The 42,138-nt window shown below is 32.4% G+C and carries 43 protein-coding genes (1 of these 43 cut by a window edge); 22 read left to right on the top strand and 21 right to left on the bottom strand.

What is annotated here, in order from left to right:
- The 3 genes in view from agrC to LQ686_RS03390 are tightly spaced (at most 29 nt apart) and all read right to left on the bottom strand, a layout consistent with a single transcriptional unit that may run on beyond the window.
- A protein-coding gene (agrC, locus tag LQ686_RS03380; RefSeq protein WP_107596810.1) for a quorum-sensing sensor histidine kinase AgrC crosses the window boundary here: on the bottom strand, window positions 1–620 show its 5' end (the start). 697 nt of this gene lie to the left of the window's left edge; only the first 620 of its 1,317 coding nucleotides appear in the window; the start codon lies at window positions 618–620; the stop codon falls past the left edge of the window.
- A 29-nt stretch (window positions 621–649) separates the two neighbouring features.
- On the bottom strand, window positions 650–790 hold the full coding sequence (gene agrD, locus LQ686_RS03385) for a cyclic lactone autoinducer peptide AgrD (RefSeq protein WP_107565491.1): 141 nt from the start codon (window positions 788–790) through the stop codon (window positions 650–652).
- Window positions 787–1,362, bottom strand: coding sequence for an accessory gene regulator AgrB (locus tag LQ686_RS03390; RefSeq protein ID WP_107565490.1), 576 nt, complete (start codon window positions 1,360–1,362; stop codon window positions 787–789). The genes agrD and LQ686_RS03390 overlap by 4 nt, the downstream gene beginning before the upstream one ends.
- A 475-nt stretch (window positions 1,363–1,837) precedes the next feature.
- Between LQ686_RS03390 and pglS the strand changes: the two genes are divergently transcribed.
- The 4 genes from pglS (at window position 1,838) to LQ686_RS03410 (ending at window position 5,287) form a co-directional block, all read left to right on the top strand.
- Complete coding sequence (gene pglS / locus LQ686_RS03395; RefSeq protein WP_107565489.1) at window positions 1,838–2,872, top strand: 6-phosphogluconolactonase; 1,035 nt, start codon at window positions 1,838–1,840, stop codon at window positions 2,870–2,872.
- Between the two features lie 16 nt (window positions 2,873–2,888).
- A complete protein-coding gene (locus LQ686_RS03400) occupies window positions 2,889–3,665 on the top strand; it encodes a carbon-nitrogen family hydrolase (protein ID WP_103360858.1) in 777 nt (258 codons plus the stop codon).
- A 132-nt stretch (window positions 3,666–3,797) separates the two neighbouring features.
- Entirely contained in the window at window positions 3,798–4,532 is a 735-nt protein-coding gene (locus tag LQ686_RS03405; protein WP_233695092.1) for an ABC transporter ATP-binding protein, read from the top strand.
- Window positions 4,529–5,287 carry an ABC transporter permease gene (locus tag LQ686_RS03410; protein WP_239733166.1) on the top strand — a complete coding sequence of 253 codons (759 nt, stop codon included), beginning with the start codon at window positions 4,529–4,531 and terminating at the stop codon, window positions 5,285–5,287. The genes LQ686_RS03405 and LQ686_RS03410 overlap by 4 nt, the downstream gene beginning before the upstream one ends.
- A 97-nt stretch (window positions 5,288–5,384) precedes the next feature.
- Here the strand turns inward: LQ686_RS03410 and LQ686_RS03415 are convergent, their stop codons facing one another.
- Window positions 5,385–6,764 (bottom strand): aldehyde dehydrogenase, encoded by a 1,380-nt coding sequence (locus tag LQ686_RS03415; protein WP_374229763.1) that lies wholly within the window; start codon window positions 6,762–6,764, stop codon window positions 5,385–5,387.
- 114 nt (window positions 6,765–6,878) lie between these two features.
- Between LQ686_RS03415 and LQ686_RS03420 the strand changes: the two genes are divergently transcribed.
- Window positions 6,879–7,853, top strand: coding sequence for a Gfo/Idh/MocA family protein (locus LQ686_RS03420; RefSeq protein ID WP_103360861.1), 975 nt, complete (start codon window positions 6,879–6,881; stop codon window positions 7,851–7,853).
- Entirely contained in the window at window positions 7,846–8,148 is a 303-nt protein-coding gene (locus LQ686_RS03425) for a hypothetical protein (protein ID WP_025905105.1), read from the top strand. The genes LQ686_RS03420 and LQ686_RS03425 overlap by 8 nt, the downstream gene beginning before the upstream one ends.
- A gap of 42 nt (window positions 8,149–8,190) precedes the next feature.
- Here the strand turns inward: LQ686_RS03425 and LQ686_RS03430 are convergent, their stop codons facing one another.
- Genes LQ686_RS03430 through LQ686_RS03440 form a run of 3 tightly spaced genes read right to left on the bottom strand, consistent with a single transcriptional unit; the run spans window position 8,191 to window position 10,022 of the window.
- Window positions 8,191–8,466: a GNAT family N-acetyltransferase gene (locus LQ686_RS03430; protein WP_025905106.1), complete on the bottom strand. Its 276-nt coding sequence runs from the start codon at window positions 8,464–8,466 to the stop codon at window positions 8,191–8,193.
- Window positions 8,467–8,487: 21 nt separating this feature from the next.
- Window positions 8,488–9,414: a manganese-dependent inorganic pyrophosphatase gene (locus LQ686_RS03435; protein WP_107565486.1), complete on the bottom strand. Its 927-nt coding sequence runs from the start codon at window positions 9,412–9,414 to the stop codon at window positions 8,488–8,490.
- Window positions 9,415–9,473: 59 nt separating this feature from the next.
- Window positions 9,474–10,022 carry a cysteine hydrolase family protein gene (locus tag LQ686_RS03440; protein WP_103360863.1) on the bottom strand — a complete coding sequence of 183 codons (549 nt, stop codon included), beginning with the start codon at window positions 10,020–10,022 and terminating at the stop codon, window positions 9,474–9,476.
- A gap of 88 nt (window positions 10,023–10,110) precedes the next feature.
- Here LQ686_RS03440 and LQ686_RS03445 point away from each other — a divergent pair, with 88 nt between their 5' ends.
- The gene (locus LQ686_RS03445; protein ID WP_103360864.1) at window positions 10,111–11,217 is read left to right on the top strand and encodes a glycosyl hydrolase family 28-related protein; all 1,107 of its coding nucleotides are present in this window, start codon (window positions 10,111–10,113) and stop codon (window positions 11,215–11,217) included.
- A gap of 14 nt (window positions 11,218–11,231) precedes the next feature.
- On the top strand, window positions 11,232–11,684 hold the full coding sequence (locus LQ686_RS03450; protein WP_325167686.1) for a DUF1801 domain-containing protein: 453 nt from the start codon (window positions 11,232–11,234) through the stop codon (window positions 11,682–11,684).
- A 153-nt stretch (window positions 11,685–11,837) separates the two neighbouring features.
- On the opposite strand, the gene LQ686_RS03455 is transcribed toward LQ686_RS03450, so the two are convergent.
- The 12 genes from LQ686_RS03455 to LQ686_RS03510 form a co-directional block, all read right to left on the bottom strand.
- The gene (locus tag LQ686_RS03455; protein WP_107618078.1) at window positions 11,838–12,650 is read right to left on the bottom strand and encodes a prephenate dehydratase; all 813 of its coding nucleotides are present in this window, start codon (window positions 12,648–12,650) and stop codon (window positions 11,838–11,840) included.
- A gap of 14 nt (window positions 12,651–12,664) precedes the next feature.
- A complete protein-coding gene (locus LQ686_RS03460; protein ID WP_025905112.1) occupies window positions 12,665–13,723 on the bottom strand; it encodes a nitric oxide synthase oxygenase in 1,059 nt (352 codons plus the stop codon).
- Window positions 13,724–13,788: 65 nt separating this feature from the next.
- On the bottom strand, window positions 13,789–14,421 hold the full coding sequence (gene hisIE / locus LQ686_RS03465; RefSeq protein WP_025905113.1) for a bifunctional phosphoribosyl-AMP cyclohydrolase/phosphoribosyl-ATP diphosphatase HisIE: 633 nt from the start codon (window positions 14,419–14,421) through the stop codon (window positions 13,789–13,791).
- Complete coding sequence (gene hisF / locus LQ686_RS03470; RefSeq protein ID WP_025905114.1) at window positions 14,418–15,176, bottom strand: imidazole glycerol phosphate synthase subunit HisF; 759 nt, start codon at window positions 15,174–15,176, stop codon at window positions 14,418–14,420. The genes hisIE and hisF overlap by 4 nt, the downstream gene beginning before the upstream one ends.
- Window positions 15,173–15,877 (bottom strand): 1-(5-phosphoribosyl)-5-((5-phosphoribosylamino)methylideneamino)imidazole-4-carboxamide isomerase, encoded by a 705-nt coding sequence (gene hisA / locus LQ686_RS03475; RefSeq protein WP_239733167.1) that lies wholly within the window; start codon window positions 15,875–15,877, stop codon window positions 15,173–15,175. The genes hisF and hisA overlap by 4 nt, the downstream gene beginning before the upstream one ends.
- Window positions 15,870–16,451: an imidazole glycerol phosphate synthase subunit HisH gene (gene hisH, locus LQ686_RS03480; protein WP_025905116.1), complete on the bottom strand. Its 582-nt coding sequence runs from the start codon at window positions 16,449–16,451 to the stop codon at window positions 15,870–15,872. The genes hisA and hisH overlap by 8 nt, the downstream gene beginning before the upstream one ends.
- Window positions 16,451–17,029 (bottom strand): imidazoleglycerol-phosphate dehydratase HisB, encoded by a 579-nt coding sequence (gene hisB / locus LQ686_RS03485; protein ID WP_025905117.1) that lies wholly within the window; start codon window positions 17,027–17,029, stop codon window positions 16,451–16,453. The genes hisH and hisB overlap by 1 nt, the downstream gene beginning before the upstream one ends.
- Complete coding sequence (locus LQ686_RS03490; RefSeq protein WP_025905118.1) at window positions 17,001–18,011, bottom strand: pyridoxal phosphate-dependent aminotransferase; 1,011 nt, start codon at window positions 18,009–18,011, stop codon at window positions 17,001–17,003. Before LQ686_RS03490 ends, hisB begins: the two co-directional genes overlap by 29 nt.
- A gap of 3 nt (window positions 18,012–18,014) precedes the next feature.
- On the bottom strand, window positions 18,015–19,271 hold the full coding sequence (gene hisD, locus LQ686_RS03495; RefSeq protein ID WP_025905119.1) for a histidinol dehydrogenase: 1,257 nt from the start codon (window positions 19,269–19,271) through the stop codon (window positions 18,015–18,017).
- A complete protein-coding gene (gene hisG / locus LQ686_RS03500; protein ID WP_025905120.1) occupies window positions 19,261–19,878 on the bottom strand; it encodes an ATP phosphoribosyltransferase in 618 nt (205 codons plus the stop codon). Before hisG ends, hisD begins: the two co-directional genes overlap by 11 nt.
- A 9-nt stretch (window positions 19,879–19,887) precedes the next feature.
- A complete protein-coding gene (locus LQ686_RS03505; RefSeq protein WP_025905121.1) occupies window positions 19,888–20,718 on the bottom strand; it encodes an ATP phosphoribosyltransferase regulatory subunit in 831 nt (276 codons plus the stop codon).
- Window positions 20,719–20,939: 221 nt separating this feature from the next.
- Entirely contained in the window at window positions 20,940–22,109 is a 1,170-nt protein-coding gene (locus tag LQ686_RS03510; protein WP_025905122.1) for an MFS transporter, read from the bottom strand.
- Window positions 22,110–22,253: 144 nt separating this feature from the next.
- Between LQ686_RS03510 and LQ686_RS03515 the strand changes: the two genes are divergently transcribed.
- From LQ686_RS03515 to LQ686_RS03565, 11 genes are all read left to right on the top strand, one after another.
- Complete coding sequence (locus LQ686_RS03515; RefSeq protein ID WP_025905123.1) at window positions 22,254–23,729, top strand: nicotinate phosphoribosyltransferase; 1,476 nt, start codon at window positions 22,254–22,256, stop codon at window positions 23,727–23,729.
- The gene (nadE, locus tag LQ686_RS03520; RefSeq protein WP_025905124.1) at window positions 23,726–24,547 is read left to right on the top strand and encodes an ammonia-dependent NAD(+) synthetase; all 822 of its coding nucleotides are present in this window, start codon (window positions 23,726–23,728) and stop codon (window positions 24,545–24,547) included. The genes LQ686_RS03515 and nadE overlap by 4 nt, the downstream gene beginning before the upstream one ends.
- A 64-nt stretch (window positions 24,548–24,611) precedes the next feature.
- Window positions 24,612–25,181 carry a DUF2179 domain-containing protein gene (locus LQ686_RS03525; protein ID WP_025905125.1) on the top strand — a complete coding sequence of 190 codons (570 nt, stop codon included), beginning with the start codon at window positions 24,612–24,614 and terminating at the stop codon, window positions 25,179–25,181.
- Complete coding sequence (locus tag LQ686_RS03530) at window positions 25,171–25,347, top strand: NETI motif-containing protein (RefSeq protein ID WP_049320405.1); 177 nt, start codon at window positions 25,171–25,173, stop codon at window positions 25,345–25,347. Before LQ686_RS03525 ends, LQ686_RS03530 begins: the two co-directional genes overlap by 11 nt.
- A gap of 200 nt (window positions 25,348–25,547) precedes the next feature.
- Entirely contained in the window at window positions 25,548–26,843 is a 1,296-nt protein-coding gene (purB, locus tag LQ686_RS03535) for an adenylosuccinate lyase (protein ID WP_025905126.1), read from the top strand.
- Window positions 26,844–26,921: 78 nt separating this feature from the next.
- Entirely contained in the window at window positions 26,922–27,224 is a 303-nt protein-coding gene (locus tag LQ686_RS03540) for a YerC/YecD family TrpR-related protein (protein WP_025905127.1), read from the top strand.
- A 103-nt stretch (window positions 27,225–27,327) separates the two neighbouring features.
- Window positions 27,328–28,026, top strand: coding sequence for a M15 family metallopeptidase (locus LQ686_RS03545; protein ID WP_025905128.1), 699 nt, complete (start codon window positions 27,328–27,330; stop codon window positions 28,024–28,026).
- 476 nt (window positions 28,027–28,502) lie between these two features.
- Window positions 28,503–29,186, top strand: a complete 684-nt coding sequence (pcrB, locus tag LQ686_RS03550) for a heptaprenylglyceryl phosphate synthase (protein ID WP_025905129.1) — start codon at window positions 28,503–28,505, stop codon at window positions 29,184–29,186.
- Between the two features lie 12 nt (window positions 29,187–29,198).
- On the top strand, window positions 29,199–31,379 hold the full coding sequence (pcrA, locus tag LQ686_RS03555; protein WP_239733168.1) for a DNA helicase PcrA: 2,181 nt from the start codon (window positions 29,199–29,201) through the stop codon (window positions 31,377–31,379).
- 3 nt (window positions 31,380–31,382) lie between these two features.
- Window positions 31,383–33,386, top strand: a complete 2,004-nt coding sequence (ligA, locus tag LQ686_RS03560; protein ID WP_025905131.1) for an NAD-dependent DNA ligase LigA — start codon at window positions 31,383–31,385, stop codon at window positions 33,384–33,386.
- An 11-nt stretch (window positions 33,387–33,397) separates the two neighbouring features.
- Window positions 33,398–34,585 carry a CamS family sex pheromone protein gene (locus LQ686_RS03565; RefSeq protein WP_025905132.1) on the top strand — a complete coding sequence of 396 codons (1,188 nt, stop codon included), beginning with the start codon at window positions 33,398–33,400 and terminating at the stop codon, window positions 34,583–34,585.
- Between the two features lie 591 nt (window positions 34,586–35,176).
- Here the strand turns inward: LQ686_RS03565 and putP (LQ686_RS03570) are convergent.
- Window positions 35,177–36,709, bottom strand: a complete 1,533-nt coding sequence (putP, locus tag LQ686_RS03570; protein WP_025905133.1) for a sodium/proline symporter PutP — start codon at window positions 36,707–36,709, stop codon at window positions 35,177–35,179.
- A 243-nt stretch (window positions 36,710–36,952) separates the two neighbouring features.
- Window positions 36,953–38,482 carry a sodium/proline symporter PutP gene (gene putP, locus LQ686_RS03575; protein ID WP_107576922.1) on the bottom strand — a complete coding sequence of 510 codons (1,530 nt, stop codon included), beginning with the start codon at window positions 38,480–38,482 and terminating at the stop codon, window positions 36,953–36,955.
- Between the two features lie 165 nt (window positions 38,483–38,647).
- On the opposite strand from putP (LQ686_RS03575), the gene gatC reads away from it, so the two are divergent.
- From gatC to gatB, 3 genes are read left to right on the top strand one after another with little or no spacing between them, the layout of a single operon-like run.
- A complete protein-coding gene (gene gatC, locus LQ686_RS03580; protein ID WP_025905135.1) occupies window positions 38,648–38,947 on the top strand; it encodes an Asp-tRNA(Asn)/Glu-tRNA(Gln) amidotransferase subunit GatC in 300 nt (99 codons plus the stop codon).
- A gap of 3 nt (window positions 38,948–38,950) precedes the next feature.
- Window positions 38,951–40,417 (top strand): Asp-tRNA(Asn)/Glu-tRNA(Gln) amidotransferase subunit GatA, encoded by a 1,467-nt coding sequence (gene gatA, locus LQ686_RS03585; protein WP_107565481.1) that lies wholly within the window; start codon window positions 38,951–38,953, stop codon window positions 40,415–40,417.
- A gap of 6 nt (window positions 40,418–40,423) precedes the next feature.
- The gene (gene gatB, locus LQ686_RS03590) at window positions 40,424–41,851 is read left to right on the top strand and encodes an Asp-tRNA(Asn)/Glu-tRNA(Gln) amidotransferase subunit GatB (protein WP_037590579.1); all 1,428 of its coding nucleotides are present in this window, start codon (window positions 40,424–40,426) and stop codon (window positions 41,849–41,851) included.
- Window positions 41,852–42,138 lie beyond the last annotated feature (287 nt).

The following is a 42,138-nucleotide window of genomic DNA, read 5'->3' on the forward strand; positions in this document are numbered from 1 at the left end:
CTAATAACCGTGAAAGAAATTAAAATAATAAAAATAGCAGCAACACATACATAAATCACATAAAATAAAGTTTGGAATTCAAACTCTTTTTCAGTATTGTAAGACTTTGGCATGTATACATAGAACACCGTAAAAGAAAGACCTAAGAATGCTGCTAACAATAGTAGGTAAATACGGTTGTTATATAAATAGCTTAATTTAAGTCTATTCATTAATTGTCTTATTATAATCGCTATTGATACTGAGATTATAAAATGAAAGACAAAATAAAATACATGTGTTGATATTGCAGAAGGCTCTATATTAAAGATGAGTCTAATTAATAAGGATGATAAATAATCTGAAACTACTGAAATGATTATGACCAGTAATGTATTTATAATCCCAAATATTCTAAATTTAAAGTAGAAAAAGACTCCCAAAAAAGTTATAACAAATATTATAGATGCTACACCAACTATAAAATATAAAGCAAGAGAAGGGATCATGTACCCTAATAATAGGATGACATAATCCCTTTTTGAATATCGATAGTTTTGAGTTAGTGCTAATAAAACTACAAATAATGATGTTTGAAACAAACCATATATAATAGTCTCTGTAATTGATAATTGTGCCATATACTTACACTTCCCAAATTATATATTACTTATTGTTTTTCGTTTAATAATTCTTGTGGTACTTCTGTTTCATCTAAGAATACGTTACAACCTCTAATTACCGCTTTTTCACCGATTGCTGAAAGGATATTTGATACTGATTTTGAAAATAGGCTAGATAATAAATTCATGATAATGTTTCCTCCTCTTTGTAAAATATAGGTAATAGTGATACTGCTTCAAAGATTAATCCTAAACATATTAATTGTTGATAGGGTTCTTTAAGGAATAAAGATAATACTATCAAAATTGTTGCTGCTAGGATTGATCTTAGTTTAAGTCCTTTTTTCCATTTGCCTAATATTGGGTGTTTCTTTGTTTGCATTGGTGCGTACTTTATAATGATAAGATAACCGACTAACGCTATGGCTAAGAATGGCCAATAGGGTATGTTGGTATTTATGATTATAAGTGGTGCAACGACAAACATGATTAGGCTTTGTATCGTACATAGAAATGTGGACTTAGCGTGCGCGCCAAACGCGAAATATCGAATGGCAAAATAACTAAGATGTACAATAAGTGTGTATAAAAATATATGGCATAGAAGGGCAGCGCCGTATATAACTATGGTCTTCATCATATTCCCTACAAATACTTCTAGTCCATACTTTACCTTTAAATAACTAACATGATCTAGATTATTTGAATTTTGAAGACTTGCAGCAATTTTATCTATTTGTGTTTGGACAGGTTGATACATAGCGCCCCTCCTTCATTATGATTATAGAACATATTGATTTACATTTTACTTCTTTTGCCTAACTGTATTATTTCAATGCCTAACTGTTTGAATTTATAATATATTTGTATTTTAACATAATTTTAATGCAGTTAAGAACTTAAATTAACGACTTAGGGAAAATATAAAATTCTATTATTGAAATACTATAATATATTTAGTGAATATTTAATTTTTTATGATAAATTAAGAAGTTTAAATATAAAGGAGGATCCTTTATGGCAGGCGATATCGTCAATGCTATTTGTAGTATTTTTAATTGGTTAGTGGAACTTTTTAATGGGTTGTTTACTTAAATATCTGCTGTGTTTGATACGTGGTTATTCATATAATAAATATTGTAACGTGTACCATTTGGTATGCGTTTTTATTATAGTTATTGAGCGTTTTCATGTAGAATGATATTAAAGAACAAATTAGGGAGGAATTTAATTTTATGAAAACGAAAGGTTATATTGGTAGTTATACGAAAAAAGAAGGAAAAGGGATTTATCGTTTTGATGTTGATGAGAATGAACAAACAATCGAGAAGGTTGAAGTTGGTTATGAAGTTGAAGCATCTACATATTTAACACAACATGGTCAATTTTTATATGCTATTAAAAGAGATGGCGATGATTGCGGTGTTGCAAGTTTTAATATTAATGAAGATGGTAGTTTAACATATATAAATGATTGCTTAGCTTCACAAGAAGGAACGGGTTGTCATATTTCAGTTTCTGAAGACGGTCAATATTTATTTGAAGCTGTTTATGGTAGTGGTTATGTAAGACTTTATAAATTAAATGCTGAAAATGGCGAAATTATTGAGCTAATAGATGTGTATAAAGGTGAAGGTCATGGACCAAATGAAGCAAGACAAGAAGGTAGCCATATTCACTTTGCAGAACAGACACCAGATTTAGATTATATCGTTACAGTTGATTTAGGTGCAGATGTGATCAGAACATTTAAATTCTCTGATGAAGGATTGGAATTATATGAAACATTAGAAGTCCAAGCTGGAAGCGGTCCAAGACATATTGCGTTCCATCCAAGTGGTGTATACGCATACTTAGTGAATGAACTGAGCAATACGATTCAAGTGTTGTCATATAAAAATGGTGTATTTGCAACGATCAGTCCAGCGCTATTAACGATTCCAGAAGACTTTGATTTAAATTCACAAGTTGCTGCTGTTAGATTAAGTCATGATGGACAGTTTATTTATGTTTCTAATAGAGGACATAATAGTATAGCTGTTTATAAAATATTAGGTGATGGTGCAAATGTTGAATTAGTTGAAATTGTAACAAGTGGTGGAACTTGGCCTAGAGATTTAAATATCACACCAAGTGATTCATTTATAGTTGTTGCACATGAACATTCATATAATTTAGTATTATTTAGTCGAAATAAAGAAACTGGTAAGCTGACAGAAATAGAGAACGAACAAAAAGCTGCAGAAGGCGTTTGTGTTCAATTTATATAATGGTAGGTGATGAACGTTGAAAATAGCACTATATCAGATGCATGTAATACCTGGAGAACCAGAAAAAAATATTGAAAAAATTAATCAATGGTTAGATGAGTTAGATGATGAAATTGACATAGCAGTGTTACCAGAAATGTGGAACACTTCTTATCGATTAAATGAGTTAACCGAACTTGCTGATGAAGATGGTCAAAGAATTTTACCTTTCTTAGAGCAAAAAGCAAAAGAAATCCACAAACATATTGTTGCTGGTTCAATTGCATATAAAAAAGGAAATGAAATTTATAATCGAACAATTGTCGTCAATAACGAAGGAAAGTGTATTAATACTTACGACAAAGCACATCTTGTGCCAATGTTTAATGAACATCATTTCTTAACTTCAGGTAGTAAGAAATCTACTGTATATGAGTTAGATGAAATAGAGATGGGAACGATTATTTGTTATGATTTAAGATTCCCAGAATTAACGCGTTCACTAGCTTTAGAAGATGCAAAAGTAATTTTTGTTTCGGCACAATGGCCGAAATCAAGAATTGATCATTGGAAAGTATTATTACGTGCTAGAGCAATTGAGAACCAAGTATATATTATTGCTTGTAATAGTGTAGGTACTTGTGATGATAATGAATTTGGTGGACACAGTTTAGCATATGCACCAGATGGAACACTAATCGACAGTTTATACTATGATGAAGATACATTAATCGTTGATATAGACTTTGATTCGCAAGAAAAAATTCGAGAAGCCATTCCTATTTTCAATAGTTTAAGAACAGATTTATATTAGGAAGATGTGGAAAGAGACTGAGACATTACATTTTGTCCCAGTCTCTTCTTATTATCTTACAAATGTCATATTGAACATTTTTAGAAAAAGTATAAAATCAATTATAAGACAGAAAATTGTAAAGGCATGGAGATGATTTATTTGGAAAGTAGTATAGCAGTCCAATTTAAAAATGTAGAATATGAAATAGAACGGTCTCTTATTTTAAAAGGTGTTACAGGTGACATTTATAAAGGTAAACTCACTTCTATAATCGGGCCATCAGGTGCAGGAAAATCAACACTGCTCTCTTTAATTAATTTGTTAAAGTCAAGTACAAGTGGCGAAATATTAATAGATCAACAATCTATTCAAACATATAATCCAATGGAACTTAGAAGAAAAGTACAATTGGTTTCTCAAGAAGCAACGGTGATTAAAGGAACTGTAAAAGATAATTTAGAACTGCCATTAATACTACAAAATAAAAAAATGACAGATGAAGAAGCTAAATATTATTTGAAGATAGTCGATTTGCCAGAAACTTTTTTGAATAAAAATAGTAAAGAATTATCAGGTGGAGAAAAACAAAAGTTATCACTAGCACGTTCACTCGTTAATAAACCTAAAGTGATATTGCTAGATGAAGTGACATCGGCATTAGATAGAAACTCAAAGCGTGCAATTGAACAGCTATTGCAAAAAATTATTAAAGAACACGAAGTTACCATGATATGGATTACACATGATATTAATCAAGCTTTTAGAATGAGCGATTACATATGGGTCATGATCAATGGAGAAGTTGAACAAGCTGATACAACTGAAAATGTTAAAAATTCAGAACAACCAAACGTCAGAAGCTTTATAGGAGAAAAATTAATATGAGTATAACATCAATTGTGTTAATGTTTATTTTTATAATTATTCCGATAGTTATTTCGAAAAGTTTTAATTTAGGATTAGAGAAAGATACATTAATTGCAGCTATTCGATCATTTGTTCAACTGTTAATTGTAGGGTATATATTACAATTTATATTTGATCAAGAAAGCCATATTTTTATCATTTTAATGATCATGCTCATAATAGGTGCGGCAACACAAAATGCGCGAAAAAAAGGTTTGGAAATACCAGGTATTACATGGAAATTATTATTGGCTTTTGTAGCAATAGAAGTCATTACACAAGGTATCTTATTAGGATTTAAAATAACACCACCAACAGCACAATACATCATACCGATAAGTGGCATGATTGTTGGTAATGCGATGGTATTAAGTATATTGTTCTTAAATAGATTTATGTCAGAAGTTAAACAAAATGAAAATGTGATAGAGCTTGTTCTTTGTTTGGGAGGCACGCCTAAACAAGCTATCCATAAGCAATTTATTACTTCTATACAGTCTAGTGTTATACCAACAATAGAACAACAAAAGACAATAGGGCTTGTCCAATTACCCGGTATGATGAGTGGTCAAATCATTGGTGGGGCAGATCCAATTGAAGCGGTACTCTTTCAAATATTAATCGTATTTATGTTATTAACAAGCGCTACAATGACGAGTGTGATTTTAGGTTTCTTATCATATCCAACTTTATTTAATAAAAAGCAGCAGCTCATTGAAAGTCAATATAAATAAAAATAAGCATGTGGTTAAGACGTTAATGAATGTCTATACCATATGCTTATTTTATATGCTTAAATTTAATTATGTCGCCGTTAGTAACACTTCTGCATTACTTTTTAAACATAGCTCTCACATATTTAGCTTTTCCTTTATAAGGTGGGAAAAGAACGCCAGTTTCTAGTTTGGTAGTTTTAAACATGATGCTCTTTTCATTGCTAAAGAGTTCAAATGAAGCTTTGCCATGATATTTACCAATTCCTGAATGACCGACACCACCAAATGGTAAGTTATGGTTACCTAAATGTAAAAGTGTATCATTGATACAACCGCCACCGAATGATATTCTTCTTACGACTTCATCAGTATGATTTTCGTCTTCACTAAATAAATATAATGATAGTGGCTTTGGTTTATTCTTGATAAATTGAATGGCGTCGCCGAATGCTTCATACGTCATAATAGGTAATATTGGACCAAAGATTTCATCTTCCATTAGAATATCATCGAATTTAACATTATCGACAATAGTCGGTTCTATATAGCGATTCTCTCTGTCCGAGCTACCACCGTAAACGATGTCACCATTAGTTTGATTAAGTAAATTCACTAATCGATCTGTATGACGTTCGTTTACGATTCTGCCATAATCTTCACTATTTTGTGCTGATGACGTATAAAACTCTCGAATAGTTGTTTGAATTGCTTTAATAAATTGTTGTTTAATCGATGCGTCGATGATGACATAATCTGGTGCTACACATGTTTGACCGGCATTAATGAATTTACCAAATGTGATTCTTTCTGCTGCTACTTTAATATTTGCAGTCTTATCTACAATTGCTGGACTCTTTCCACCTAATTCAAGTGCTACTGGAATCAGTTGTTTACTAGCTTGTTCGTAAACGATTTGTCCTACTTTAGTAGAACCAGTAAAGAATATAAAGTCGAATGGGTAAGTTAACAGTTCTTCAGTTACGGTTTGATCGCCAGTTATACAAGATACATATGCAGGATTAAATGCTTCATGTATAATTTTTTCTATCACAACACTAACATTTGGTGTGAGTTCTGAAGGTTTGATAACTGCACAATTCCCTGCAGCAATAGCACCAATTAAAGGTTCTATTACAAGTTGAAACGGATAATTGAACGGACCGATGATTAAGACTGTGCCATATGGTTCATTAATTGTGTAACTTTTACCTGGAAATAAAAACACAGGTGTATTCACGGTTCTTTTACTTGCTAAACTCTTGACTTCTTTTAGCATGAAAGAGATACTTTTGTAAATGTAACCAATTTCAGTAGCATAAGATTCAACAGAATTTTTGCCTAAATCTTGTTGCAATGCTGAAATTAAGGCACTTTCATTTGATTTAATAGATTTTCTCAGTGCTCTTAACTGTTTTTTTCTAAATTTAATATCTTTTGTTACATCACTATCAAAAAGTGATTGTAAGTTTTCGAATTGAGTCGCGATAGTCAATATGGATGTCTCCTTTATACTTCTATTGTTTATATTTTAACAATAGTTATAATTAAAAGCGAAGTGTTTATTTATGAAATTTTTATTTTTAAAAAAATAACGAAAAGGTGAAATAATATGAGATTTGGATTTATAGGTACCAATTGGATAAGTGATAAATTTATAGAGAATGGTTTAGAAGTTGAAGCGTTTGAACCTTATGCTGTCTATTCACGTACTGAAGAAAGAGCAGACTATTATAAGGAGAAACATCAACTTACTGAAACGTTCACAGATTTAGAGGTATTTTGTCAATCACCTAATTTTGAAGCGGTATACATAGCATCACCAAATGCGTTTCATTTTGAACAAGCAGAAATAGCGATTAAAAATAAAAAACATGTCTTAATCGAAAAGCCAGCGACAATTGTGCAAGAGCAATTTGAAGCATTATCTAAACTTGCTTATGAATATAATGTTACTGTTATGGAAGCGATGAAATCAACATTATTACCACCATTTGTAGAATTTACAAATGATCAAATTGATATTGGTGAAATTAGATATGCTGATTTTCATTATCACCAATATTCTTCAAGATACGATAACTATAAAAAAGGCATCATAGAAAATGCGTTTAAACCTGAGTTAGGTAACGGCGCTTTAATGGACTTAGGTGTTTATGCTGTAGCACCGATGATACATTTGTTTGGTATGCCACAAAGTATTAAAGCAAATGGTTTTAAATTAGATACTGGTGCAGATGGACAAGGTAATGCGATATTGGATTATCATACTTTCCAAGCAACGATTAGTTATTCGAAAATATGTGACCGCCCCAGCCCTTCAGAAATAGTAGGGGAAAATGGTTATGTATTAATTGATAAAATAAGTGCACCTTCAAATATAAAAGTATTTAATAGAGAAGGTGTATTACAGAAAGAATATAATAATGATTCACCGTTAACAATGAAAGATGAAATAATTGAATTTATTAATTGTGTACAGAATCATAAGGTAGAGTCATCTATTAATACACATCAAAGATCATTAGAAACGATTAAAGTATTAGATGAAATTAGACAGCAAATTGGAGTTCAATTTAATGTCTAAAAAGTACTTCATCATTACGGCTGTGATTATTATCGTTTTATTGTTAGTCGTGGCATTTGTGCCGTTTAAACAAAATCCATCTTCGACATCAAGAGTGGTCGTTGATCACTTTAATCATAAGTATGCATTTCCGAGTTGTTATGACTACGAAAAAGCATCAAATTATATTGATGAAGTAACATATAAAGATGCTCAAGATTTAAAATATCCGCCTATGAATACGTGCACAGAAGAAAAGGCAAAGCCTCAATATAAATCATTGCTTAAACGGTTATTAGAAAGTACAGAAATATAAAAAATCCTGACGAAATAATATCATTTCGTCAGGATTTTTTGATTATTTCTTTAATACATCGTGTGTGCTTTCATCTTTAGTCATAACATCTTTAACGTACGGACAAACTGGATCAATTACTTTCTCTTCAGATCTTGCTTTTTCAATAACAACATCAACCAATTTTCTAGCAATACCCTGTCCACGTAGTGAAGGATCTACAAATGTATGATCGACCACAAGTGTCTTGCCATCTAAGTCTTGATACGTGATTTCCGCTTCAAAATCATTCTCAGAATTGCCTACATAAAATTTGTTTGTACCTTGTTTGATTTCCATTTAAAGCACACTCCTTATAAATTATTTACCTAATAATTCATCAATAGGTGGAACGACTTGTTTCTTACGAGAAACAACGCCAGGTAATACAGCGACATTTCCATTTAATTCAGTGTTGAACGCTTTTGTTACGACTTGTTGTTCTTTACCTAAAGCAATAGCAGTTGAGTCACTGTTTAAGATATCTGTAATAACAAATACAAATAAGTCATATTGTTCTTTAGCAATAATTGCGTTGATTTCATTTTCAACGTCTTCTTGAATTTCAAGAACTTCGTTTACATCAACAGTATTAACTTGTGCAATACGTACGACTTTATCACCCATGTTGAATGATTTAGCATCCATATTTAAAAGGAATTCAGGTGATTTACCTTTTACTGAAGCACCAGCTTTTAACATTTCTAAACCATATTCATTTAAATCAACATTGGCAATTTTAGCTAATGCTTCACAAGCTTGTTTATCTTGTTCTGTGCATGTTGGTGATTTAAATAGTAATGTATCAGAAATAATAGCTGAAATCATAAGACCAGCAATTTCAGGTTTAATTTCAATACCATTTTCTTCGTACATTTTTTTTAGGATTGTAGTCGTACAACCAACTGGTTCAGCTCTGTAATATAATGGAGCTGCTGTTTCAAAATTGCTGATACGGTGGTGATCAACAACCATAGTAATTGTAGCATCTGTAATATCATCAGCACTTTGTTGGAATTCGTTGTGATCGACTAAAATAACGTCTTTACCTTTTAAAGGTGTTTCTAATAATGCAGGTGCTTGAACTTTGAAATAATCCAATGCGAATTGTGTTTCGTCTGAAACGTCTCCAAGTCTTGCTGCTTGAACGTCATTTCCAAGTTCTTTTTGTAAATCTTCCATTACTAATGCTGAAGCAATTGTATCTGTGTCAGGATTCTTATGTCCAAATATAAATGTGTTTACCAATGTAATTTCTCCTTTTGCTTTGAATATTCTGTCACTTTATTTTAACATGAACACCTTGTCTATTCTACAACTGCGCCTATACTATTTTCAAAATGTGTAAGCGCCCAATCGTGCCCAGCTTGATTAAAAGAAGCGACACAATTCTTAGGAATAATAATTTGATAATTTAAATTGTAAGCATCGACAGCAGTATGTAACACACAGATATCTGTACAAACGCCGACAATTTCAACAGTATCAATATGTCGTTCTCTTAATAAACTATCAAGATTTGTACCGAAAAATGCACTATATCTTGTCTTATCTATCCAAAATACATGATTAGAATGCTTGATTGAATCGTATTGAGGCTTTAATGAGTTATATAAATTTCTACCTTCTGTACCTACGATATTATGAGGTGGAAATAATTTTGTTTCAGGATGATATGGATCATTCTCATGGTGATAGTCCATTAAATAAAAAATTAAATCTTCATTCGAGTTGTATGTTTCGATTTTATGGTGAATATTTTGTTCAATTTCTTGACCAGGTTCTCCGCATGTTAACTTACCATCTGACGCAACGAAATCATTTGAATAATCAACGATAATGAGTGCTTTCTTCAATTATACTCCCCCTAATTGTTTATAAAATGTTTTCAGTGTAATATAAATATACATGCAAGTATACGCTATATTAAGGTGGTTATGAAGTATGAAGCATATTGTTAATGTAAATCGTTATGGTGCTAAAGGTGGTTGTGGAATAACAGATACAGTTGGTATTCAATTAGCTTTATTACAAGCTAAGAAAGGACCAGTAACAGTTTATATACCTAAAGGTGTTTATCATATTATTTATGAATTAGTGATATATGAGAATACAACGCTTATTTTACATGATGAAGCTGTATTAATCAGAAAATCGCCTACAGCTATGCTGAAAAACGGTCATAGATTAAAAAAATACTATGGCTACGATGGTCACGGTAATATCAATATTATCGGTGGGACATTTGATGCGTATGGACATACAAATAATACAAATAACACAATCATGTCTATTGGTCATGCACGCAATATTCAAATACATAATGTGACATTTAAGAATGTTGTTGGTGGACATGCGATTGATGCATGTGGCTTAGATGGCTTTTATGTAAATGAATGTAAGTTTCTTGGATTCCGTGACGATAGTGGAACGAGATTATTTAGTGAAGCAGTTCAAATAGATATTCAAACAGACGGTGCATTTCCTAAATTTGGGGCAACAGATGGTACGATAACTAAAAATGCACTAATCGAAAACTGTTATTTTGGAAATTCAGGTGATCCAAACATGTTACCTTGGAATAGAGCAGTTGGGTCTCATGCAAGTATGTATGATGTATTTTATGAGAATATAAATATTCAACATAATACTTTTGAAGGGTTAGGGGATTTCGCAGTTACTCTATTAAAAGCAAAAGATTCATCTGTTACACACAATCAATTTATAAATTGTGAGGGTGGCGTAAGATATTTAGCTGTACCCACAGGTAAATATTCATTAGATATCCATAAATTAAATAGAGGCGGACAAGCAGGGTCAACTATATTGATAGGTGAAAATACATTTAAAGATATTAAAAGTAAACCAAGTATTTTAATTAAAAGTTATGAAGACGTTATGAATAAAGATATTTATATTTATAATAATCATTTTGAAGGAGAGTCTTCAAATAATATTAAATTCATTAAGACGACAGATATTTATTTATACAATAACCGTAATTTAAGTAATATCAAACAAGATCAAGTTGAGAACCTTATTCATATTTAATTATAATGGAGGACATGATGAATAGCATAGACCGTTATATTGAACAAATTGATGAAAAGAAAAAAGAAACATATATTCATTTGCTAAATACAATCAAAACACATTTACCACCAGGCTATGAACTAGTCATGCAATACGGTATGCCGACATTTGTAGTACCTTTAGATAAATATCCAAAAGGTTATTTAAATAGAGTAGACGAACCACTTCCATTCATTAGTGTTGGTGCTCAAAAAAATCATATTGCCTTATATCATATGAGGTTATATGGGATGCATGAATTGAAAGATTGGTTTGAGAATAGATACAAAGAACAAGTACCAACTAAATTAAATATGGGGAAAAGTTGTATTAGATTCACAAACAATAAAAACATACCCTTTACTCTAATAGGTGAGTTGAGTGAAAAAGTCACTGTAGATGAATGGATACAAAAATATGAATCAGGACATAGAAATCAAAAATAATAGTTTTTGTGATTTTTACTTAAATTATACGAGAATGATTAGTGTTTTGCATAAAATCGTAGATTATAAAAAAGCACCTCATTATTACTGAATAAATCAGTATAATGAGGTGTTATTTAATTTGAGTTAGGAATTATGTCTCAAACTCTTTATTTATGTAATTCGCTTATCAAAATTACCTAGCACTTTTACATTAAAATCTAAAGTTTTTAGGATTGTGATGACTTTTTTCATTTCTACATCTTCAGCGCTACAATCTGCTTGAACAAAGAAATGATACATGCCGAGTTGCGTTTTGAGTGGTCTTGATTCAATCCATGATAAGTTAATATTAAACAAAGCAAATGTATTTAATATACTTGCTAATAAGCCTGGTTTATCTTGGTCAGGTGTAATTAACAAAATACTATCTGTTGCTTTTTCAACATGTTTTTCTTGTGCTGATAAAATTAAAAATCTTGTTGTATTATGTGGATAGTCTTCGATGTGTTCATGTAATGCTTCAACATCGTCATTAGGTTTTTCTAAACCAATTGGTGCTATAGCGCCAGTATGTGCATCTATTTCATCTAAACTTTGAACAGTACTGTCAGAATATCTGTATGCAAAGTTATGATTTTTAATGAATTTAGATGTTTGATTGATCGCTGGGGCAATAGAAACAACTTCTTTAATATCTTCTAATTTTGCGCCTTTTTGAACATAAAGAGAAAATGATATATCTAGATGTAATTCGTCTATAACGTGGATTTTCTGCTCTGTTAATGAATCGGCAATGATGTTGATTGTACCTTCGATAGAATTTTCAATTGGGGCAATTGCAATGTTCTGTGGGTCAGCTTCAATTGCTTTAACCACTTCGTATAAATTTGACTTAGGAATATATTCATTGATTTCATCTGGCTTATATTTAAGTGCTGCCATATGTGAAAATGTACCTAATGGTCCTAAATAATATAACTTCATAAATGACTTCCTTTCTAATGCATTGGACAACCTTGTTGATTTTGTCTATATAAAAAGTTTGGACTTCTCATCTCATTATCATAGCCTTTATGATAATTATGTACAAGTGAAGGTGAAAGGGGCGGTGCGAGCCAACTCCATTTTCCGGTCACTTTTCTATTGGCTTTACATTCATTTTCTTCAAATTTCTTAAATTGTTTAGAGGCATTATAATGATCAACAATCGCAACACCCGCTTCTTTATACGAATGATAAATAGCATAATTAAACTCTACTAAAGCTCTATCTCTCCAGTAACTTGATGTTGTCGTTGTATCAAAATCAAATGCTTCTGCAATGTCTTTTAATTTATTATAGCGATATTCGTCTGTAAAATTTCTAACGCCAATTTCAGTTTCCATGTACCACCCGTTGAATGGGGCAGTATGATAATATATACCACCAATTTCTAAATCCATATTTGAAATGATGGGTACTGCATACCATTTTAGTTGTAGTGATGCTAACTTAGGATACTGTTTATGAGTGATGTTAATTTCTTTAATGAGTCCTTGTGGATATTGATGGATTTTAGGGCGTTGTTGATTAATTCGAAACATTAATGGAAGCACATCAAAATCAGTATGAGGACTTTGCCAATTTAAATGGTGTGCTAATTTCGTCATTTTGATAGATTTAGGGTCGCCCTTATTTTCGTATCCTGCATATCTAATCAATTGTTCATTCATAATTTCTATTTGGTTATTATATATGCTTATCATTGGTTTGATTTTTCCGTCATTTGTAGCGTCTTTAATGTGATCTTCAATTGAAGCGATAAATGTTTGTTCATCTTGAATATGTCTTAAATCTCTAACCGTCAATTTATCCCAAAAAAGTCTACCAATACATCTATTTGAATTTCTCCAAGCTACTTTCGCACCATATTCTAATTCTTCGGTAGTGTGGGTATAAGTACCAGTTTTAGAAATTTCATGTTCTATTTCTTGTATTCTTTTATTCATTTGTAATTCTGATATTTCTAATTCTTTATACATATCTTTAATAAAAGCAGTCGCTTTATCTCGTAACATAAATACACCTCTATGTACTAGTATAAGCGACTGCTAATTTTTGACAATATATGAATTATGACAATTTACCAATTATTAATGTCTTGTCGTTCACCTTTAAAATTACCTGACTTTTTATGACGTTCTTTTAATACTGATATCACATCTTCAAATTTAACGCTTCTATCATGTAGTAATACGAATAAATGATAAAGTACATCAGCGACTTCATTTGTGAGTTCTAATTTGTCATCTTTCATCGCTGCGATAACGACTTCAAATGATTCTTCTCCATATTTTTTAGAAATTTTATCTATACCTTTATTAAGTAAATAATTTGTATATGATTTTGGATTATTAGAATCAACACTTTCTTGAATAGTCATTTCTAAAGATTCAAGCGTGTATGGTTCTTCAGTATTAAAACAACTAACAGATCCAGTATGACAAGTAGGGCCATCAGGATTGACTTGTAACAAAATTGTATCTTGGTCACAATCTAATTGTATATCGATAACATGCTGGATATGATTGGACGATTCGCCTTTTTTCCATAGACGATCTTTACTTCTTGAATAAAACCAACAGACTTTATCTTGAATGGTTAAGTTATAAGCTTCTTCATTCATATAACCTAACATTAATACTTGTCCAGTTTGGTAATGTTGTAAAATTGCTGGTACAAGACCTTTAGAAAAATCAGGTGCTAATTCACTCATCGTACATTCACTCCTTCATTAGATAAATGTGTTTTGACTGCTTGTATCGTTGTTTCTTTATCGTGAAAAATACTTGCAGCGAGACCTGCAGATACATCTGTTTGTTTAAATAAATCAACAAAATGCTGACTATTACCGCCACCACCTGATGCAATAACAGGTAAAGACACCAGTTGGTTTATTTCTGTTAATAAACGATGATCAAATCCTTGTTTAACACCATCGTAATCCATACTGGTAATTAATAATTCACCGGCGCCGAGATTTTCAACTTCTTGAACCCAATCTAACACGCGTTTATCTGTTCGCTGTTTACCACCATGTGTATAACAGTACCAATCTTGATGTTCTTCTTCCCATTTAGCATCAACTGCGATACAGATACATTGTTTTCCGAACTTATCACTCGCTTCACGAATAAATGCTGGGTTACGCAATGCACTTGAGTTTAAAGAAATCTTATCAGCACCATGATTAAGTAATACCGAAATATCTTCAAGTGTACTAATACCACCACCAATTGTAAGTGGAATGAATAATTTTGAAGCTGTTTCTGATATGATATCTAACATCATTTGATGTCCATTTTCTGTCTTAGAAATATCTAAGAACACAAGCTCATCTGCCGCTTCTTGATTATAATATTCAGCTAATTCAACTGGATGTCCAATATCTCTCAAACCTTTAAATTTTATGCCTTTAACGACTCGTCCATCTTTAACATCTAAGCATGGGATGATTCTTTTTTTGATCATTCAATACCCTCCCAAAATGCATCCGTATTTGCTGCTTTTCCAACAATAGCAGCGTTAACATTTAATGCATCCAGTTGATTGATGTCATCTTTATTTCTTATACCACCAGATGCAATGACAGGTATAGATGTTGATTGTACTAATTTGCCTGTTAATTCAAAGTTTGGTCCAGATAATTTACCGTCTTTCGAAATATCTGTATAGATAATTCCGCCGAGAGGGAATGTGTTAATTTTTTCAATGAAATCAAATAGGTTTATGCCGGCATCATCGAGCCAACCGTTTAGTTTGATTTTTTCAACATATGCATCGACAGATAAATATATTTTGTTAGGGAACCTATTAGTCACTTCTTTTAACCAGTCTAAGTCTTGTATGCCTTTAGTGCCGACGATAATGTACTCAACGCCTTTATTTAAATATGATTCAATTGTTTCAACATTTCGAATACCGCCACCAACTTCAATTGGTAAATGAGTTAAATTGACGAGTTGTTCTATGTAATTTGCTTCTGTTGGTTGTTGATTTTTTGCGCCGATTAAATCGATGACATGAATTCTAGAAACTTGTTTAAATTTTGAATAGAAAGCAATTGCTTCTTCTGCAGTTCTAGGCATAGATTCTTTAGAATCATATTTACCTTCAGTTAATCTCACGCTAGTGGAGTCTATTAAATCTATTGCTGGCCAAATTTCAATCATTTAAAAAACCTTCTTTCAATGCTTGGTCTAGTATTTTGAGTCCGTAATCACCACTTTTTTCTGGGTGGAATTGTATACCGATAATATTTTTTTGTTGCACGATTGCAGTGATTGGTTGTCCATAGTCTGCTGTAGCAACTATAGGTAAATCAGTAGAGACATGATAAGAATGTATAAAGTAAACATCACCATCAAGTAGAGGATGTTCACTTTGTAAATTGTTCCATCCTAAATGTGGAACAGGGTAGGGACTCTCTATAGGTATAACGTTCCCTTGCAATAAATTTAATCCTTTTGTTGAACCTTCCGCACTGTATTCAAATAGAACTTGCATACCTAAACAAATGCCAATGATTTTATGTGTATCTTTAATATCTTTAATCACTTTGTCTAGACCACTTGATGTCAATTGTTTCATAGCATCTTTGAAGTGCCCGACACCTGGAAGAATAACATGTGTACTATTTTTTATAGTTTCTTCATCTGAAGTTAATATGGCATCATATCCTAAATGTAAGAGGGCACGTTCAATATTTTTAATATTGCCAAGTCCGTAATCAATGATTGCAATCATTATTCAATCACACCCTTAGAAGAAGGGATACCTGCATAATCATCTTGTGTTAATGCGATTTTTAGACTTCTAGCAAATGCTTTGAAAATCGCTTCGATTTCATGGTGTGTATTGCCACCTCTAATTAAATCAATATGTGTCGTTAATCTTGCATTAATCACAAGTGCTCTAAAGAATTCCTCTACAAGTTCGGTATCAAACGTGCCAACTTTTTCACGAGAAAATGTCGCATTAAATGATAAATATGGTCTGCCACTTATATCCGTTACAACACGTGCTAAAGTTTCGTCCATTGGTATATAGAATGAACCATATCTCGTAAATGATTTTTTATCTTTAACGACTTCAAGAAGTAATTGACCTATTACAATGCCAATATCTTCAACAGTATGATGATCATCTACATGTGTATCTCCATCAACTTCTATATTTAATGCAATACCACTATGAAAACTAAATAACGTCAACATATGGTCTAAGAAACCAACACCTGTATTAATGTTTGAATCTTCTCCATCTAATCGTAGTTGAATTTTGATATCTGTTTCTTTAGTTGATCTTTCTTTTTGATAAGTCATATTCTTGTCTCCATTCTTTAACGATTTTTTCAAGTTCATTTAATTCAGATTCTGTAGCAATAGAGTATCTAACAGTTTGTTGCATGTTTGGTTCATCATAAAATCTTGGTAAATAGCCATGGTCATAAATATATTGACCTAATGATTCTGCTAAATCTCCATAAGTTAAGACGAAATTTGTTTTTGAAGGTATAACATGGATAACATCGCTCACATGTTGTTCGAAAATATTTCTTAATTGAATACTCAATTGTCTTTGTTGCTTTAATAATGAATGTACAAGTTCTTTGTTACTGAAAATTTCAGTCGCAATATTTAAAGTTAATGTGTTTAATGGATAAGGATGCGCGATACGATTTAAAGTTTGAATGGTTTTCTCAGTAGAAATGACGATGCCGACTCTTAATCCAGCTATTGCAAATGCTTTGCTTAACGTACGCATTTGAATGATATGGTCTTGTAATTCAATATCATATGCATCTCCAAAATCTAAATAAGCTTCATCAATAATAAAATAACCACCAATTGCCTTCATTTCATTCGCGATTTCTTCTAAAAATGCTTTAGGATATTGAATGCCTGATGGATTATGAGGCACACTCATAATGAAAAATGCTGGCTTTAATTTTTGGATTGATTGCTTAATTTTATCTAACGAGAATGTATAGTCATCTTCTGCATCTACATAGTGAATAGGGCGATTAATCTGATGAGCATATGCAGTATACATGAAGAAATCTGGATTAAGCGTTAGTACTGGTCCATCTGGTAATGCAATCATGCATTTTTGAATCCACTCATCTGAACCATTAGCTGCAGAAACTTGGTTAGGTGATAATTGATAGTAGTCTGCATAAGACTTGATAAAGGCATCATATTCCTCATCAGGATAAAAATTAAAATTTGAATTGGCGATAATATTTTTTAAAGTTGCATCATCTAATGCAGGAATAGGACTTTCATTCTTGTTTATTCTAATCATGTTTCACGACTCCTCGTTGTTTGTTAATCTCACTTCTAAAGATTGTTTATGTTGATATAAACCTTCTTGTTCAGCCAAAGCTATGGCACTAGGTGCAATACTTTGATAAGTGTGTTCATCTAAATGAATGACAGAATGACTCGTTAAGAAATCATTAACTGTTAAGCCATTCGAGAATCTTGCTGTTTTATCAGTCGGTAATACATGACTCGGTCCAGCAGCATAGTCACCAATTGCTTCTGGTGAGTATTGACCTAAGAACATTGCTCCGACGTATTTAATTTTACCAATATATTTACTTGGATCAGTCGTTTGAATGGATAAATGTTCTGGCGCAATATAATTAATGACTTCTATCGTTTCGTGAATATCACGCGTTAAAATTGGATAATGATAATTTTTAATACTTTGTTCGATAATTTGTTTTCTTGGTGCTTGATCTATAGCTTGTTGTAGTTTCTGTTGAACTTTTGTTAAGAAAGAAGAATCTGTTGATACTAGAAATGTTCTAGCTTGTTCATCATGTTCTGCTTGCGCTAATATATCCTGAATGATGTAATCTACATTTGAATTTTCATCAGCAATAAGTGCAATTTCACTTGGTCCAGCTATTTGATCAATACCAACTACACCATATAATAACTGTTTACTTAGTGAAACAAATTGGTTACCTGGTCCAACAATTTTATCTACTTTTGGAATTGTTTCAGTACCGAAAGCTAATGCAGCGATACTTTGAGCGCCACCAACTTGGAATACTCGATCAACACCCGTAATATGGCATGCAGCAAGTATAGCTGGGTCGATACCATCTTTTTGAGGTGGGGTAACAACAATAATTTCTTGAACATTTGCTACTTTAGCAAGTGTAGCTGTCATCAGAACTGTTGATGGGTAACTTGCTTTTCCACCTGGTACATAGATGCCGACTTTTTCAATAGGATGATAAAGTTGGTAAGTTTGACCTGTTGTTACATTTTCATGTTTAATTTTTTGTTGGAAATTTTTAATTTGTTCAAAGCTTGTTTCAAGTGCTGATCTTAAAGTATCTGATATAAGGTTGATGCTGTTTTTTATATCATATTGTGGGACTTCAAGTTGCTCTAAATCAACATTGTCGAATTTCTTGTTATAGCGAAATAAAGCTTGGTCTTGCTGTTCTTTAACATCTTGGATAATTTTTTTAACATCTTCAGTATTACTTTCGTCTGTTAATCTATCTTGTTCAAATTTATTTATGAATTCCGTTTTAGATAGCATTCATCGACACCCCAATTTCTTCTATAAATGATTCAATCATATTTGATTTACTAAAAAATGCATGTTTATTTGTAATAAGTTTAGCATTGATGTCACCAATAGATTCTTTTTCAACGAGTCCATTAGATTTTAATGTCGTACCCGTTTGGACGATATCAACGATAGCATCAACCATATTCACTACTGCTGCTAATTCTACAGATCCTGATAATGGAATAATTGAGACATCTTGTCCTTTATTTTTAAAGTACGCTTTCGTCGTTTTAACATAAGTCGTCGCAATTTTTTTATATTCTGTTACTTCAGGTTTACTTGCAACAGCAAAGTGACAATAACCAAAAGGTAAATCAACTAAGTTGTTTACATTGAGTTTATCTTTTTCATCTAGAATATCACTGCCTGTAATACCAATATCAGCAATGCCTTCTTCAACATATGTTGATACATCATTTCCTTTAACAAGAATAAATCTAACGTTCGCAACTTCAATTTGAAGTTTACGTTCTCTATTATTTAAGGCGTCTGCCCATTTTGGGTTACCATTTTCATCAATAAATTTTATGAAATCTTTTAATAAACGTCCTTTACTTAATGCAACTGTTAACATAATGACCTCCTATGATAGTTGAATACCAAATCCAAAACCTTCTAACGTACCGTTATAGTGCCCGCCTGAAGCGATTGGATTTCTATTGTTATTTTCGTAAAGCTGAATGAAGCTCCCAACATAATATGATTTTGGGGGCATTGTTGTTATATCTAAATGTATATGGTTAATACCTGATGCTTCTAATGTCGCTTTCCAATATTGTAAAGATTTATAAGTTGGATGGTCAGTATCAGCAAAAGTTGTTAAAAAGTCTAATTGTTGATGAGTAGGTGTTTTAAGTAATTGTACGAGTGAATGATTTTGTGAAAGTAGTTTAGAAATTTTTGAAATATTTCTTTCACTAATAGCCGTAAATAATTCTTCGTTTTGTTCTTCTTTAGAAAGTAAAAGATCAAATAATTGATAATGCCCAATAACAGCAAAATCAACATTTAAATCAAGTTCATTTTGGATAAAGTCATGTATATATTCATAACATTGCAACATGTCATTCCTTTTAGGATTGAAAATTTCAACACCTAAATTTGTATATATATGTTCATTAATTGCGATAGGGCCAGCATATGTTACGGAACGTGCATCAAGGTTATATTCACGACTATAATGTTGGATTTGATCCGTCCAATCATTTCTTAAACTATAAAATGCATCGCCATTTTTCCAAATACTTCTAGTATCTAAACTATTCAAATCATCTTGTGTTAATTGTTTCCAATGAAGTTTCTCTATGAAGCTCATATCAATCACTTCGAAATCTCGAGTACTAAAATATTTTAGAAATTTAAGTTCTTTTTCTTTCTTTTGAATAACGTCATCTCTGTATTTTACATAATCCATATTATAAACCTCGCTTTTACTCTCTACCAAGTTAAAGTATTTATTTAATTATAAATGATACTATAACATGCATAACGAAACATATCAATTGAAAGTTCTGAATATTTAAAATATCATAAAAATATATAAAAAATAAACCCATAGACATTTGAATTGATCAAAGTCTATGGGTTCTCATTATATTTTAACGATGCGATTTTAATTTTTATTAATAGCTTAAATTATGCTTCAACTTTTGTAGGTGTTCTATGAATAAGTAATAGAATAAAGACGATAAATACAAACGCAGCAATCATCGTAAAGAATATTGTGCCGTTTGATAATTGTATAATCGTTCCTCCAAGCATTGGGCCAATGATACTACCGACACTAAATGACATGGCTATCATTAAATTACCAGCAGGTAGATTATGCTTTGGTGTTAAATCTGTCATAAAGCTTACACCTAATCCATAAAAAGATCCTGTGAATAATCCTGCGATTAAGAATAATCCCATCATAATAAATGTACTCGTTGGTAAAAAGTCACCTAACATAAACACGATGCTGCCGATTAATGTTAATCCTGTTAATACTTTCTTTCTACCATGAATGTCGCTAAACATGCCTAATGGTACTTGGAAAAGAATAGCACCAAGACTAAATGCAGGTAAGATTAATGTAATACTTGTGACATCAAGTCCATTTCTTAAACCATAAACAGGGAAGTTACTATGTAATCCTGCTTCAAATAATCCATATAATAATGGAAACATAAACGCTATCCATGATGTTCTTATAACATCACCAAAGTTTTTTAACGTATTTAATATACTGACTGGTCTAACATTTGATGAAGGGAATTCATTGTGTATTAAAAGGACTAATGAAATTGTTATTAATGAAAGTATTGCTGAAAGGATAAATGGTAAAGCTTCCGAAACGTCTACAAGTTTAGCTAAAAGGGGCCCTAACATAAAACCTGCTGAGAAACTGAAACCATAAACAGAAATCGTTCTTCCTAATTTTTCTTTAGGTGTAATATGTGTTAACCAAGTTTGCGTGCTAAAGTGTAACATATTATCACCAATACCAATTAATAGTCTTAAAATAAACCAAATAGATAATGTCTTTAAAGTTGGAAATAACAATAAAGATAAGGCAACTATGGCTCCACCAACTAATATCATATATTTAAACCCAGACTTTCTAACAAGCCCTTCGATAAAGAATGATGATAAAAATACACCTATATATAATGAAGTTGCATGTAAACCATTCAATGAACTTGAAATACCATTTCGTTCAAAGATGACCGATATAAGTGGTAAGAGCATTCCTTGTGAAAAACCAGAGACAGCTACAATAATTGAAAGTATAATAAATAATTTTTTGAATGAAGAATTTTTCATTTGTATGCCTCCTTCTAAATTTTACATCTTTAGTATTTTATCACAGAGGTAAATGACTTGATATATTTAAGTTACTTTTTAATTTTTAATTTAAAAAGTATGATAAAATAATATAAAATTAGATAACCTGAGGAGTATTGAATAATGTATAAATATGAAGACGATAGTTTGATGTTACACACGGATTTATATCAAATCAATATGGGTGAAACTTATTGGAATGATGGTATTCATGAGCGTACTGCTATTTTTGATTTGTATTTTAGAAGCATGCCATTTAATAGCGGCTATGCTATTTTTAGTGGATTAGAAAGAATTGTGCAATTTATTGAGCATTTCAAATTCACAGAATCAGATATTGAGTATTTAAGAGAAGTTGGATATCAAGATGATTATTTAGATTATTTAAAATCATTGAGATTTACTGGGAACATTAGAGCAATGAAAGAAGGGGAACTTTGTTTCAATAATGAACCACTCATTAGAGTAGAAGCGCCACTTATTCAAGCTCAACTTATTGAAACAGCACTTTTAAATATCGTGAATTTCCAAACGTTAATTGCGACTAAAGCAAGTAGAATTAAACAAGTTGTTCGTGATGAAATAGTAATGGAATTTGGTACTAGAAGAGCGCAAGAAATGGATGCTGCGATTTGGGGTGCTAGAGCAGCGATGATTGGTGGATTTGATTCTACAAGTAATGTTAGAGCTGGTAAATTATTTGGTATTCCGATTTCAGGAACACATGCACATTCAATGGTTCAAACATACGATGATGAATATACAGCGTTTAAAAAATATGCTGAAAGACATAAAAATTGTGTGTTTCTAGTAGATACTTTCCATACTTTAAAATCGGGTGTGCCGAATGCGATTAAAGTAGCGAAAGAATTAGGAGATAAAATTAATTTTATCGGTATTCGACTAGACTCAGGAGATATTGCTTATTTATCTAAAGAAGCAAGAAGAATGTTAGATGAAGCTGGCTTTACAGAAGCAAAAATCTTTGCTTCAAATGATTTAGATGAACAAACGATTACAAGTTTAAAAGCACAAGGTGCTAAAGTAACGGCATGGGGTGTCGGTACGAAACTGATTACAGCATATGATCAACCAGCGTTAGGTGCTGTATATAAACTTGTAGCAATTGAAGAAGAAAATGGCGAATTATCAGATCGCATCAAAATTTCTAACAACGCTGAAAAAGTTACAACACCTGGTAAGAAAAATGTTTATAGAATTATCAATACTAAAACGAATAAATCTGAAGGCGATTATATTACTTTAGAAGATGAAGAGCCGAATAAAGAAGAACGATTAAAAATGTTCCATCCTGTTCATACTTATAAAATGAAATATATCAAGCATTTTAAAGCTGTCGATTTACATCAAGACATTTTTAAAGACGGTAAACGTGTGTACACACTTCCTGAAATAAATGAAATTAGGGAATTTGCTTTTAACAATCTAGATATACTATGGGAAGAAAATAAACGTTATTTAAATCCTGAAGAATATCCAGTAGATTTAAGTAAAGCATGTTGGGATAATAAAAATAAAAAAATATTCGAAGTGGCAGAAAGAGTTGCAGAAGCGATAAAGGATGTGGAAGAGTCATGAGAGATTTACAATCAATCATTGTCAAAGAAATGAATGTTAAAAAATCAATCGATCCCAAAAAGGAATTTGAAGAAATCAAGCAGTTCTTGAAATCTTACGTTAAAGCACATAGTTTTGTTAAATCTTTAGTGTTAGGTATTTCCGGCGGGCAAGATTCGACATTATTAGGTAAAATCGCGCAATTAACAGTAGATGAATTAAATGCTGAAGAGAATCATCAATATGAATTTATTGCTGTAAGATTACCTTATGGCGAACAATTTGATGAACAAGATACACAAGATGCATTAGATTTTATCAATCCAAGTAAACGTGTAACAGTCAATATTAAGCCTGCAGTGGACGCGAGTATTCAATCGTTGAAAGAAGCGGGTGTAGAATTAACTGATTTCCAAAAAGGGAATGAAAAAGCGAGAGAACGAATGAAAGTTCAATATTCAATTGCTTCTGCTAATAGTGGAATTGTACTTGGTACGGATCATTCTGCTGAAAATATTACAGGTTTCTATACGAAATTTGGAGATGGCGCTTGTGATGTTGCACCGTTATTCGGACTTAATAAACGCCAAGGCAAAGCAATTTTAAAATATTTAGGTGGTCCAGATCATTTAATCAATAAAGTACCAACTGCTGATTTAGAAGAAGATAAACCGGCTTTACCAGATGAAGAAGCATTAGGCGTGACTTATGATGCAATTGATGACTTCTTAGAAGGTAAAAAAATCAGTGAAATAGATCAAGAAATTATTCAAAATCACTATGTAAGAAATGCGCATAAACGAGAAATGCCTTATAACCGTTACACATGGCCAAAATAATTCGTGACTTTCATAAGTTTGCTTGATAAAATGATTCCAGTATTTTGATTTATGGAGGGTTTAAATGTCAGCTATATTAGATAATCCATGGTTAATGGTACTATCTATATTTGTCATTAATATAGTATATGTATCCTGTTTAACAATGAGAACAATTTTAACATTAAAAGGATATCGATATGTGGCCGCTGCTGTTAGTGTACTTGAAGTAGTTGTTTATGTTATCGGATTAGGTTTAGTTATCAATAGTCTTGACCAAATTCAGAATATATTAGCTTATGCGCTTGGATTTGCTGCAGGCATCATTGTCGGCATGAAAATTGAAGAGAAAATTGCATTAGGATATATCGTTGTAAATGTTACGACAGCTGAATATGAAACGGATTTACCAAGAACGTTAAGAGATTTAGGTTATGGTGTAACACATTACGTTGCTAAAGGACGAGATGGAGATCGCTTAGTGATGCAAATTTTAACACCACGTAGATTTGAATTGAAATTAATGGATACAATTAAACAATTGGATTCTAAAGCCTTTGTAATCGCTTATGAACCTAAGAACATACACGGTGGATTCTGGGTTAAAGGTGTACGAAGCAAAAAATTAAAGGCGTATGATACGGATGAAGTTTAGAGTAGAAGACAATGAAACAATTGAAATGTGTCTCAAAAGAATGAAAGCTCAAGGTTATACACCTGTAAAAAGATTTGAAAAACCTGTATTTATTGAGAAAGAAAATGGTGACATCGAAGTTCTTAAACAAGAAATACAATTCGTAGGTAAGAAAATCAAAGAATGAAAATAAATCTGGGACATGAGAATGTGGCCCAGATTTTTTTCTGCTTTTAGTTTATTCTCATACTGTTACAATATATAATGAAAGATATTAGGAATAAAATTATAAATCACGAACAATTTTGTATTTTTTATAAACAATGTACGTGTTCGAAGAAGTCTGTTATACTATAAATGACTAAAATATGTTAGGAGAATTTATCAATGATTGAACGTTATTCAAGAGAAGAAATGGCTAATATTTGGACAGAACAAAATCGTTTTGAAGCTTGGTTAGAAGTTGAAATACTAGCTTGTGAAGCATGGAGTAAATTAGGACACATTCCTGCAGAAGATGTAAAGCTTATAAGACAAAATGCTAAGGTCGACGTTGATAGAGCTAAAGAAATTGAACAAGAAACACGTCACGATGTTGTGGCATTCACAAGACAAGTTTCTGAAACTTTAGGTGAAGAACGTAAATGGGTACATTACGGTTTAACTTCAACTGATGTTGTTGACACAGCGTTAAGTTATGTCATTAAACAAGCAAATGAAATCATTGAAAAAGACTTAGAAAGATTTTTAGAAGTATTAAAAAATAAAGCAATTGAACATAAAACAACTTTAATGATGGGTAGAACACATGGTGTACATGCTGAACCAACAACATTTGGTATTAAAATGGCACTATGGTATACAGAAATGAAACGTAACTTAGAAAGATTTAAACGAGTTCGTGAAGAAATTGAAGTTGGAAAAATGAGTGGTGCAGTTGGTACATTTGCAAATATTCCACCAGAAATTGAAGAGCATGTATGTACAGAATTAGGGTTAGGTTGTGCGCCAGTTTCTACGCAAACACTTCAACGTGATCGTCATGCGTATTACATTGCGACATTAGGTTTAATCGCAACATCTATTGAAAAATTTGCAGTAGAAGTTCGTGGTTTACAAAAAACTGAAACACGTGAAGTTGAAGAAGCTTTTGCTAAAGGTCAAAAAGGCTCTTCAGCAATGCCTCATAAACGTAATCCAATTGGTTCAGAAAATGTTACAGGTTTAGCACGTGTGATTAGAGGATATATTACGACAGCTTATGAAAATGTACCATTATGGCATGAAAGAGATATTTCACATTCATCTGCTGAAAGAATTATGTTACCAGACGTAACAATCGCATTGGATTATGCATTAAACAGATTTACGAATATCATCGATCGTTTAACAGTATATCCAGAAAATATGAAACGTAATATCGATAAAACATTTGGTTTAATTTATTCACAACGTGTTATGTTAACGTTAATTAATAAAGGTATGGTAAGAGAAGAAGCATATGATATCGTTCAACCAAAAGCAATGGAATCATGGGAAACTCAAACACCGTTTAGAACATTAGTAGAACAAGATGAAAAAATTACAAACTTGTTAAGTACTGAAGAATTAGATGAATGCTTCAATGAGAAACATCATTTAAATCAAGTCGATACAATATTCAGAAGAGCGGGTATAGAATAAGACACGTTTTACTGTACTTTAATAGGTTAGTGCGTTAAAATGCAATTAATGAACTTATATTAAACAGGGGTTGATTTTTTGCAAATTGAAAAATTAAGAGGAAAAGCATTAGATGAACTATTTGATGCAGTTCTTACATTAGAAACTCGAGAAGAATGTTATCAATTTTTTGATGATTTATGTACAGTAAATGAATTACAGTCATTGTCACAAAGATTACAAGTGGCTAAAATGATTAAACAAGGATACACTTATGCTCATATAGAAAAAGAATCAGGTGCTTCAACTGCAACAATCTCAAGAGTTAAACGCTCATTGCAATGGGGTAATGATGCATATACGATGATTCTTGAAAGAATGAATATTGACTTCGAAAAATAATCATAAATATGTATGAGGGGCTGAGACATTAATGGATGTCTCAGCCTTAATTGGTTAAAATAGTATATAAATAGTAAATTTTATGAAATAAGGAGCTTTACGCATGAAGAAATTATTTTTAATAATTGGCATATCTACTTTAGTATTAAGCGCATGTAGTGATGATCAGAATACAGATAAGCAATCTACTAAAGAAGAACATACTCAAAAAGATAAAAAAGAGACTGCACAAAAATCTAAAAAGCAAGAAGAGAAGAAACATAAAGTTACAAAGAAAGATGGCATCACTTATGTTGATGGGCATGTTTTTGTAAATAAAAAAGTAGGCTTACCACATGATTATGCCCCAGGTGAAAATAGTACTGCAAGAAATCAATTAAATAAACTAATACAAGATGGAACGAATGAAGGTTTAGACTTAGTATTTAGAAGCGGATATCGTTCTTATGAAAATCAAAAACAACTATATAATGATTATGTAGCAAGAGATGGTGAAGAAGCAGCTAACCAATATAGTGCTAAACCAGGACAATCAGAACATCAGACAGGATTAGCATTTGATGTAGGTTCAAACTCAGCAACTGATGATTTTAGAAAGTCATTCGGTAATACAAACGAAGGAAAATGGATTAAAACATACGCACATCAATATGGATTTATCATTAGATATCCATTAGGCAAAGAAAAAATAACAGGATACCAATATGAACCATGGCATTTAAGATATGTCGGTAAAGAATTAGCAGAAAAAATTTATAAACAAGACACAACATTAGAAGAATACTTTGATTACGGTAAGTAGAAGTTGTGAGAGAAATTGAACATGTGAGTTAAAGAAGGAGTAAACTCACGAGATTGCAAAACATGTGAGTTAAAGAGACAGTAAACTCACGAGATCGCAAAAGATGTGAGTTAAAGAGGCAGTAAACTCACAAGATTATAAAACATGTGAGTTAAAGAAGCAATAAACTCACGAGATTGAAAAAGATGTGAGTTAAAGAGGCAGTAAACTCACGAGATTGAAAAAGATGTGAGTTAAAGAGGAAGTAAACTCACAAGATTGTCGAAGATGTGAGTTAAAGAGGCAGTAAACTAACATGTTCACCAAACTCACACCTCACATCTTCACAAACATACAACTTCATCTTAACCGTATCTCGAACAATGTAAGAAGCGAAATTTTTCGCTTCTTTTTTTATGATAATTGTCCTATTTCATTTCGGAATTTAATCTTAAAAATGCTATAATTAATCTTATGATAATTAAAGGAGTTTAAGTATGTACGATATAAATTTGTGGAGTCACGTATTTAAATTAGATCCAGCGAAATCTATATCAGATGAGGACTTAATGAAAATATGTGAATCTGGTACGGATGCTATTATAATTGGCGGTACTGATAATGTTACGGAAGATAATGTACTTAATTTAATGAGTAGAATTAGACGTTATCCGCTACCTTGCGCACTTGAAATTTCTAATATTGAAAGTGTTGTGCCTGGTTTTGATTTTTATTTTGTACCGAGTGTTTTAAATAGTAATAATGTTGACTTCCATAATGGTCTGCTTCAAAAAGCTGTTAAGGAATATGGCTATATGATGGATTTTGATGAAATTTTCTTAGAAGGCTATGTTGTCATGAATGAAGACAGTAAAGTAGCGCAATTGACAGGTGCGAATACAGATTTAGATGAAGAAGATTTAATCAGTTATGCAAGAATGGTGGATAAACTTTATCATTTACCTATTTTTTATTTAGAATACAGTGGTAAGTATGGAAAAGTGGAAGAGGTTAAAGCTGTTAAAGAACATTTAGAAAACGCCCAACTTATTTATGGTGGCGGTATAGATAATTTAGAAAAAGCGAAAGAAATGGTAGAATATGCTGACATAATTGTAGTCGGTAATGCCATTTATGAAGATTTGAAAAAAGCTTTACAAACAGTAAAAGTAAAACAATAAAGGAAGGTTTTTATGAACGCATTGTTAGATAGAATGAATGACGAACAGAAACAAGCAGTCAAAACAACTCAAGGGCCATTACTGATTATGGCAGGTGCAGGTAGTGGTAAAACGAGAGTATTAACGCATAGAATTGCGTATTTATTAGATGAGAAAGATGTTTCTCCTTATAATGTTTTGGCGATTACATTTACTAATAAAGCAGCTAAAGAGATGAAAGAAAGAATTAGCCATTTAGTTGGTCCTGAAGCTGAAAGTATTTGGATATCTACATTCCACTCAATGTGTGTAAGAATCTTAAGAAGAGACATTGACCGTATTGGAATTGAAAGAAACTTTACAATTATAGATCCGACTGACCAAAAATCAGTTATTAAAGAAATATTGAAAAAACAAAATATAGACAGTAAAAAATATGACCCAAGAACATTTATTGGTGCGATTTCTAATTTAAAAAATGAATTAAAAACAGCAGAATATGCTGAAAAAGAAGCAAGTGATTTTCATGCCAATATGGTCGCTAGTGTATACAAAGGCTACCAAGAAAAATTACTTAGAAATCACGCATTGGACTTTGATGATTTAATCATGATGACGATTCAATTATTTAATAGAGTGCCTGAAGTATTGGAGTACTATCAGAATAAATTCCAATATATTCATGTCGACGAATATCAAGATACTAACAAAGCACAATATACACTCGTTAATTTATTAGCAAGTAAATTTGAAAATATATGTGTCGTAGGTGACTCTGACCAATCTATTTATGGTTGGAGAGGGGCAGACATTAAAAATATTTTATCATTTGAAGAAGACTATCCAAATGCACAAACAATCTTCTTGGAGCGTAACTATAGATCAACTAAGACGATTTTAACTGCAGCAAACGAAGTGATTCGCAATAATGCTGAACGTAAACCTAAAGCATTATGGACGGATAATAACTCAGGCGAAAAGATAAAATATTATGAAGCAACAACTGAAAGAGATGAAGCAGAATATGTTATTCGTCAAATATTAAAGAAAAAACAAGAAGGCTATAAAAACCAAGATATAGCCGTGTTATATCGAACAAATGCGCAATCACGTGTACTTGAAGAAACGTTCTTGAAATCTAATATTCCTTATACAATGGTTGGTGGAACAAAGTTCTATGACAGGAAAGAAATTAAAGATATTTTAAGTTATTTAAGATTAATTTCAAATAGCAATGATGATATCAGTTTTGAAAGAATCATTAACATACCTAAAAGAGGTATTGGACCGACATCAGTTCAAAAAATTGCTCAATATGCAGCGATGAATCAATTGAGTTACTTTGATGCTTTAGGAGAAGTTGATTTTATCGGTTTATCTAAAAAAGTTACTGAAGAAGGCGCAGCATTTTATGAAATGATGAACAACTTTATGCAACAGCAAGAGTTCTTATCTGTAACTGAAATTGTAGAACAAATATTAGAAAAATCTGGTTATAGACGTATGTTAGAGAACGAACAAACGATTGAATCACAAAGTAGACTTGAGAATATTGATGAGTTCCTGTCAGTACCAAGAGACTATGAGAAAAACACACCTGTTGAAGAGCAATCATTGATGAACTTCTTAACAGATTTATCACTTGTTGCAGATGTTGATGATGCAGATTTAGAAGCCGGTGTAACATTAATGACAATGCACTCAGCGAAAGGTCTAGAGTTCAAAGTTGTATTTATCATTGGTATGGAGGAAAGTATTTTTCCACACTTTAGAAGTCTTCAATCAGGTGAAGAACACGAAATGGAAGAAGAACGCCGAATTGCATATGTGGCTATTACGAGAGCTGAAGAAGAGTTACACTTATCTCATGCGACAACTCGTACATTGTTTGGTAGATCTCAAGCGAACTTAAAATCAAGATTTTTAAAAGAAATTCCAGAAGATTTACTGGATGGCGTGAAACCAAAAACATCATTCAAGCAAAAACAAACATCAACACCTAAACGTAGTTTTGCAGGTTGTATGAATACGAAGCAAAAACCAGAAACATCATGGAATGTTGGGGATAAAGTAACTCATAAATCATGGGGTGAAGGAATGGTAAGTGCCGTAAATGATAAAAATGGTTCTGTTGAATTAGATATCATCTTCAAAAAAGAAGGACCAAAACGTCTATTAGCACAATTTGCACCTATTGAGAAGAAAGGGGAGTAAACTATGGAAGATTTAAAATCAAGAGTTAAAGAACTTCATCAATTGTTACATCGTTATAACCATGAATATCATGTGTTAGATAATCCAACTGTTCCTGACAGTGAATATGATCAATTATTGCATGAGTTAATCTCTATAGAAGAAAAGCACCCTGAACTAAAAACGGACGATTCACCAACAGTTAGAGTTGGTGGACCGCCGTTATCTCAATTTGAAAAAATTAATCATGATACACCTATGTTGTCATTAGGTAATGCTTTTAACGAAGAAGATTTAAGAAGATTTGATCAACGAGTTAGAGAAAAAGTAAACAATGTTCGATACACATGTGAATTAAAAATTGATGGTTTAGCGGTATCGTTAAAGTATTTAAACGGACGATTTGTTCAAGGATTAACGCGTGGAGACGGTACAACAGGTGAGAATATCACTGAAAATTTAAAAACGATCCATGCCATTCCTTTAACAATTAAAGAACCTCTTTCTATTGAAGTTCGTGGTGAAGCATACATGCCAAGAAAATCTTTTGTTTCTTTAAATGAACAAAAAGAACAAAACGGTGAACAACTATTTGCTAATCCTAGAAATGCTGCTGCTGGTTCATTAAGACAGCTTGATTCTAAATTAACTGCTAAAAGAAAGCTCGATATTTTCTTATATAGCGTTAATGACTTAACGGAAATTGAAGCGGATAGTCAATCAGAGGCATTAAATAATTTAGATGAACTAGGCTTTAAGACAAACAAAGAAAGAGAAACTTTTGATGATATAGAAGGCGTATTATCTTTTATAAGTAAGTGGACTGAACAACGCAATAATTTATCATATGATATAGATGGCATTGTGATTAAAGTTGATGATTTAAGTCAGCAAGAAGAATTAGGATTTACTCAGAAATCACCAAGATGGGCAATTGCGTACAAGTTCCCAGCTGAAGAAGTCTTAACTACATTAACAGATATAGAATTAAGTATAGGTAGAACGGGTGTTGTGACACCAACTGCGATATTAGAGCCTGTTAAAGTGGCAGGAACTACTGTTTCTCGTGCATCATTACATAACGAAGACTTAATCCATGAAAAAGATATCCGTATAGGAGATAAAGTTGTCATCAAAAAAGCAGGTGATATTATACCTGAAGTCGTTAAAAGTATTGCTGAAGAAAGAAGCGAAGATAGTGAAGTTTATCATATGCCTACACACTGTCCAAGTTGTGAGCATGAATTGGTTAGAATAGAAGGTGAAGTTGCATTAAGATGTATTAACCCTAAATGTTCTGCTCAATTAGTAGAAGGTATGATTCATTTCGTATCACGACAAGCAATGAATATCGACGGTTTAGGAGATAAAATCATCGAACAACTTTATCAAAACGATAAAATTAAAGATGTTGCGGATTTATATTATTTAACTAAAGATGATTTACTACCATTGGAAAGAATGGGTGAGAAGAAAGTTCATAAATTATTAACAGCAATCGAAGCTTCAAAAGAAAAATCACTTGAACATTTATTATTTGGTTTAGGTATAAGACATTTAGGTACGAAAGCAAGTCGTGTAATAGCTGAAAAATATGAAACAATTGATCGTTTATTCGAAGTAACGATAGAAGATTTAACTGAAATTCCAGATGTGGGTCATAAGATGGCTCAATCACTTGTTACTTATATGGAAAATGATGATATAAAAGTATTAATCGATAAACTTAAACAGAAAAATGTTAACATGACTTATACAGGTATTAAGCAATCTGAAATAGAAGGTCATCCAGATTTTACTGGAAAAACATTCGTCTTAACTGGTAAAATGACAGAGATGACAAGACCTGAAGCAACAAAAGTAATCCAATCATTAGGTGCAAAAGTAACAGGAAGTGTCACTAAAAATACAGATGTTGTTATTGCTGGTGAAGATGCTGGATCCAAACTTGAAAAAGCAGAAAAATTAAATATAGAAGTTTGGTCAGAAGAAGATTGGTTAAACAAATATCGTAATATCAATGAATAGAGGTTAAAGATATGAAAAAAGGATTTCTTATTTTAGCGTCTGTAATATTGCTTACAGCATGTTCATCAGATACTACCCAAAAAGATAATCAAGATAAATCAGATAAAGAAAAAGAGCAAACAAAGCAAATTTCTACAGGTATGCAAATTTCCAGTGATTATTATCGAACATTACTACCGTTTAAAGTAAGTGCTGCTAGAGGTTTAACACAAGATAATATGATTTCTAGTTATAACAGTGAAGCATTTGAAAGTGGATTGTTAGATATAAGTAAACAAACATTTTCACCTGATGATTACTTATACAGAGATGGCCAATTCTTAGATAAAGATACTGTGAGAGCATATTTAGCACCTAAATATACTAAAGCAGAAATCAAAGATATGAGTGATGACGAAAAAGAACAAAATAATGCAAGAGAAAATTTAGGTTTGAATCCAACTCATAAAGGAGAAACAGATCCTGAAAAAATAGCTGAGAATTCACCTACATATTTATCACATATCATCGAACAAGATTACTTCACAGAAAGTGATGCTAAAAAACAAAAGATTTCTGGTATGACAATTGGTTTAGCCATGAATAGTGAATATGTTTACCAAAAAGAAGAATACGGTGAAACATATACGAAGAAACTGGATAACAAAGAAGTAGAGAAAAAAGGTAAAGAGATGGCTGAAGAAATCCTTTCACGTCTTCGTGTAAGAGATGACCTTAAAAATATTCCAATTAACTTCGGTATATTCATACAATCTGGAGAAGGTGACATCAAACCAGGTAAATTCGTTTCTTATGCTTCTAGTGAAGGCGGTAAGCGTAACGTTAAAAGTTGGGAAAAAATGAACCAAAAATATGTCACAATCCCATCAAACGATGCAGCAGATTTAGATGAAAATTTAAATTCTAATTTTGAACAGTTCAATCAAGACTTACAAAAATACTTCCCTAACTTTACACAATCAGTAGGAACAGGTAAATTTGATGACGATAAACTGACAGAACTAGAAATAAAAGTACCACTTGATTATTATGGAAAAGCAGAAGTAATTGGTGTGACTCAGTACGTAGCAGACCTATCTCAAAAATACTTTAAAGGTATAGATGATTTAGAAATCTCTATCGTAGACGGAGAAGAACCACAAGCACTAATTACAAAGACTAAAGATGATGACGAACCACAAATTCATATTTATAAATAATTAAAAAGAGAGTCTGGAACAGAAATGTTCCAGACTCTTTTCGTATTTTCAGAAATATGGGTTTGAACATTGCAAGTGGGGTGCGACAAGCAATGTTGGAGGACCTCGTATTTATCAAGACTGACTAAACAAGATAAATATGAGCTTTGTATTTATCAAGACTGCCCAAACAAGCAACATAGAGCTCTCGTATATTGCAAGACTGTCCAATCTAGCAACATAGAACACTCGTATATTGCAAGACTATTCAAACAAGCAACATAGAACACTCGTATATTGCAAGACTGCCCAAACAAGCAACATAGAGCTCTCCTATATTGCAAGACTGACCAAACAAGCAACATAGAACACTCGTATGTTGCAAGACACTCCAAACAAGCAACATAGCCCCCATATATACAGCTATTTTTCCATAAGAAAAGAGTCTGGACATAATGTAATGTCTCAGACTCTTTTAGTATCTTGGCAGTAGATGTCTGAATTGAAAATGCGCTTGTACCAAGCTTTTTTCAACTCTAGTCATCCTTGCCGGGGCGGGACTACGAAATCTTTTTATATAAATTAGATTTCTGTCCCGCTCCCTCTTCCATATTAATCTTCTTTTAATATACGTTTCATACGATCTAAGTTATCGATAACTTCTTTGTCTGGTTTTTTAGTAAATGAACTTACAATAACTGTAACGACGATGTTTGTGAAGAATCCTGGGATAATTTCGTATAATTCGAAAATACCGCCATGACTTTTCATCATAATCCAGAATAGTACGACGATTGAAGACGTAACCATACCTGCGATTGCACCGTTTTTCGTTAAGCCTTTCCAGTATAATGACATTAATACAAGTGGTCCAAATGCTGCACCGAATCCTGCCCAAGCATTACCTACAAGGTTAAGGATAGTGTCGTTTGGAGTCCAAGCAAGTAATATTGCCACGACTGCTACAGCTAATACTGCAAATCTACCTACCATAACAAATTCTTTATCTCTATTTGGCTCATAACCACGTTTTTTAGTTATGATTTTATAGAAGTCTTGTGTTAAAGCACTTGATGTAACGAGTAATTGAGATGAAATTGTACTCATAATAGCTGCTAAAATTGCTGCTAAGAAGAATCCGCCAACTAATGGGTGGAATAACACTTGACTCATTAAGATAAAGATTGTTTCTGGGTTATCAATTGTTTGGCTCGTATCATGAATGTATGCAATACCAGTTAAACCAACTAAACATGCACCTAATAATGAAATAGCCATCCAACCAATACCGAATCTTCTTGCTGTTGGTAATTGTTTATGTGATTTAATAGACATAAATCTTACGATAATATGTGGTTGTCCAAAATAACCAAGTCCCCATGCAATTAATCCTATAATACTTACAACTGAAGTTCCTTTAAACCAATCTAAGTTAGTTGGTTTAACTTCTGCTACAGTGTGGAAAGTATCTAACCCGTTTAATGTTAATAATGCTGCGATAGGTACCATAACCATCGCTATTAACATGATCACACCTTGGAAGAAGTCTGTTAGAGAAACAGCTAAATATCCTCCGAAGAATGTATATAATACAACGATACCACCAGTTAAGATAATACCAAGACGATAATCCATACCGAATGCACTTTCGAATAAAGTACCACCTGATACCATACCAACTGAAGTATATAGCGTAAAGAATACTACAATGATAATACCTGAAATAATTTTTAAAGCATGTGTATTATCTGCAACACGTTTCTCGAAGAAGTCTGGAATCGTAATAACATTTCCAGTATGTTCAGTATATACACGTAATTTCGGTGCGACTAATATGTAATTTAACCATGCACCTACTGTTAAACCGATAGCAAGCCAAGTTGCTGATAATCCAATACTGTAAACTTCACCAGGAAGTCCCATAATCATCCAACCACTCATATCGGATGCACCAGCGGATAATGCTGTTACATAAGGACCTATACTACGGCCACCTAACATGTACTCATCTAAATTGCTTGTTGATTGTTTATAAGCATAATAACCAATTGCTAATAGAACAACAAAATAGACTATAATCATGAAATAAGTTTGCCAGCCTGAAGCAACTCCAGCACTCGCATCAATTTGTCCTAAAATAAACATAATCCCGCTCCTTTATTTTTATGTATTTTAAAGTTGCACGTTGACCATTATACACAAATGAAATAATAATCAAAGGGTAAAAAGTAAATTATCCGTATATTCAGTTTATCATTTATATAGAATGATGTCACAATTTGTTCATATTTAATATTGCTCTATGCCTTGCGGTGTAAATGTTTACAAAGGATATGCATATGACTTATTTTGCTCATAAAATTACGATGTAAACTTTTTTAAAAATTTTTAGCTTTTTAAAATTTGTTCCATTTCATCAAACTTTTTAAGGTCATATTCAACAGGTGGTTTTGTCATTAAGCTGACAATAACTGTTACGATTATACTTGAAATAAATCCAGGTATGATTTCATAAAATTCAAAAATGCCACCATGATCTTTCATGAGTATCCAGAAAATAACGACTAATGAACCAGTCAAAATTCCTGCAATCGCGCCGTATTTAGTTAGACGTTTCCAATATAGTGATAATAAAACTAAAGGTCCAAATGCTGCGCCAAATCCAGCCCAAGCATTACCAACTAAATTTAAAATTGTATCATTTGGATTCCACGCGATGTACATCGCAACGATTGATACAAGTAAAACAGATAAGCGTCCTACAAGAACAAATTCCTTTTCATGACTTTTATCTTGTAACGTTTTTCTGCGCAATAACATGTAAAAGTCTTGTGTTAATGCACTAGATGTCACAAGAAGCTGTGATGAAATTGTACTCATAATCGCAGCTAAAATTGCTGCTAAGAAGAACCCTGCAATGAGTGGATGGAATAAAATTTGACTCATCACGATAAAGATTGTTTCTGGGTTTTTAACTTCTATATTAGTGTGTTCAACAAAAGCAATACCAATTAATCCTGTCACACAAGCACCTAATAAAGAAATTGCCATCCATGAAATACCAATTCTACGTGCTCTAGGCATTAGTTTATGCGTTTTGATAGACATAAAACGTACTATAATATGTGGTTGACCGAAGTAACCTAATCCCCAAGCAAGTAAACTGATGATACCAACTGTTGTTGTACCTTTGAACCAATCTAAATTCGTAGGTTTTAAATCACCAACTTCACTAAACGTGTCTAGACCATTTAACTTTAATAACGCAACGATAGGTACTAATACCAATGCTAAGATCATAATGACACCTTGGAAGAAGTCCGTTAATGATACAGCTAAATAACCGCCGAAAAGTGTATACAAAATAACAATACTAGCGGCTATAAATAAACCAACATGGTAATCTAGTCCAAATGCACTATTAAATAGTACGCCACCAGCTACCATTCCAGAATGTGTGTATAGCGTAAAGAATACAACGATAACTAACCCCGAAATGACTTTAACGATTCTTGTATGATCGGATAATCTTTTTTCAAAAAAGTCAGGTAAAGTAATAGCGTTATCAGTCAGTTCAGTATAAATTCTCAAACGTGAAGCGACGAGTATGTAATTAAGCCAAGCACCAATTGTAAGTCCAATCGCAATCCAAGTTGCTGATAGACCGATACTATATACAGATCCCGGCAAGCCCATAATCATCCAACCACTCATGTCTGAAGCACCTGCTGATAGGGCAGTAACAAGTGCACCTAAATCTCTGCCGCCTAACATATATTCATCAAGCGTACTTGTCGAACGTTTGTAAGCATAAAATCCAATTGCTAATAAAATGGCAAAATAAATAGCAATCATGACGTATGTTTCCCAAGAAGTTTCGACTTTAACATTCTTAAAAGTATTTCCAAGTATAAACATGAAAAACCACCTCTCACTCATTGACATAAAATTCAGAAAAAATTCTGATAATTTATTATACACAATGTATGCGCTTTCATGTAGTTAATTTTTAATAACTTTAGATTTTTATATGAAAATTTGTTAAAATTATATGATGTTAGATTAACTAAGGAGGCGTCGCACATGACGAAGGTAACATCTGAACAAGTTGAACATGTTGCTAATTTAGCTAGACTTGAAGTTTCACAAGACGAAGTCAATGAATTCACACAATCTTTAGAAAAGATCTTAAACTTTGCAGGACAATTAGATGAAGTTGATACTGAAAATGTTGAACCAACATTCCACGTATTAGACTTACAAAATGTTCTAAGAGAAGATAAGAGTGAATCAGGAATTCCTCAAGAACAAGCATTACTTAATGCGAAAGAAAAAGAAGCGGGGCAATTTAAAGTTCCAGCAATTATGAACGAGGAGGACTAAAGCATGACAATTCGTTATGAAACAATTGAACGTTTATCAGAAATGATTAAAAATAATGAAATTAAGCCATCTGAAATTGTTAGAGATATTTTTGATGCGATAGAAGCAAACGACGCAAATATTAAAGCATTCTTAGCTTTAGATAAAGAACAAGCAATTAAAAAAGCTGAAGAACAAGATAAATTACAAGCTGAAGGTAAAATGGAAGGTAAGCTATTTGGTATTCCGATGGGTATCAAAGACAATATTATTACTGAAGGTGTAGAAACTACATGTGCAAGTAAAATGTTAGAAGGCTTTATTCCTATATATGAATCAACAGTTATGAATAAATTAAATGCTGAAAATGGTATTTTAGTTGGTAAACTTAACATGGATGAATTTGCAATGGGTGGTTCAAATGAGAACTCTTATTTCAAGACAACTGTTAATCCATTTGACCATAAAGCCGTACCAGGTGGTTCATCAGGTGGTTCAGCAGCAGCTGTTGCAGCAAGCTTAGTACCATTTGCATTAGGTTCAGATACTGGTGGTTCAATCCGTCAACCAGCATCATACTGTGGTGTTGTTGGTATGAAACCTACATATGGTCGTGTATCTCGTTTTGGTCTAGTAGCATTTGCTTCTTCATTAGATCAAATTGGACCTATTACACGTAGTGTTAAAGATAATGCGTTAATTTTAGAAACGATTTCTGGACATGACGCACAAGATTCAACAAGTGCTCCGATTGAAGATGTAGACTTTACGTCTGAAATTGGTAAAGATATTAAAGGCTTAAAAGTAGCTGTACCAGAAGAGTTCATTGGCTCTGGTGTATCTGAAGAAGTTAAGAATTCAGTAAATGAAGCGGTTAAAACTTTAGAATCTTTAGGTGCTACAGTTGATCGCGTATCATTACCAAATACTAAATACGGTGTAGCAAGTTACTATATTATTGCATCTTCTGAAGCATCAGCTAACTTAGCTAGATTTGATGGTATCCGTTATGGTTATCATTCAAAATCAGCAAATACACTAGAAGAACTATACAAAAAATCTCGTGGTGAAGGCTTTGGAGATGAAGTTAAACGTCGTATTATGCTTGGAACATTCGCATTAAGTTCTGGTTATTACGATGCTTACTACAAAAAAGCTCAAAAAGTTCGTACATTAATCAAACAAGACTTCGAAAAAGTATTTGAAGACTATGATGTTATCGTAGGACCAACTGCACCAACGACAGCATTCAATATTGGTGAACAAATTGATGATCCATTAACAATGTACGCTAATGATATTTTAACGATTCCAGTTAACTTAGCAGGTGTACCATCAATCTCTATTCCTTGTGGTAAATCAAATGGTCGTCCAATTGGTTTACAAATTGTTGGTAAACCATTCGATGAAAAAACGATATACAAAGTTGCTTATCAATATGAAACACAATATAACTTACATGATGACTATAAAACTTTACAAGGAGTGTGAAACTGAATGCATTTTGAAACAATTATCGGCTTAGAAGTTCACGTCGAATTAAAAACAGAATCAAAAATGTTTTCACCATCACCCGCTCATTTCGGTGCGGAACCTAATACAAATACAAACGTTATTGACTTAGCATATCCAGGCGTATTACCAGTTGTAAACAAGACAGCTGTTGATTGGGCTATGCGTGCTGCAATGGCATTAAATATGGATATTGCGAAAGAATCTAAATTTGATAGAAAAAACTATTTCTACCCAGATAATCCAAAAGCTTATCAAATTTCTCAATTCGATCAACCAATTGGTGAAAATGGTTGGATTGATATTGAAGTAGATGGAGAAACTAAACGTATTGGTATCACACGTTTACACATGGAAGAAGATGCAGGGAAATTAACACATAAAGATGGATATTCTTTAGTTGATTTAAACCGTCAAGGAACACCTTTAATCGAAATCGTTTCTGAACCTGATATTCGTTCTCCTAAAGAAGCATATGCTTACTTAGAAAAATTACGTGCAATTATTCAATATACAGGCGTATCAGATTGTAAAATGGAAGAAGGTTCATTACGTTGTGATGCCAACATTTCATTACGTCCATATGGTCAAGAAGAATTCGGTACAAAAGCTGAGCTTAAAAACTTAAACTCATTTAACTATGTCCGTAAAGGTCTTGAACATGAAGAAAAACGCCAAGCAGAAGTATTATTAGCTGGTGGCGAAATTTTACAAGAAACACGTCGTTTCAACGAATCAACAGGCGAAACAATTTTAATGCGTGTTAAAGAAGGTTCAGATGACTATCGTTACTTCCCAGAGCCAGATTTAGTACCATTATATGTTGATGATGAGTGGAAAGAACGTGTACGTCAAACAATCCCAGATTTACCAGACGTACGTAAAGAACGTTATGTTAATGAATTAGGATTACCAGCTTATGATGCACATGTATTAACATTAACTAAAGAAATGTCAGATTTCTTTGAAGCAGCAATTGAACATGGTGCAGACGTTAAATTAACATCTAACTGGTTAATGGGTGGCGTTAATGAATACTTAAATAAAAATCAAATCGAATTACAAGATACTGCATTAACACCTGAAAACTTAGCAGGTATGATTAAACTTATTGAAGATGGCACAATGAGTAGTAAAATTGCTAAGAAAGTATTCCCTGAATTAGCTGAAAACGGTGGAGACGCACATCAAATTATGAAAGACAAAGGTCTTGTACAAATATCTGATGAAGCAACACTATTAGGATTCGTTACAGAAGCATTAGACAATAATCCACAATCAGTAGAAGACTTCAAAAATGGTAAAGGCAAAGCGATGGGCTTCTTAGTAGGTCAAATTATGAAAATTTCAAAAGGCCAAGCAAACCCACAAATCGTGAACCAATTACTAAAATCAGAATTAGAAAAAAGATAATAAATATTATGAAAATCTCGTCACAGAGTGAAGTACTCGTGACGAGATTTTTTTGTTGAATGAGATGGTGGCGTGGCTGTTAGGGACAGAATTCTGAGAAATGTCCGTAAGAGGTGTTGTTAGGGACAGAATTCTGAGAAATGTCCGTAAGAGGTGTTGTTAGGGACAGAATTCTGAGAAATGTCCGTAAGAGGTGTGGACCGTCTACACTTAATTGGACAACTTCTTTAAAGAGAAGTATTGTTAAAATTAAGAAAGTAGGTGGTCTTTTTATGAGAAGAGAGCGT

Source organism: Mammaliicoccus sp. J-M41 (genome assembly GCF_022385935.1).
GTDB classification, from domain to species: domain Bacteria; phylum Bacillota; class Bacilli; order Staphylococcales; family Staphylococcaceae; genus Mammaliicoccus; species Mammaliicoccus sciuri_A.

Coding starts and splice junctions, on each gene's coding strand:
- agrD (WP_107565491.1), bottom strand. CDS start 790: ATGAATTTATTATCTAGCCTATTTTCAAAATCAGTATCAAATATCCTT.
- LQ686_RS03390 (WP_107565490.1), bottom strand. CDS start 1,362: ATGTATCAACCTGTCCAAACACAAATAGATAAAATTGCTGCAAGTCTT.
- pglS (WP_107565489.1), top strand. CDS start 1,838: ATGAAAACGAAAGGTTATATTGGTAGTTATACGAAAAAAGAAGGAAAA.
- LQ686_RS03405 (WP_233695092.1), top strand. CDS start 3,798: ATGATTTATTTGGAAAGTAGTATAGCAGTCCAATTTAAAAATGTAGAA.
- LQ686_RS03410 (WP_239733166.1), top strand. CDS start 4,529: ATGAGTATAACATCAATTGTGTTAATGTTTATTTTTATAATTATTCCG.
- LQ686_RS03420 (WP_103360861.1), top strand. CDS start 6,879: ATGAGATTTGGATTTATAGGTACCAATTGGATAAGTGATAAATTTATA.
- LQ686_RS03425 (WP_025905105.1), top strand. CDS start 7,846: ATGTCTAAAAAGTACTTCATCATTACGGCTGTGATTATTATCGTTTTA.
- LQ686_RS03430 (WP_025905106.1), bottom strand. CDS start 8,466: ATGGAAATCAAACAAGGTACAAACAAATTTTATGTAGGCAATTCTGAG.
- LQ686_RS03445 (WP_103360864.1), top strand. CDS start 10,111: ATGAAGCATATTGTTAATGTAAATCGTTATGGTGCTAAAGGTGGTTGT.
- LQ686_RS03450 (WP_325167686.1), top strand. CDS start 11,232: ATGATGAATAGCATAGACCGTTATATTGAACAAATTGATGAAAAGAAA.
- LQ686_RS03455 (WP_107618078.1), bottom strand. CDS start 12,650: ATGAAGTTATATTATTTAGGACCATTAGGTACATTTTCACATATGGCA.
- LQ686_RS03460 (WP_025905112.1), bottom strand. CDS start 13,723: ATGTTACGAGATAAAGCGACTGCTTTTATTAAAGATATGTATAAAGAA.
- hisIE (WP_025905113.1), bottom strand. CDS start 14,421: ATGAGTGAATTAGCACCTGATTTTTCTAAAGGTCTTGTACCAGCAATT.
- hisF (WP_025905114.1), bottom strand. CDS start 15,176: ATGATCAAAAAAAGAATCATCCCATGCTTAGATGTTAAAGATGGACGA.
- hisA (WP_239733167.1), bottom strand. CDS start 15,877: ATGATTGAAATTTGGCCAGCAATAGATTTAATAGACTCCACTAGCGTG.
- hisH (WP_025905116.1), bottom strand. CDS start 16,451: ATGATTGCAATCATTGATTACGGACTTGGCAATATTAAAAATATTGAA.
- hisB (WP_025905117.1), bottom strand. CDS start 17,029: ATGACTTATCAAAAAGAAAGATCAACTAAAGAAACAGATATCAAAATT.
- LQ686_RS03490 (WP_025905118.1), bottom strand. CDS start 18,011: ATGATTAGAATAAACAAGAATGAAAGTCCTATTCCTGCATTAGATGAT.
- hisD (WP_025905119.1), bottom strand. CDS start 19,271: ATGCTATCTAAAACGGAATTCATAAATAAATTTGAACAAGATAGATTA.
- hisG (WP_025905120.1), bottom strand. CDS start 19,878: ATGTTAACAGTTGCATTAAGTAAAGGACGTTTATTAAAAGATTTCATA.
- LQ686_RS03505 (WP_025905121.1), bottom strand. CDS start 20,718: ATGGATTATGTAAAATACAGAGATGACGTTATTCAAAAGAAAGAAAAA.
- LQ686_RS03510 (WP_025905122.1), bottom strand. CDS start 22,109: ATGAAAAATTCTTCATTCAAAAAATTATTTATTATACTTTCAATTATT.
- LQ686_RS03515 (WP_025905123.1), top strand. CDS start 22,254: ATGTATAAATATGAAGACGATAGTTTGATGTTACACACGGATTTATAT.
- nadE (WP_025905124.1), top strand. CDS start 23,726: ATGAGAGATTTACAATCAATCATTGTCAAAGAAATGAATGTTAAAAAA.
- LQ686_RS03525 (WP_025905125.1), top strand. CDS start 24,612: ATGTCAGCTATATTAGATAATCCATGGTTAATGGTACTATCTATATTT.
- LQ686_RS03530 (WP_049320405.1), top strand. CDS start 25,171: ATGAAGTTTAGAGTAGAAGACAATGAAACAATTGAAATGTGTCTCAAA.
- purB (WP_025905126.1), top strand. CDS start 25,548: ATGATTGAACGTTATTCAAGAGAAGAAATGGCTAATATTTGGACAGAA.
- LQ686_RS03545 (WP_025905128.1), top strand. CDS start 27,328: ATGAAGAAATTATTTTTAATAATTGGCATATCTACTTTAGTATTAAGC.
- pcrB (WP_025905129.1), top strand. CDS start 28,503: ATGTACGATATAAATTTGTGGAGTCACGTATTTAAATTAGATCCAGCG.
- pcrA (WP_239733168.1), top strand. CDS start 29,199: ATGAACGCATTGTTAGATAGAATGAATGACGAACAGAAACAAGCAGTC.
- ligA (WP_025905131.1), top strand. CDS start 31,383: ATGGAAGATTTAAAATCAAGAGTTAAAGAACTTCATCAATTGTTACAT.
- LQ686_RS03565 (WP_025905132.1), top strand. CDS start 33,398: ATGAAAAAAGGATTTCTTATTTTAGCGTCTGTAATATTGCTTACAGCA.
- putP (WP_025905133.1), bottom strand. CDS start 36,709: ATGTTTATTTTAGGACAAATTGATGCGAGTGCTGGAGTTGCTTCAGGC.
- putP (WP_107576922.1), bottom strand. CDS start 38,482: ATGTTTATACTTGGAAATACTTTTAAGAATGTTAAAGTCGAAACTTCT.
- gatC (WP_025905135.1), top strand. CDS start 38,648: ATGACGAAGGTAACATCTGAACAAGTTGAACATGTTGCTAATTTAGCT.
- gatA (WP_107565481.1), top strand. CDS start 38,951: ATGACAATTCGTTATGAAACAATTGAACGTTTATCAGAAATGATTAAA.
- gatB (WP_037590579.1), top strand. CDS start 40,424: ATGCATTTTGAAACAATTATCGGCTTAGAAGTTCACGTCGAATTAAAA.